Origin of the sequence: Marinomonas ushuaiensis DSM 15871 (assembly GCF_000521805.1) — a bacterium.
Taxonomy (GTDB): Bacteria; Pseudomonadota; Gammaproteobacteria; order Pseudomonadales; family Marinomonadaceae; genus Marinomonas; species Marinomonas ushuaiensis.
The window spans coordinates 1-57671 of sequence record NZ_JAMB01000007.1 but is presented as its reverse complement, the minus strand read 5'-3'; the positions used below and the strand labels follow the sequence as shown (position 1 = coordinate 57671).

Below are 57671 nucleotides of genomic sequence, written 5' to 3'. Positions count from 1 at the left end.
AACAAACTTGTAGAAATCGCCAACAACTTCTTCATAGATCACCCCATCCCCAATAAAATAGTAAAGTATTGTTATAAATTAGCACAATCTTGACAGTTGTGACCATATTGACTACACATTTTATACAAACAGGGATTTTTTTACCAAAAAAAACGGCAACACCTTTAAGCGTTACCGTTTTCAGATTGTCTAGGTAGATAAATGGCTACTTTTAAAAGAGAACCGCTGATCTAAAAAGAAATTTAATCTTAAAAGACGTCTGATCTAAAAAGACAATTGATCTCGTAGTTTCTCTAAATCTTCCGGTGTATCCACACCATGAGTTGGTAAGCCATCGGCCAATGCCACCTGTACCTTAATACCTTGATGTAGAAATCTGAGTTGCTCTAATTTTTCCCAACGCTCTAATGGTGACATAGGTAAATCGGCGTATTTTGCCAACAGGCTTGCTCGGTAGACGTACAAACCAATATGACGCAACGCAGGGAAATCTACTGGTAAGGAACCTTCTTTACGATCAATATCCGCAAAACCGTCACGATCCCAAGGTATTGGCGCACGGCTAAAATAAAGTGCTCGCTGCATTTCGTCACAAACCACTTTAACAACATTCGGATTGAAGAAATCAGCAACGTCATCAATAGAACAAGCCACCGTTGCCATTTCTGCTTCTTTATCCCGATTCAACGCGGCGACACAAGAATGAATCAAAGCAACGGGTAAAAGCGGTTCATCACCTTGTACATTGACAATAATCTCGTCTGCTTTCCAACCCATTTTATCTGCAACTTCAGCAAGACGCTCTGTGCCATTCTCATGGTCATCGCGAGTCATTACCACCGAAGCACCAAACTCCAATGCAGCTTGATAAATCACATCATGGTCTGTTGCCACCGTCACCGATTGCGCACCCGCTTTGAGTGACAACTCATACACCCATTGCAAAACAGGTTTACCGCCTAAATCTGCCATGAGTTTTTGAGGAAAACGTTGCGACGCATAACGAGCAGGAATAACAATATGGAAAGCAGGTAAAGTCTGTGTATTTTCTTGTGTTGTCATTATTTTTCAAACTCCGGCTTTTGCGCCAATTCATACGCTCTTTCTAGTGACATTCGTGACGCAAGCACTATATCTGCCACTTCCCTTGCAACACCTTCACCCGCTGACTTATGAAGAACAATCGGACAATGACGTTGCAATAAAATATGCGCATCGGCTGGACACAGCGCCACACCCACGTTTGGCATAACTTGAAGATCAATTACATCATCACCAACATAAGCCGCTTCTGAAGGCTTAATATTTAAACGTGCGATTAAATCATCAAATGCTTCAGCCTTGTTGTGACAACCTGGATAAAAGTGCTCAACATTAAGATCTTTCATCCTACGCCTTAAAGGCGCTGAATCTTTTGCTGTAATGACGGCAACCTGAATCCCCCATTTAGGAAGCAACTTCATTGCTACACCATCTTTTACATTGAAGCATTTGATGGCTTCGCCCTGCTCGCTATAAAGCAAACGACCATCTGTAAGAACGCCATCCACATCAAACACAACCAGCTTGAGCGACTGCAATTTAGACATCAAAGATTTGTCATTCAGCAACGCAGGATAAGAAGAAAGAAAAACCGAATCCATTGGTTAAACGCTCGTATCCAAGACTTCAAATGTTTTAACTAATTCATCAAGCTGTTTCATTTGCTTAAGGAAAGGCGCCAATTTACCCAAAGGCAAAGCACAAGGACCATCGCATTTAGCACTGTCTGGCGTTGGGTGTGTTTCCAAGAACAAGCTAGACAAACCTAACGACATGCCAGCGCGAGCCAATTCAGTCACTTGTGCACGACGACCATCGGCAGAATCAGAACGACCACCCGGACGCTGCAAGGAATGTGTCACGTCGAACATCACTGGGTAGCCCATTTTTTTCATTTCGCCAAAACCAAGCATGTCTACGACGAGATTGTTGTATCCCATCATGGTGCCTCGCTCACACAGCATTAGATTACTGTTACCCGCTTCTTCACACTTGGTAAGAATGTGTTTCATTTCATGTGGTGCTAAGAACTGCGCTTTTTTAATATTAATCACAGCGCCTGTTTGCGCCATAGCGACCACCAAATCGGTTTGACGAGACAAGAACGCTGGCAATTGAATTACATCTGCGACTTCTGCCACTGGCGCACATTGATGCTCTTCATGCACATCAGTGATAACTGGCACACCAAAGGTGTCTTTGATTTCTTGTAGAATTTTTAGACCTTCTTCCATGCCAGGGCCACGGAAAGAATTGATAGAAGAACGGTTTGCTTTGTCAAAAGAACCTTTGAAGACATAAGGAATCCCTAAGGCTTCCGTCACCTTTACATGCTCTTCTGCAACTTTCATGGCAAAGTCTCGCGACTCCAGTACGTTAACACCGCTGAACAAAACGAAAGGAAGGTGGTTGGCAACTTGAACCGTTTTTCCTACGTTAATAATTTTTGATACTTCTGACATGAAAACTCCAAATTAGATGCTTGTTTAACGATCGTAAATTTCTAAGATGCCGGATACATTGTCAGTATCGTCGACGACAATCAATAAGGTAATTTTATCTTGTAACATTTGCTCTTCCGCTTGAGCTATCATGATATTTTCATTGATGGTTTTTGGGTTCGCTGTCATCAATTCCGCCATGGTTTTATGAATCATGCCTTCGCTTTCTTTTAACATGGCACGACGCAAATCCCCATCGGTAAAAATACCCAATAATTTACCTGCGTCTTGAATTAACACCACGCCTTTACGACCGTGCGTCATAATATTAATCGCGTCTTTCAATGTGGTATCAGATGAACACAAAGGCAAATTATCTTTATGCATTAAATCTTTAACACGCGTTAAGAGTTTACGTCCCAAACTTCCGCCAGGATGAAAGCGTGCGAAATCTTGCGGTTGAAAGTCTCGGCTTTCCATCAAGGCGACCGCTAAAGCATCGCCCATTGCCGTGGTCATGGTGGTAGACGTTGTTGGTGCTAAGTTATTTGGACAGGTTTCTCGATCAACTGAAATGTCTAAAACACAATCACAATGTTTCGCCAAGGTGGAAGACATATTGCCGACCAAAGCGATACTTGGGTTCCCGAAGCTTTTTAAAGAAGGAAGTAAACGCATTAGCTCTTCTGTTTCGCCTGAGTAGCTAATCAATATCAATACATCTTCCGGCTGTATCATGCCTAAATCACCATGGAAGGCTTCTCCCGGATGCAAGAAGAAGCTAGGCGTGCCAGTAGAAGCTAATGTCGCGGCGATTTTTTTACCTATTAAGCCAGACTTCCCCATACCGCAAATGATAGTGCGACCTTTACTGGAAAGAATGAGACGAACGGCTTTGGCGAATTCTTCGGTGACTTGATTAGAAAGATTTTTAAGTGCTTGGGCTTGCGTTGATAAAGTACGTTGCGCACTTTTAATAAGCACATCGGTAGACACATTTTTGTGCGATGTATTGCTGTCCATAAAGCCTCTCTGCAAGGGTCACAATAAATGTAAAGTGAACACATTATACAGAGGTAAAACCAAGTAGCCTACCAAAGAGCCAATTTATCCCGACTCTTTGGCAGAACAAAGATCAAAGAAGCCTTCGTTTAGCTCCTTTGATTGAGCAAGGTTAGCCTAAGCATTTTAGGAACTGACCGCTAAGCGTATTCAAGAACGTAAAGTAAGCATCTTGATTTAGCTTAATATCACCACCTAATGGATCAAGAGGTGCCGTTTTTACATTAGAACCATCCAACAAGCTTTTTACAATCGCTGGACTAAACTGTGGCTCGCTAAAAACACACTGTACATTGTGCTCTTCAATTTCGTGACGAAGTTCAGCTACTTTTTTCGCGCCCGGCTTACGCTCTGGACTTACTGTAATTTCACCAACATGGTTCAAACCGTAATGTTCTTCAAAGTAAGTGTAACCATCATGGAAAACGATGTAAGGCACAGTTTTTACTTTACTTAAGGATTTACGAATCTCTGCGTCGGTTGCTTCAAGCCCTTTTTCAAACTTGGCTAAGTTACCTTTGTAGTAAGAGGCATTATCAGAATCTAAGTACACAAGGCGCATAGTGACAGCTTGTGCCAATATCAGTGCATTTTCTGGTGCTAACCAAACATGTGGATCAACACCATCATGGTTGTGACCTTCATGTCCAGTAAGCTCTTCACGGTCATGATCATCATGTTCTTCGTGATCGTGGTCATCATGTTCTTCGTGGTCGTGATCATCATGTTCTTCGTGGTCGTGGTCGTGGTCGTGGTCATCATGACCTTCGTGATCATCATGACCTTCGTGATCATCATGACCTTCGTGATCATCATGACCTTCGTGGTCGTCATGGCCGTGATCATCATGGCCGTCTTCACCAAAATTATGAAGCTCAACACCCTTAAGTGCCAACCACTCAATCGATGACTCTTCTTTGCCTGCGTTTTCTAAAGGTTTTTCTAAGAATCGTTCTAAAGATTCCCCGACCCAAACAACCGTATCTGCGTTATTAATCTTTCTTAAGTCAGAAGGGCGCAAAGCAAAATCGTGCGGTGAAGCTGTGCTCGATACAATTTGTTGTATCTCAGCGCGATCACCAGAAATCGCTGCAACAATCATAGAAACAGGACTAATACTGGTAACGATCATTGGTTTCGAAAAAGCCAAAGGAGATAACGCGGAAACACCGACGGCGAGAAGAAGTTTGTTCATTATTTGATTCCATAAATTGAATGATGTTATAACGTAACAGTACGATATAGAAAAAAAAGATTCAAGCAATTCAGCCAAATTGCCCCAATAAATAGTGAAGGTCAGGCTAGCTGTAAATTCTCTATTTCGATAGGACGCACTATCAACCCCGCCCTTTGCCCAACTGGTAAATTAGTATTCGGAAAGACGATTGCATCACCGGTTTTTTCCACTTGGTATTGACTCTTTTTCGAGTTGGCTAATACATAGTCTTTTTCAAACTGCGTAAAATTTTTCACATCGTCATTTATGCTTAACTCATAACTCTCATCGTCTTTTATCAAATCATTTAATACTGAAAAAACATTCACATCTGATAAAGGTTTTTGAGACAACACACTATTTTCAATTAGAAATATTAAGCTTTTTTCAAGGTCGGCAAAACGTGACAAATCATTCTGACCAAAAGAGCATACCTTACCAAGCTCTACCGTGAACGAATGAGCCCCATGAACAGAATAGCTGTAATAAGAAAAGGTGGTGGTTGGTTGATGCGATAATAATACGGCTTGTATGCCGCTAGAAGCTAAAAAACCAAACTGTGCTTTATTGTAAATAGCATTCTCGACAAAGGGAGACACTGCAAATTTTTCATGAACAGAACCACGAATGGCAGTATGCAGATCATAGTGCAAACGCATTTGCTCGGAACCACTATTCGCCATGGCATAAAAATCACTAACAGCCAGCTCAAGTCGTTTTGCCCTCTTCGCTTCAAACCCTTCGTAACTCTTCCAGGCACCGCTGAATAATCTATTTAAATTTACGTCGCAAAAACGCTTTGCCAGATTAGCCGCAACAGGATTACCTATGATCACCAAAAGACGAATGCTTAGTTTCAGCTGTCCATTTAAGATTGATTTTACCAAGGAGTTTAATAATTCAATTGGCCCAGTTTCATTACCATGAATACCAACTGATAAAACAAGGTTGATAGAGGATTTTTCCTTAGGCTCAAGCCTCAGAATGCCTGTTTCTTCAACAAAACCAATACCGCTAGGGAATGAGAATTGAAATGGCGCAAGTCCGTCTTGATTCGCTAATGTTAGAGCTAAAAAATCATTGTTCAAAATAGCCATTATTCCTCGCCTAATACATTCTTAAAATACCTATGTATCATATCGCTTTTCAAAGAAATTTAATTCGTTCATTTTGCGCTTACATAGAAAGCAGAAAAACAAGTCGCTTCTTTTATACTCTTGGGACCTGACATTCTTAAATTCTGGACTTTTGCATGTAGAAAGCCTGACAAAACAGGAGAAACCTTTTCTTTCATGTAAAATGTCGATACCCTTTCTCCCATTCTAATAGATCCACTTTCTAATTGAGTACTTTATGCCCGTGAATGACGAAGTCATTATATTAGTCGACAAGCACAACAACATAATTGGCGACATACCACGACGCTTAATGGACTTTGGCAAAGACTATCATCGTGTAACCTATATCTTAGTGTTCAATTCCACAGGCAATTTAATCGTCCAAAAACGCACCGACAACAAAGCGTTTTGTCCCGGTTATTATGGCGTCACGACAGGTGGCGTGGTTGAGAAAGGTGAATCTTACATTGAGTCAGCCCATCGTGAACTGCAAGAAGAACTCGGATTTGATGCTCCATTAGAAAGCCAAGGGGGTTTTCTTACTGAGGGTGAAGGTTTTAGAATTTGGGGTAAAATTTACACCTGTCATTATGATCCATCTATTCAAGGAAAGCTGGAATTACAACCTAAAGAAGTCGCATCTGTTCATGAAATGAGCATCGACGACATTCTTAAAAACCCAGATAATTTACTTTTCACGCCAGACTCTTTAGATGCTTTGCGCCATTACGCCAACAAGCTCACTCAAGCCAAACCTAATGACCCGCTTTAGTTTTTGTTTACTCATTATTTTAATCACTTCTCAAAGCTTTGCCGAAGAACCTTGGCAAAGTGATCAATACATTCAAGCCAGTTTTATCAAAATTGCCTTAGAACGTGAATACAAAGAAACAAAACACCCAAAAATCGTACGCTGGAACCAACCAATCACACTTTTCTTTGAGAGTGAAAGTGGTGATACCAATCTGCAAAAAGAATTACTTAGCGTCCATGCGAAGCATCTTTCTTATATCACCGGCCTTTCAATCAAATTTACTGACGATCCCAAAAAAGCCAATATGTTTGCCATTTTCACTACCTATAAAAATATGGAAAACAAGGTTCAACAATACATAGGCGACCCTGAAAAAATTCGAGCAGCCTTAGACGAAGCCATTTGCCTAGGCACATTTAGTCGTAATTCACGTTATGAAATTGTAAAAGGCAGCATTATTATCCCAGTAGATTATGCGCGTGAAAAAGCCCGTTTATTAGACTGTGTGGTTGAGGAAATAACCCAATTACTTGGACTGCCTAACGACTCAAACGATGTTTTTCCGTCAATCTTTAATGACATAAGCATTGATACTTATCTAAGCCCACTTGATTACATATTGCTCAAAGCGCTTTATTCACAGAATTTAAAACCGGGAATGGATGTTGCCCAAACCAAAGCTGCTTTTCCTAACGTACTAAAAGAATTACATACCAAAAGAGACATAGAGAACGCCGTAAAACGAGTACAAAAACACAATTTAAAAGTCTACCTCGGTGATTGATTCTTCATATCAATAGCTATCAACAAATACTGCTATAGATCAATATTATTAGCCTTTTCAACCGCCTTCTCATAAATTGTACTTATTCGCTCTGCTTTTCCTTTGCAAGTTAGGTAAAATGCGCCACATTGAAAATTCACACTGGAGAGTATTAATGTTTCCTGAACTCAAAAATGACCGTTTCTTGCGTGCATTGCTTAAACAACCGGTCGATACAACCCCCGTATGGATGATGAGACAAGCTGGACGCTATTTACCAGAGTATCGAGCAAGTCGCGCCACGGCAGGAGATTTTTTGAGCCTCTGCAAGAATGACGCTTTTGCTTGTGAAGTTACCCTACAACCACTGAAACGTTACGAGCTAGATGCCGCTATTTTATTTTCGGACATTCTTACCATTCCAGATGCTATGGGCCTAGGCTTGTATTTTGAGACCGGTGAAGGCCCAAAATTCAAACACACAATTCGCAACAAAGCTGATGTTGATGCACTGCCTATTACCACAGCAAATGATCTCGATTACGTGATGAAAGCTGTCACTACGATCCGTCACGCTTTGAATGGCGATGTGCCATTAATCGGTTTTTCTGGCAGTCCATGGACACTAGCCACTTACATGATTGAAGGTGGCTCAAGTAAAGATTTTCGCCATATCAAAGCCATGATGTATCAATCTCCCGAAACCTTGCACGCCTTATTGAGCAAATTAGCGAAATCGGTTACTGCTTACTTGAATGGCCAAATTTTAGCCGGCGCTCAAGCATTACAAATTTTCGATACATGGGGCGGCATATTAAGTGGCCCTATGTATCAGCAGTTTTCGTTGCTTTATATGAAAGAAATCATGGATGGCTTAATAACGGAACATGAAGGTAAGAAAATCCCTGTTATTGTATTCACCAAAAATGGCGGACAATGGCTAGAAAACATGGCGTCAATTGGTGCCGATGCACTCGGTTTAGATTGGACGACAGACATTGGCGAAGCTCGCGCTCGTGTTGGCGATAAAGTTGCACTTCAAGGCAATATTGACCCTTGCGTGCTGTATGCTGGAAAAGAAGTTATAGAACGTGAAGTCGAAAACGTTTTATCCGGATACGGCCATGGTAGCGGACATGTTTTCAATCTTGGTCATGGCATTCACCAATACGTAAACCCTGATCACCCGAAATATCTGATAGATGCCGTTCATAAACTAGGAGAAAAATACCACGACCCTAAGTTTGATGACCTAGATTCGCTAAATGGCTTATAAATCTAGATCATTATGATCAGGTTTGTGGCGACTTTACCAAGAGAGTGGTATTTTTAAGCTAAACAAGTGTTATTCCTAGGAGAAAAGAAATGAAATTAATTACGGCCATTATTAAGCCCTTCAAATTAGACGAAGTTCGCGAAGCACTTTCTGATATGGGGATTAATGGTATTACTGTAACTGAAGTAAAAGGATTTGGTCGTCAACGAGGCCATACTGAGCTTTATCGCGGTGCTGAATATGTGGTTGATTTTCTACCTAAAGTAAAACTTGAGCTTGCAGTAGAAACGGACCAAGTAGAGCGAGCTATTGAAGCAATACAACACAGTGCAAACACAGGTAAAATTGGTGACGGTAAAATTTTCGTTACTGCTCTTGAGCAAATCATTCGTATTCGTACGGGCGAAACTGGCCCAGAAGCCATCTAACTAGATAAAATTTCATACGATCAAAAATAAAAAAAGAGGCCGGGCCTCTTTTTTTATTTCATCAACGAAAAATCAACCTTTATCTGGCACCTTAATAGACAGGGTTCCTAAGTAACGATTCTGGCGTAGCTCTATTTGTCGGAACAAAGCAATAACCACAATACTAATCGCTAAATAGATCCCGCCTGCCGCTAGAAAAATTTCAATCGGCGTATAGGTTCGAGCAATGATGGTTCTCGCCATTCCCGTTAGATCTAAAATAGTAATCGTACTTGCCAATGCACTCCCCTTTAGCATCAAGATAATTTCATTACCGTAGGCAGGAAGCACAATACCAAAAGCACGGGGTAACAAGACACGACGATACATCTGCGCCTTTGACATACCAACCACTTTACATGCTTCCACCTCCCCTTCGGGAATAGCTTGAATCGCACCACGGAAGATCTCAGCAGTATAAGCCGATGTATTTAACGTAAAGGCAATTATTGCACACCAAAAAGGCTCTTTGAGTATTGGCCAAAATATACTTTCTCGCACCGCATCGAATTGTGATGCCCCGTAATAGACTAAAAATATCTGAACGAGTAAAGGGGTTCCACGAAAGAAAAAGATGTACGTAAAGGGAATCGCTCTAATCCAGGCAACAGGCGAAATTCTTGCCAAGGCAATAGGCAAAGCAAACGCGCCACCCAATACAACCGATAAAAAAACCAACTGAAGGCTTACCCAAGCACCACTTAGCAAGCGAGGGAAATATTCAACAACAACTGAAAAATCCATTCATTATCCCCTTGCTAAGCCGCGGCTTGCTCGTTTTTCCATATAAGAAACCAGCACCATAGAGACAATGGTTAAAGCCAAATACATAAACGCTGCAACTAAATAAAACAAAAATGCTTCTTTCGTACTGCTAACCGCAATATTGGCTTTGCGCATAATATCATCCAAGCCAACGACAGAAACTAATGCCGTATCTTTCAGTAATACGAGAAATAAATTTCCAAGCCCAGGTAAGGCAATACGCCAAACTTGCGGCAAAATAATACGATAAAACTTACGAACAGTACCCATTCCTAAAGCAACAGCCGCTTCGTGCTGACCTTTAGGAATAGACTGAAGCGCACCACGAAAAACTTCTGTTGCGTAAGCCCCAAAAGTCAAACCAAGCGCAGTAACACCAGCAGCAAAAGCGCCAACTTCGATGTATTCTTCATAACCAAACAAACTGGCAATCGCCATCAAAACACTGGTTGCGCCAAAATAAATAATAAGAACGGTTAAAAGCTCAGGAATACCACGAATTAACGTAGTGTAACCATGAGCAATCCATCGTATGACGGAGATAGAAGACAACTTGGCAGACGCGCCAAGCAACCCCAACACCAGTCCTACCAATAGAGAACACAGCGCTAGCTCTAGGGTAACAACAGCACCTTGTAGAAGCTGATCACCGAATCCATGAAGATCAATCATAGTATTTTCTCGGAGTAAGCTGAAAAAAGGTTTCTCGGTGTATAAAACACCGAGAAACTTATAGAACGCTCTACTGTAAGTCTAATAACGATAGGCTTAGTAGATAGAGAAAGGGAAATAACGAGCATTAATTTTCTGATAAGTACCATCAGCAATCAATTCATCAAGCGCTTTGTTCAATTTTTCTTTTAACTTAGTATCGCCTTTACGAACAGCAATACCGATTTCGTCGTTCTTCATGAAAGAGTTACCTTTGAACTCAAACTTAGACGCGCCTTCTGCAGTTTTCAACCAGTTATACGTTGGTAGCTCATCAGATAAAACGATGTCTAAACGACCAGAAAGAAGATCTAAATAAACATTATCTTGGTTATCATAGAATTTCAGATCTGCTTTACCTGTAAAGTTGTCTTCTAAGTACTGCGCACCCAATGTTGAACGCTGTGCTCCAATGGTTTTGCCATCCAAATCACTTAAATCAAGTTTTTCACCAACACGACCCATGAAGCGCAAGCCGCCAGAGTAATATTTGTTAGTGAAATCAACCACTTTCAAACGATCTTCAGTGATAGACATAGAGGCGATGATGGCATCGAATTTACGAACTTTCAAACCAGGAATAAGGCCATCCCAATCTTGAACTAGGATTTCACAATCCGCTTCCATACGTGAACACAATGCACGAGCGATATCGACATCAAAACCTTGTGCCATGCCTGCAGAGTCAATAAAGTTAAATGGTGCCCAAGCGCCTTCTGTTACAAAACGAACCTTATCAGCAGCTTGAACAGATATAGAGGAAACAGCAGCTGACAACAAAAGAGCTGAGCCTAATACGATTTTTTTAAGTTTCATAAAAACACCTTTTTGATTATTAAATTATTTGTCATTACTTTTTTATGACTAAAGTCAGAATTGCTTTTATTACTTTGGCCTAAAATGTACTTGATAAAAACGCTTTGCAACGTTCAGATTTTGGCGAACCAAAAACTTGATCCGGTGTGCCTTTTTCTTCAACAACACCTTTATGCAAGAACACAACTTCACTGGAAACTTCACGAGCAAAGTTCATCTCATGAGTTACGATGAGCATAGTACGCCCTTCTTCTGCCAGATTACGCATCACACCCAACACTTCACCAACCAATTCTGGATCAAGAGCGGAAGTTGGCTCATCAAACAAAATAACCTGTGGATCCATCGCTAAAGTTCTAGCGATAGCAACACGTTGCTGCTGACCACCTGATAACTGATTAGGGTACATATGCTTTTTCTCTGCAATGCCTACTTTATGTAGTAAATGCTCAGCGTATTCAAGAACTTCCTGCTTAGGTCGTTTTAACACATTAAGAGGACCTTCCATCACATTTTGGAGAATAGTCATGTGCGGCCATAAGTTGAAGCTTTGAAATACGAACCCAATTTGCTGGCGCATTTGAGTAAGCTGCTTCATGTTATTCGCAACAAGGTCAGACTCACCCTGTATCAAATCTAATTTATTGCCATTAAAAAGTATCTCTCCTTGAGTCGGGTTCTCAAGCAAGTTAATACAACGTAAGAAGGTACTTTTGCCTGAACCACTAGAGCCAAGAATCGAAATAACATCCCCATCATAAGCTTTCATGGAAATACCTTTCAGCACCTCAACATCGCCAAATGTTTTATGGATATTAATGAGCTCTAACGCTGGGGTTTTCGACATGCTTTTTTACCTTCTTTTATTATGAGCCTATTATTTTTAACACAATGTTTAATGGCTCTAATCACTCATAAGAACGATCCAGCTCAAACCATCTAAAGACAGAATACAAAAATCACGCCAAAAATAATCTAGCAGCTAGTTTAAATTATTTTTTCCAAAGTTGCCTTTTTTTCCTATCACTTTGTAATGGAATTGAAGCTTTATTGTGAGTTTTATTCCGCTCATCTCTAGGAGTAATCCCAAAAAAACCTTTATAAGTGGTACTAAAATGGGGCGCAGAACCAAATCCGCACTCACTTCCAACACTTGTAATAGCCTTATCTGTTTGTGTCAGTAGTTTCTTCGCATGCTGCAATCGCAGCTCTAAATAATAACGCGAAGGCACAATATCCAAATTACTTTTAAATAAACGCTCTAAATGCCGCCTAGAAACACCGACGTGGTAAGCAATATCATCGGTAGATAAAGGCTCCTGAATATTGGCTTCCATCAATTGCACAGCTTCAACAAGTTTTGGCTGACCGACACCAATACGTGCCTGCAGAGGAATCCTTTGAGAATCATCATGAGTACGAATACGTTCACAGACAAACTGCTCCGATATGCTGCTGGCTAATGTCATACCATGCTGTTTACCAACCAAAAAAAGCATCATATCCATCGCAGCAGTACCACCGCTGCAGGTGTAGCGATCACGATCCACCTCAAACAAATGATTAGAAACAATCGTCTGAGGAAATTCATCACGTAAATTGGTAATACTCCACCAATGTATCGTGGCTCGATAACCATCCAACAGTCCAGATTTAGCCAGTAAATAACTGCCAGTACACAATCCACCTAACCCAACATGTTTTTTCGCTTGTTTTCTTAACCAATTTTCTAAAGTTTTATTTTCGTTTTTTGACACTGGAGAGGCACCACAAACAAAAATGGCATCTAAATCGGTAGGAGCCTCACTAGTAAGATAATCTGATACTGTTGTAAGCCCTGTGTTAGAAAGGATCTCCCTTTCATCACCACTAATAGTACAGAAGGAATAAAGCTCTTTTCCTGTTACCCAATTCGCCATATGCAATGTCTCTATGGCAGAAGAAAAACCTAACATAGAATAATTAGGTAAAAGCAAAAAACCGTATTTTTGAGGCTTTTTACTAGCCTGCATGATTTCTCTTGATGCGAATTCACTCTTGTACAAAATATTATCCTGCGAACTATAGGCAAAAAAGAAGTTTATTTCGTTTAAAATGGATAACAAAGGTTTTTTTCGTATGAAACAAGTTTTTTTTACTCTGATCAACCATTCATGAAAACAATATGTCGCAATTAGATAAGTTATCAACTATCAAAGATGCATTTTTTTCATAATAATCTTATGCAGAGTTCATATTAAATACTTTCGGAAAATTGCCTTTACGACTAGTTTTATTAAGAACACCATTCATGAGGTATGAGTTCTAATGACTGATTACAGAAAAAATGAATTGATTGAGCGTATTGAAGTAGAAATAAACGATAATTTTAACGCTGTAGAAGCTATAAATTTGATTCAACTTACTCACTTATATTTCCAGGATGCCCTGACGGAAGATTTAGCCAGCGAGTCGATAGAAAACTTATACGGCACCATTGTGTGCCTGTGGGATTTTTTACAGCAACGTAAGCCAAACCAGCCAAAAGTTCGTGTTTACAATCCGAACTTTGAAGAACACAGCTGGCAATCAACTCATACTGTGATCGAAATCCTGACTGAAGACACACCTTTTCTTGTGTCATCTTTCAATATGGCACTTGTTCGTCTTGGCCATACCATCCATATGACCGCTCATCCTGTTATACCAGTCGAACGTAATAAAAAAGGTGAGCTGCAAAACATTAATCCGGCAGCAAAATCCCACGAAGCCTTAATGCGATTTGAAATAAATCGCCTGTCTGATATCAACTTATTAGATGAAATTAAAGAAGAGCTACTTAAAAGCTTAACAGACGTAAATAAAACAGTAGCTGATTGGCCAACAATGAAGTCAAAGCTAAGTGAAATTATTAGCGAATCTGAGCAACTGGAGCACTTAAAAGGCAATGAAGAACATCAAGAAATCCTTGATTTCATACACTGGATCGCAAACGACCACTTTACCTTTATTGGTTTCCGCGCCTACGACCTTGCTATTGAAGGGAAAGAAACACACCTTAAACTCGTTGAAGGCTCTGGTCTTGGCACTTTCCGAGACATCAATGACAAAAAAGTAAAGCGAGACATTGTTCTACAAGACAACCTTGCGAAATTAGCCGTCGACAGCAGTAATATTTTGATTTTGACAAAATCAACGGCCATTTCCACGGTTCATCGCCCTGTCCATCTTGATTACTTAGGCATCAAACGCTTCGACAAAAAAGGCAAGGTCATTGGTGAATGGCGTTTCTTTGGTTTGTACTCGTCTACGGCTTATATTGCTCGCCTACAAGACATTCCGTTACTCCGTAAAAAACTTAACATCATCCTAGAACAAGCCAATGTAGACCCAAACAGTCACAAGGGGAAAAATCTAAAGCATATATTAAACAGCTACCCTCGTGATGAAATGCTGCAAGCGCCTGTGGAAGAGCTTTTCAGCACAATTGAAAGCATCCTAGCCATCCAAGAGCGTCGACAATTGCGTGTATTCCTGCGTAAAGACATTTATGGTCGCTTCTTAAACGCATTAGTTTACGTTCCAAGAGATCGCTACAACACAGAGTTACGCATGAAGATGGAAGACATCTTAATGACAGCGTGCAATGGCACTAGCTCTGAATTCAATGTGCAGTTTTCTCAGCTAGTATTGGCTCGCGTTAACTTTACAATCCAAATTGCGGACCCAAAACAAAGCCCAACCGTCGATGCAGAAGACATTCAGCGCAAGATGCAGGATGCAATGAGCTCATGGGAAGACAAGCTATTAAGTGCACTACATAAGAGTCATGGCGAAGAGAACGGAAACCTCCTTTTCAATGACTACATGCCGTATTTGCCAGCAGCGTACCAAGAAGATTTCTCACCAAACGCCGCTGTTATTGATATCGAACGCTTAAGTTTACTTGCTGGCGAAGGTGATATTTCGACACATATTTATCGCCAAGTGGGGCAAGCAAAGAACAACTACTATTTTAAAGTCTATGGCGCTGGTACCACGCTTATTTTATCGGATGTGTTACCGATTCTGGAGTGCATGGGATTAAGAGTATTAGAAGCTCGTCCGTATGAATTTGATCAAAACGGCGATGGCAAAGCCAACACTTGGGTTGTTGAATTCGCCATCAGTGTTGATGACGATGTAAATCTTGAAAAAAATGCTCAACGAGAAGCTTTCCAAGACGCCTTCAACCAAGTATTCAGCCGCCGTGTTGAAAATGATAATTTCAATGCTTTGGTTTTAAACGCGTCGTTGACTTGGCGTCAAATCACCATGTTGCGCGCATTAACAAAATATCTAATGCAGCTTCAAGTGCCTTTCTCTGGCCAGTATATGCAACAAACACTGGAGAAAAACACCAACATTACTCGTTTACTTGTACAGCTATTCGAACAACGCTTCGACCCTAGCCAAACCGTTAAACGCGATGAAAAAATACAAAAACTGCTTGAAAAAATTGATCTAGAGTTAGATCAAGTCGCTCATTTAGACGAAGACCGCATTTTGAAACACTACTTATCAGTGATTCAAGCGATGCTGCGTACGAACTTTTATCAAGCGAGCGAAACAGGCGACATCAAAGATTACGTATCCTTTAAATTGGATCCGTCCCTTATTCCTGCAGTGCCTTTACCTCGACCTAAATTTGAGATATTCGTCTACGCGCCTTGGGTAGAAGGCGTTCACATGCGTGGCGGCAAGGTCGCCCGTGGCGGGCTTCGCTGGTCTGATCGTATGGAGGATTTCCGTACTGAAGTACTTGGTTTGGTGAAAGCGCAAATGGTGAAAAACGCCGTTATTGTTCCGTCTGGCGCAAAAGGTGGTTTCGTTGCAAAACAACTTAAGAAAAATGCTTCCCGTGAAGAAGTACAAGCCGAAGTCATTCATTGCTACACCACTTTCATCAGCGGCTTGCTAGACATTACTGACAACCTAGTTCAAAACGAAGTAATCGCTCCAACATCTGTCATTCGCTATGACGAAGACGACCCATATTTGGTTGTTGCAGCAGATAAAGGAACGGCTACTTTCTCGGATTTAGCGAACAGCATTTCGGCGGAATACGGTTTCTGGTTAGGTGACGCCTTCGCCTCTGGCGGTTCAAATGGTTACGACCATAAAAAAATGGGCATCACGGCACGCGGCGCTTGGGAATCGGTTAAACGCCAATTCCAAGAAATCGGCATTAATTGTCAAACCACTGATTTCACAACCGTTGGTATCGGCGACATGGCGGGCGATGTATTTGGCAATGGTATGTTGCTTTCGAAGCATACCCGTCTAGTGGCAGCCTTTAACCATATGCATATCTTCATTGATCCAACACCTGACGCAGCAACCTCGTTCGCTGAACGAGAGCGCATGTTTAAATTGCCTCGTTCGTCTTGGGAAGATTACAACAAGGAACTGATTTCAAAAGGCGGCGGTATTTTTAATCGCTCTGCGAAGTCCATTCCGATTAATGCCGACATTCGCAAAGCATTGGGCATCGAAGGCAACATTAAATCGATGGCACCTATTGATTTGATCAATGCGATTTTAAAAGCACCGGTCGATCTTCTTTGGAACGGTGGTATTGGTACTTATGTGAAGTCTGAAAAAGAATCACATGCTGATGCAGGCGATAATGCAAATAACGGTTTACGTGTAAACGGCAAAGAATTACGTTGCCAAATTGTTGGTGAAGGCGGCAACTTGGGTCTCACTCAGCTAGGCCGTATTGAATTCGCTCAAAACGGTGGTTTAATCAGCACAGACGCGATCGATAACTCCGCTGGCGTAGACAGCTCAGATCATGAAGTAAACATTAAAATTTTGCTTAACAGTGTTGTTGAAAACGGCGATATGACCGAGAAGCAACGTAATAGTTTGTTGGCCGAAATGACGGATGAAGTAGGCAGTTTAGTATTGCGCCATAATCTTGGACAAAGCCATGTATTGTCGTTAGCCAATGCACAAGCCCCAGAGCGCTTAGCGGATCACTGGCGCCTAATTCAATCGCTTGTACGCGAAGGCCGTCTGAATCGTGAAATCGAATTTTTACCAAATGACACGCAGATAAAACAGCGTTTAAACAAAGGTCTTGGTTTAACTCGACCTGAAATTTCTGTTTTGTTGGCGTACTCGAAAATAAAATTATCTGAACAACTTGTTCTAGATGGGATTGGCGAAGATGCGGACTTGACGACTCAAATTAATGAGTATTTCCCAACTCAGTTGACCAAACGTTTTGACAACCAAATGTCGTCACATCCATTGATTCAGGAAATTATTGCCGGCCATGTGACAAATAATCTTGGCAATCGCATGGGGCCCACCTTCACGACTTACATGCAAGATGAAACGGGTGCCTCTTCTTTGAATGTCGTGCGAGCGTATATGGCAGCAGAAGAAATCTTTGGTATTCCAGCGCTTTGGCATTCGATTAATCAACTAGATTTCACTGTCTCTAACACGGTACTAAACGAGTTGTTAATACGCATTCAAGGTCTTCTTGAGCGCACAACGCTTTGGCTATTGCGCAATACTCGTGAAAGCCTATCGATCCAGCGTTTGAAAGAAACCTACAAGCCTGGTGTCGATATTATCCGTGCAAACATGCAAGCCATCTTGACTGAACCTAGCCAAGCGCATTTAGCTGACATTGCCGCCAACCTAGTTGAGAAAGACATTCCAGTTGAAATTTCTGAAAGTCTATCGTCTCTTCATTATCTATTTTATGGGTTGGATATTATTCGAGTCTCTGCCAATACGGACACAGAAGTATTGGATGTTGCTCAAACCTACTTTGCACTTGAAATGGATCTTGAGCTTCATTGGTTGCGTCATAAAGCCAACGAGCTATCTGCAGACGATATGTGGCAAAGGCGTGCGAAAGCAGGCCTAGGCGATGAAGTCGACAATAGTTTACGTACACTTACTCAGGAAGTGATTCAATCCAGTGTTGATATCAAAAAACTCGAAGAGCGCCTGAACTATTGGCGTGAATCAAACAGCGACAACATTAACCATTACCGAACCACTTTTGGTGAAATAAAAGCCGAAAGTGAATTAACACTGGCCATGGTAACTGTCGCTATTCGTGAGTTAAGAAATCTGATATAAATCCAAGGGTGGTCGTTATCTCGGCCACCTATTTTTTAAGAGGTCTTTTTTTAGGATGGATAGAAAAGTGACACAACAAGTAACGAGAGCAACCTTTGATGAAGTCATGGTTCCTAACTACGCACCTTCTGCAATCATTCCAGTGCGTGGCGAAGGCTCTCGCGTATGGGACAAAGAAGGCAAAGAATACATCGATTTTGCAGGCGGCATTGCTGTTACTGCATTAGGTCATTCCCATCCAACTCTGGTCAATGTGATGCGCGAGCAAGCTGGTCAACTTTGGCATTTGGCTAACATCATGACCAACGAGCCAGCATTACGCTTAGCCAAAAAATTAACTGAGAAAACATTCGCTGATCGCGTCTTTTTTGCGAACAGCGGTGCCGAAGCCAATGAAGCGGCATTCAAATTGGCTCGTCGTTACGCGTTTGATCATTTTGGTCCAGAAAAACACGAAATCATTGCATTTAATAAATCCTTCCACGGTCGAACTTTGTTTACCGTTTCTGTGGGTGGACAAGCGAAATACAAAGAAGGTTTTGAGCCAACACCAGGTGGCATTCAACACTGTGATTACAATAATATTGAACAATTAAAAGCCATCATCAGTGACAAAACCTGTGCAGTTGTTATGGAGCCAATCCAAGGTGAAGGCGGAATCATTCCGGCAGACAAAGAGTTTGCACAACAAGTTCGTGAATTGTGCGACCAGTACAACGCACTACTTGTTTATGATGAAGTTCAATCTGGTGTTGGTCGCACCGGTACTTTTTTTGCGTATGAACAGTTAGGTGTAACACCTGACGTGTTAACAACCGCTAAAGCACTTGGCAACGGTTTTCCAGTTGGTGCAATGCTAGCAACTGAAAAAGCAGCAAAAAGCTTAGCCTTTGGTACTCATGGCAGCACTTACGGCGGCAACCCAATGGCTTGTGCTATTGCTGAAGCGGTAATTGATATTATTGATACACCAGAGGTACTTGCTGGCGTAAAAGAGCGTCATGATATTTTTGTTGCAGGTCTAGAAGCCATAAATGAAAAGCACCATGTGTTTAAAGACATTCGCGGTATGGGTCTTTTGATTGGTGCTGAAGTGATTGACTCTCTTGCAGGTAAAGCAGGAACTTTTATCACTGCCGCTGCAGAGGAAGGTTTGTTTGTATTAGTAGCTGGGCCTAATGTTTTACGTTTGGCGCCATCTTTAATCATTACAAAAGAAGAAATCACTGAAGGCCTTACTCGCCTAGAAAAAGCCATTGTTAAAGCCGTAGCTGACGCAAAAGCAGCCTAACGTTCAATTTAAGACAATAAAGCAAACTATCTATCAAAAATCGGGCCCAGGCTCGATTTTTTTTGTATTCACGACTCTAAAAAACGAATTCAGCTAAAAGTATCGTCTTTTTTACAGATTTCTTAGAAGTTGCTCGATTGTGCTTATCGAATGACTGGTTTAAGCTTCTATAAAGCGCCATTATATATCCTCGTGTAAATCAATGGCTTATGCATCACTCACCGATATAGAGAAACTAAACTGTGTTTCAATCTTTCTTTCCCAACCCTAAGCTCTTTTTTATCAGCTTTGCTTTATGGGCACTTGCCTGTGTTCTTGGGTGGTATTTAGTTATCCAAGATTTTGGCCCCAACTTAAGCCTTGGCTCTTTATTTGGTGTGTATTTTCCAGAAGCATTAACCGAAGGTGCTGATGCTACTGCTCAAGCCGCTTTCCAAGGAGCACAAAGTACAGCGTTAGATATCTGGCTCTACCAATATATGTTCGCTTGCTACGCTATTTTCGTTGGCGCTTGGATTGCTTATGGCGGTCAAAAATGGGCTAAATGGTCTGTTTTAGGTTCTGCTTTAATTGTTTTTATCACCTGGTTTCAAGTACAAGTTAGCGTCATGCTTAACGAGTGGTATGGCACTTTCTATGACCTTATTCAAAAGGCGCTAGGAGAACCAAATAGCATCCCACTAACAGACTATTACGCAGAACTATCAACCGTAGCGGTTATTATCCTAGTAGCTATCACAGTGTCTGTATTAAGCAACTTCTTTATCAGCCATTATGTTTTCCGATGGCGTACTGCTATGACAAGTTATTACACATCAAAATGGAATAAAGTTCGTCACATTGAAGGGGCGTCTCAGCGTATCCAAGAGGACACTATGCGCTTTGCATCCATTGTTGAAGGTTTAGGTGTTAGCTTGCTTAGATCCTTAATGACTCTAATCGCTTTTTTACCTATTTTGTGGGGGCTTTCTGGCTATGTTAAAGAGTTGCCATTCATTGGTGAAGTACCGCAAGCTTTGGTTTTTGTCGCCATTATCTGGTCTATTTTCGGTACGGCATTACTGGCTTTAGCCGGCATTAAATTACCAGGACTAGAATTTAAAAACCAACGTGTCGAAGCCGCTTATCGAAAAGAGCTTGTGTACGGAGAAGATCACGCAGATCGAGCTAACCCAATCACACTAAATGAACTCTTTGACAATGTCCGTAAAAACTATTTCCGCCTTTATGCAAATTACCTATATTTCAATATTGTACGTTATGGCTATTTAAACGTCGGTCAGTTTGTTCCATTGATTGTATTGGCGCCTTCTATTATTGCTGGTGCTTTTACGTTAGGTGTAATGCAACGAGTGATGAACGCATTTAATCAGGTTGAAAACTCATTCCAATACTTAATTAACTCTTGGACAACAATTGTTGAGCTACTTTCCATCTACAAACGACTGAAAGCCTTTGAAGCGGCGATTGATGAAAATGAAGTTAATATGGAACTTCCAAATAATCATTAGTAAAAACGCTTTAAATATAAAAAAGCCTCACAATGAACTGGCATTGTGAGGCTTTTTTGAAATACTTTTATGCGCTCTTAAGCGTACTGTAAAATAGCTATCAAACGTTAATGTTGATATTCTGTCCAAGGTTATCTGTGGTGGCATGAGAACCACTGCTTGCTGCTGGAGTAATACTTTCTACAGCTCGCGCCAATAGCTCAAGGTCTTGCTGACCTTCTTGCTGTTGAGCAGATTTTGCCAAGCTCGCCTTGTATACTTCGCTCGCATAATCCATTCCTGGACCACTTAGACCGTTTACATCAGGCATTTTTCCTCCTATAAATTCAAAATGATAGATAAGCTCAATTAAGTAATTTACAATACTTACCGCTTAAAAATGCATCAATAAAAACAGTATAGCTTCGATTTGATTAATTTACGACCACCTTTTTACAACATAAATAAGTGGCATCATAAACATCTTCATACAATCGATATCACTAAAACAGCGACTAAGTAAAATTTTCTTAAATATTATCGCTATTAACGAAAGACGCCCAATATTGACTCATTAAGCTTTGATTATTAATAAAAGCATCATCTTGAATCACTCGACCTTGCTGCTGTAGGTTTAGTCTGTGTGCTCGTGCTCGATACAAGGTGTAAGTCTCAATCATTTTCTCGGCTTTTTCTTTATCTAATAATTCCACTAATGCAGCCGCTTCTAATTGACGCACATTATCAGAAAAACGCATTAGTTCTGGGTATTTATGAGACCAAGCCAGCACCAAATACTGCACCATAAATTCGATATCAATAATACCACCAGCGCCTTGCTTCAAATCAAAGCCTTTTTCTTTACCGCCAGTATCCAAATGAGCTCGCATTTTTTCCCGCATTTTAATGACATCAGCTTTTAGTTGATCATGATCTCGAACTGAAGAAATAATATCTTTACGGCAAGCTTCAAATTGCGCCAACAAGGTAGGTTCACCCGCTAAACCACGCGCACGAGTTAAAGCTTGATGCTCCCAAACCCAGGCTTCTTTTTGTTGATAGTCTCGGAACGCATCCAATGTCGATACCAGCAAGCCAGAATTACCAGAAGGTCGCAGACGCATATCGACTTCATACAAGCGACCTGCCGCAGTAAAGCTGGTAATCATATGAATTAGGCGCTGACCAAGGCGAGTATAAAAAGTGAGATTATCAATACTACGACCACCATCTGTGTAGCCTGTTGATTGTGCACCATGAATAAAAACCAGATCCAAATCAGAGTCGTACCCTAGTTCCCAACCACCCGATTTACCATAGCCAATAATAGCCAGCTGAGGTGTATAAGCCACTTCTCCTTGACTGACTGGAAAGCCATGTTTCTTCGTTAAATAAAACCAAGATTGCTGTAAAACTTGATCTAGTAGCACTTCGGCCAACCAAGTTAAGTGATCACTCACTTTCATAATCGGCAGTATTTCTGTGATATCACAAGCGGCGATTCGTAAAATAATAGAACGCCTAAATTGGCGCATGGCATCCATTTGCGCTTCTTCATCATCTTCTGGTAAACGCAATAAAATTTGCTTTAACTCTTCTGTTAGCATCGCTTTGTCTGGCGGGCAAAACAATGTACTCGCGTCCAATAATTCGTCTAACAAAGCAGGTGTTGTAGAAATCGCTTCAGTGAACCAGACGCTTTCTCGACACAAGCGAATAAGGTGTGTCATTGCAGTTTGGTTTTCGCACAACAGAACCAAGTACGCCGTGCGACGCAGCACCGCTTCTAATATAGGGAAAACACGTTCTAGTACTAAATCAGGGCTCTTCTCATCATTCAGTTTTGGCATGAATGCTGCTAAAAATACAGCTAACCTTTCATGCCCAATCGGTTGCATAAAGACCACAGTACGAGAACCCAATAACTGAGTAATTCGTTTAACTGCTGCCTCTTGATCTTGCCATTTGATGGATTCAATGGCGTCTATTATGGCGCTTTCATCTTCTGGGTTCTTAATTAACAAACGCCATGCTTCTTGATTTTTAACCTCTTCACTGCTTTCTTCGCCATCATCAATGAGTGAAATAAAATGACGATGAACGTTTTTACGCACTTCCCATAAACGACTATTCAACTCGTCCCAAGAAGCAAAACCAACAATTAAAGCAATACGCTGACGCGCCCTATCATCTTCAGGCAAAAGTTGAGTTTGCTCGTCATTAACTGCTTGCAGAGCATGCTCTGTTCGTCTTAATAATAAATACGCATCACGCAGTTCTTCCACTTCTGTAAAGGAAAGATAATCTTGCTGCGCAAGGTAGGGCAATACTTTGAGTAAAGCAGGTGTTTGTAGGCTTTGATCTCGACCACCGTGCAATATTTGCAGCGCTTGAGCAATAAACTCAACTTCACGAATACCACCTTCGCCAAGTTTGATGTTATGTTCTATACCTTTACGGCGAACTTCTTTGGCGATCATTTGCTTCAAATCGCGTAATGCGCCTATGGCACCAAAGTCGAGATATTTTCGGTAGACAAATGGCTTACGTAAGGCTTCAAATTCACGAATATCTACTTCACTGCCAGACATGACCCTGGCTTTGATCATGGCATACCTTTCCCAATCTCGGCCTTGATCTTGGTAATAGTTTTCTAAAGAATCCATGTTCAGAACAAGTGCGCCAGATTGACCAAAAGGACGCAAACGCATATCTACTCTGAACACAAAACCATCCGCGGTCACTTGATCCAAGTGTTGAATCAGCTTTTGCCCGAGCTTAGTAAAGTATTCTTGATGAGATAGACTTTTTTTACCGCCTTGCGTATCGCCGTGTTCACGAAACGCAAAAATTAAATCAATATCCGACGATAAGTTCAGTTCATTACCACCTAATTTACCCATGCCGATTACAATCATAGATTGAGGCACACCTTGGCTATCTAATGCCTGCCCGTATAGATTTAGGTAATGCTGTTCTGACCATCGTAGGCTGGCGTTAACACAAGCATCGGCCAAACCACTGAGACGGCTCGTCAGTTCCGCTAATGACAATCTATGCTGAATATCCAAAGCAATTAAACGTACCATCCACCATTGTCGATATAAGCGCAGACGCTTAATAAAAGCGGCTTCATCGAATACTAACGAAGCTTCTGGAGAACAGTCTTTGGCGTCATTAGAAAAAAAACCTTCACCTGCGATCAATGCTTCTTGAGATGGTTTCTCTGGTAAATTCTCTAATATAAGAAGGTCATCAAGCCAGCGAGGAAAACGCACCAATTGTTGATGTAAGTAATCACTCAAGATCCAAAGCGGCTCTAATATTTCTATTTGCTCACAGCTTAACTCAACTAAAGCATGCCGTTCCCGAGCCTCTTGAATCTGCTCTAACAATAAAGATCGTGAACTAGATTGCTCACAAAAAGAGGCGTAACTTGGATTTAAATTAGATGGCGTCAACGTTCCTTCCTTTTCTGCATTTTTTCTTATAAAAATACGACAACAACTTAGGTTTTTTGTTTATTTAGCCATTGCCCAATTTTGAGCATGACTAAGCCAGTTTGCTTCATTTCAGCCAGCTTGCTTAATATTAACGCTTCGTCTTCCATCAAACACTGATCAAAATCGTTATCTAAACCTTCTAACGCCTGCACCAACTCATTTGGTAAATAAGTTTTTAGTTGATACATAGAATGCCGAATAGGTTGTATCAAAACTTCGTCTTCCATAAAGTGCATCGCCTCCCAGTGCACTAGCCACACCTCATACCAATACGCAGCCAGCTCTGCTTCATTTGATAAATTAACAGGCTCATCCGGCAACTCGATTCGACCATATTTCAATCGAACGCCTTTCTGTGCTTTTGATACAACACTGACTTGAACAGGTACATGTTCGGCCAATTGCAAAGCAAAATCATATAAGCCGGCTTCATCACCACTTTTTAATTCCAGCTCTAATTCACAAATCGAATCTTCACCGTAAGGCGATGTGACTAATCCTTTGTCGCAAACTGCCTCTATTTTTGTGTCTTGAGACTCGACATTCCAAACCTGTCTTTCAAAATCAGTACGATACACTTCGATAAGTTCAGAACGCCATGACATATCCTGCAAGGACTCAGGCAATGGGACATCTTTTAGCAAAGACAAATCCAATTGCTCATTAGGTAAAAACCATTCCCATTCTCCACGAGCATGCATACCAATACGGTTACTACCGCGAGTCTTAACAGTTTGTATAAAAGCGCCATTCACTGCGCGAATACGTAACGCCATTCCGCCCTGCATTAAAGTCGACGTTTCTGTATCAAAATACGCATTCATTAAAGACAGCGTTGGCTGACGGGATTGATCATCTGTCTCAGACAAAGAACAAATTCCATCAAGAAAATCACTGGCAGACTTAAGATACTTAGAATGGAGCATTAATTTAAGCTCTAGCTCAATTGCCATAATATACAAACCTCTAAAACCTTTATTGTTGAATAAGCAACAAAGAAAAATATTGTTAGAGCAAGTGTATCAGATGCCTTACTTACAGTAGTAATATTAGGCATGACCTTATTCGGATTCAAGGAGCATTCTTATGCCTGCAATTCCATCTCTCATTAGTATGATGACGCAGCTGATCGCCTCACCCTCTATTAGTTGTAGTCAAGCGCATTGGGATCAGTCAAATAAAGGCGTAATCCAATTACTTGAAGGTTGGTTAAGCTCTCAAGGCTTCCAGTGTGAAGTCATGCCATTACCAGACCAACCGACTAAATTTAACTTGATTGCGACCCTTGGCAGCGGCGATGGTGGCTTAGTACTTTCTGGGCATACAGATACCGTTCCTTATGACGAAGATCGCTGGAAATCGAACCCATTCAGTTTAGAAGAAAGAGATCAGAAACTTTACGGCCTTGGCAGCTGTGATATGAAAGGCTTCTTTGCTATTGTCATCGATACTGTTCAAAAAATGCAGCTTTCTAATCTAAAGCAGCCGCTTATTATTCTTGCCACCGCAGACGAAGAAAGCTCTATGTCCGGTGCGCGCGCCCTAGCAGAACAAGGCTCATTAAAAGCAAGGTATGCCTTAATTGGTGAACCAACATCATTGACGCCAATTCATGCTCACAAAGGCATCATGATGGAACGCATTAAAGTGACGGGACAATCAGGTCATTCTTCTAACCCAGCGTTAGGCAACAATGCAATGGATGCGATGCATTCCGTCATGTCAGAACTCATGACGTTTCGCACACAACTTAAAAACCAGTATAGTGACGCCAATTTCGTCATTGATTACCCAACCATGAACTTTGGTTGTATTCATGGAGGTGACAACCCAAACCGAATTTGTGGGCGCTGTGAATTAGAGTTTGATTTAAGAGCTTTACCTGGAATGAGCAATCAAGCCTTAATGGCAGAAATTGCCCAATTATTACCCAGCATCGAAGAAAAAACAGGAACCACAATACAACTTAGTAGTTTATTTCCTGATATTCCGTCTTTTTATACTCCCATCGAATCGGATATCATAAAAGCGTGTGAAACATTAACCAAACGCAAAGCCAGTACAGTAGCATTTGCAACAGAAGGCCCTTTTCTAAATCAAATGGGAATGGAAACCTTAATATTAGGGCCGGGTTCTATCGACCAAGCCCACCAGCCAAATGAATTTATGGCGCTGAACCAAATTCAGCCTATGCAAGAGGTAATACGCGGTTTAATCGAGCGCTTTTGCCTTCAAACAAACGAATAAAAGACGAGGATCAGCGTGCCTGACGAACTCAATTATGTAGACTGGTTCCGCCATTCTTCACCCTATATCAATGCTCATAGGGGAAAAACCTTTGTTATCTTGATTCCCGGTGAGGCCATCGAATGCGCTCACTTTTCAAGCATCATTCACGACCTTGCCTTGCTTGATTCACTAGGCATTCGCTTAGTTTTAGTTCAAGGCGCACGTCCGCAGATCGGCCGTATTTTATCGAATCGACGCTTACCTAGTCGAGTAGAAGACGATTATCGCGTCACGCCACAAGATCAGTTGCTGGATATTATTCAGGCATCTGCCGCTGTTCGAGTACAGCTTGAAGCGCAACTTTCTATGGGACTTTCAAACACACCGATGGATGGTGCTCGTTTAAAAGTATGTAGTGGCAATTATGTCATCGCAAGACCATTAGGCGTTGTGGATGGCATTGATTACGGCCATACAGGCGAAGTACGTCGCATCGACTCAGAGGCCATTTTTCGTCTTCTTGAAGACGACAACATGGTTTTGCTTCCTCACCTTGGCTTTTCTCCAACCGGTGAAGTTTTTAATCTAAAAAGTGAAGAAGTGGCACTTCAAGCTGCCATTCAATTAAAAGCAGACAAACTGGTTATTTATTCAGAAGAGGAAGGAATATTTAAAAGTGATGGTGAGCTTTATTCTGAATTATTAACCAAAGATGCAGACGTTATTTTAAAAGAGAAAAAACTCTCTACCATCACACACGCTGCATTGGACGCTTGCGTTCAAGCTGTCCGCCAAGGCGTACCAAGAGCACATTTAATTTCTTATAATGAAAACGGTGGTCTATTGAGAGAACTCTTCTCTCGTGAAGGCTCTGGCACCATGATAGACGAAGACAGCTATGAGCAACTTCGCCCTGCTAATATCGACGATGTTGGCGGGATGATGGCGCTATTAACACCATTAGAAGAAAAAGGTGTCTTAGTAAGGCGATCGCGGGAATTGCTTGAAAACGAAGTCGACCGCTTTATCGTCATCGAGCGAGATGGCGCCATTGTCGCTTGTGCAGCGCTTTATCCTTTTGAACAAGAGCATTCAGGCGAGCTTGCTTGCTTAGCCGTTTCTCCAGATTACCGTGGCTCAAACCGCGGTGAACGCTTATTGAAAGGCATAGAACAAGCTGCAAAGGTATTAAACCTGTCGACCCTATTCTTGTTAACAACAAGAACGGCACACTGGTTTATTGAACGTGGTTTCAGTGAAACAACATTGAACAGCTTACCAAGCAAGAAACAAGCACTTTATAACTATCAGCGTAACTCGAAGATATTCTCTAAAGCACTTTAAACTCTCATTAAACGTCGCCCTACTTTAGGATCTGACTTTAAAAATGCAAAAAGGCGATCCAATTGGATCGCCTTTTTATCTTCTATGTTTGTCCTGTTCTGGAATGGACTTACTCCATGATCTTAAACGGAATAAACATTGGATAACCTTGTCTAATCACTCGCATCGGCACAGAACGGCCACTAGGAATGTCTTTGGCAATGGCCGTAAAATCAGCAATACCTTCAATACGCTTACCATTTAACATGGTAATCACATCGCCTTGTTGAAGACCATTACGAGCCGCCGTACCGCCAATAATTTGTTCGATCACAACACCGCTTTCAATATCAAAACGCTTCGCCATTTCAGCGGGTATTTCACCGACTATCATGCCTAAACGATTTTGGTCCTGCTGAGCTTGAGCCAATACTTTAGGGTCATTTGGTCTTGATTCTAACATCACAGAAATGGTTTGTTCTTTTCCGTCACGATAGACTTTCGACTCAACTTTTTCACCAGCTTTAAGCTGTCCAACAACATACGGTAGCTCACCTGAATGTTCGATGCCCTCACCATTAAATTCCATAATGATATCGCCTGATTTCAAACCCGCTTTTTCTGCAGGAGAATCGGGTAACACTCGACTAATTAGCGCACCACTTGGACGATCTAAACCAAAGGATTCAGCAAGCTCATTGTCTACGTCTTGAATTAAAACGCCCAACCAAGCTCTGGAGACTTTGCCGTCTTGTTTCAATTGATCCACAACTGACATGGCAACTTTAGAAGGAATCGCAAAAGATACGCCCATAAATCCACCTGAACGAGTGTAGATTTGTGAGTTAATACCGACAACTTCACCGTCTAGATTAAACAAAGGCCCACCAGAGTTACCCGGATTAATTGCTACGTCAGTTTGAATAAACGGCACATAGCTATCAGAAGGTAAATTTCGTCCTGTCGCGCTGACAATGCCAGCCGTCACAGTGTAATCAAAGCCAAATGGCGAACCGATTGCCAATACCCATTGACCCGGTTTTAATTTATCTGACTCACCCATTTTAACAATAGGTAAATCTTCAGCATCAATTTTCAACAAAGCCAAATCCGTTCTAGGGTCCGTGCCAACCAATGTTGCGATATATTCACGACGATCACTTAAACGTACATGAATCACATCTGCTTCTGCAATAACATGATTATTAGTCAACACATAACCATCATGGGAAATAATAAAACCTGATCCCAATGAGTTACGTTGCTGCCCCTGCCCTTGATCAGGTGCTGGCTGGCTAAAAGGCTGCTGACCAAAAAAGTGTTTGAAAAACTCATTAAGTTCTTCACTGTTTGGCCCTAGTTGCTGACCACCTTTATTGGATGCTTTTGTGGTAATCGTTTGTTCCGTACTGATATTCACAACAGCGGGAGAGGCTTTATCTACTAACTCTGTAAAGTCAGGAAATTCAGCCGCATGAGAAAGCATTGAAGCCATCATAAAACTACTAATAGCAAGCATGCTCATTTTTTTAAGCAGTCTGTTCATTAATTGGTCTCCTTAGATGTACCAAGTTGATTACAGTGCCAGGTGAAGTCGATTCGAGATTTAAGATGTAAATACCAGAGGTCTTTGACTATCTTGCGTGGTCTCAATTCTTAGAATTTTTGGGTAATAATCTAAATTATTCATTTCTTGTTTAGACTTATTTCGTGCCAGTAATAAACCACCAGCAAAACCAATAATAGATATAATCACTGCGATACCAGATCCGCCTCCCCACAACGATGGGAGAACAGCACCACCAACTAAACCCAATAGTGGAATCATGTACATCCAGACGGAAGCTTGCAATAAGGTATCTTCAGGAATGCCAATAACGACTTTCTGCCCAACTTCTACAGAGAAAGGATCAATCGCTCGCATTCGCATACGATTAGCAGAAGAAACTTGCGCAATCGCATGATGACCGCACCCATGACGAGCGCGACAAGAAGTACAGCTGCTTGTACGTATAGTTTCTACATCAGCAAAGCCGTCTTCAATCGATAATACTCTGCCTGTTTCTTCAATCATTTTGTTACCTTAATAGCATTAGAGCCTTGGCATCAATACAGCCATCAATTTCTCTATAGTCGTTTCAGGCACTTCACCTACCATGGTTAGCAAGTAGAATTGATCGTCTACTTTAAAACTACGCTCTCCTGCGATAGTTGCCCCCATACTCAACATAGACATAGCTTTGGCTTGTAATGTTGGCTCAACAAAGACAGACACAGTTGCCATTCCATCCGATAACAACAGCATACTGGTGCCGTGATTCAAAGAGCGGGCTTCTGGCCAAACAAGAGAGAAACCCTCTGGAAGCCAATCAAATTGCCATAAGTTTTTAATTCGTCTTGGCTGAGATTCAATAATAGGTTCCTGATAACTCCCTTTTTTGGGGACAAAATCAGCACGTTTCAAGTCAGGAGAAAAATTAACAGAGGTGAATTGTATGCGCTCAAGCAACTTACCGTCTGTTCGAATCATGTCATGTTTTAATAAAAAGTGGTTTTCTTTATCCAACCAAAATTCATGACCATAACGATAAGCGTCTTTTGGGATAAGTTTTATAACGATTGCATCGCGCCCAGCTACACGATGACTGTGAGAATTCACAACCATCTCATAACCTTTCATTAAGCGGTCGCTTTCAACCTCTTTGAAACGTTTAAACGGCGGTTTAAATGGTGTTTGCATATTCGCCACTAATTCATTTGGATAAACACAAATAATTTTGTCGCCAATACGTAACACTTCTATTTTATCGCCATCCAAATCCACCAAGCTTTCATACTCGACGCCACCCATTGAATCATGACGAACACGCATACTGTTCATATGCACAGATTCAGAATGAATAAACACGCCGTCATAACTTAAAGTAGAAAATGACTGGGTCATATTACGTAGCAATTGCAGTGCTTCTGGTGTCGAACTGCTCGCAACAACATTACCAGCAACGACAAGAATTAGCGCAATAACACAAGCACGTAATGGTAGAAACAATGCCATAAATTACTCTTTCACTGGATAACTGACGACACGAGCCATAGGAATCATGCCCTGCCCAACCGTCATTGATGCTTGCTCGGCATGCTGACGCAGATAGTTTTGCAATCGAATATTATCTAGCTGCAGCCCTTCTTTATTCAATTCCGCCAATGATGTAACCGTATTAGTCGTTACTGGTGACTTAACATTGGCTGTTAAATTAAGGTTTCCTGTATCTGGTGTTAACAACGCATTACCACCAAAAATAATCACAAAAGTAACACTCGCAGCAACAGCCATACTCGAAAACATAACTTTCCAAGCAGGACGAGATGCTTTCACATCAACCTTTGTAGTCGGCAAGACAAAAGGAATGAGCTTGTTACCAGTAGCCAAATCTTCTGCGTCAATTTGCGCACGAACGCCCAAGACCAAACTGTCTTCTAGAGCTACCGCTACTTTTGAATCTTTATGCAGTGTTTGCTGTATTAGGTGGAAACTTTCTAGCTGGCGACTTAGTTCACCGCTATCGGTACTTAACAAGCATTCCACATCTTTATCAGTCGCTTCGCCATCAAACATCGCAGACAAACTAGAACGTTTATCTAGGGGTTGATCGTTTAAAGCAGCCATGATTACTCTCCTGCACCCATTAATGGATGTATATGCTTTTCTATCGCTTCTCGAGCTCGAAAAATTCGTGACCGGACTGTCCCAACAGGGCATTCCATAATTAAAGAAATATCTTCGTAACTTAAGCCATCAAATTCACGCAAGGTTAATGCGCTGCGCAACTCTTCAGGTAACTCTTTAATCGCCTGATTAATTGCGGCTTCAAGCCGGTCACGATTTAACTGTGCTTCAGGCGTCGCAATGTCAGTCAAAGATTCATAGACACTAAAAACATCTTCGTTATCAAGCTCCACATCTGACTCTGGTGGTCGACGTGAGCGGCTGACTAAATAGTTTTTGGCCGTATTAACAGCAATACGATATAGCCAGGTATAAAAAGCGCTCTCTCCGCGAAAGCTACCTATCGCTCGATAGGCTTTGATAAAACTTTCTTGCGCAACATCTAATGCTTCGCTTCTGTCTTGAACATAACGTCCAATTAACCCAATGACTTTATATTGATATTTGAGGACCAACAGATCGAAAGCCCGCTTGTCACCCTGCTGTACTTTTTCAACTAACGCCTGATCAGAAGACGTTTCGGGTTGCATAGGCACCTCATACTAAAACCTTAATTATCTGTGCCCTTGTTTCTTACAAGAGAAGACAACAATCAACTTGGCGAGTTCCCACGCCATGCTACCAAACCATCTATTTAGAGAAATTATGCCTTATTCTAAAGAAGAATACGGTGAATATTCAAAATACGTTGCCATAAAGTATTCACTATCTATCAACAACAATAGTAACATTCATTCTTCAGTCACTAATTAGATCAATACAATGAGTCGACATTATCAACACGACATCGTCATTATTGGCGCCGGAGCAGCTGGGTTAACACTGGCTCTTGAGTTAGCAAACCACCATCGAGTGGCTATATTAACAAAAGCTGACATACGCGAAGGCTCCACTTTATATGCTCAAGGCGGCGTTGCGGCAGTGCTGTCTGATAAAGACACAATTGATTCTCATATTAACGACACAATCGATGCCGGTGTAGAACTTGGCGACCCTGAAGCCATTCGTTTTACTGTCGAGCACTCTAAAGAAAGCATTGATTGGCTTATCTCTGAAGGCGTTCCTTTTACTCGATATGGGGAAAGCGAAGAATACCACCTGACAAAAGAAGGCGGACACAGCCACAGACGTATTATTCACAGTGCTGATGCGACAGGATTAGCGATTTCAAAAACGCTTATCAAAAATGCAACAAATCACCCTAACATCGAATTTTACCCAGATCGTGTTGCCATAGACATTGTGACGACGAAAAAGCTTGGTCTTGACGGCCCGAATCGTGCGGTTGGTGTGTATGCACTTAACTTGGACGATGACGTTATAGAAGTATTTCATGGCGGCTTTGTGTCCTTAGCATGTGGCGGCAGCAGCAAAGTTTATCTTTATACAAGCAACCCTGACACAGCATCAGGTGACGGCATTGCCATGGCTTGGCGAGCGGGTTGCCGAGTTGCCAACATGGAATTTAATCAGTTCCATCCAACTTGCCTGTACGACGCAAAAGCCAAAACCTTCTTAATCTCGGAAGCCGTTCGCGGAGAAGGCGGCAAACTATTACTGCCTGATGGCTCTCAATTCATGTCGAAATTTGATCATCGCGCTGAATTAGCGCCTCGTGATATTGTCGCCAGAGCCATTGACCATGAAATGAAGCGTTTGGGCATACATTATGTACTTCTAGATATTTCTCATAAAGACGAAGATTTTATCAAAGAACACTTCCCAACGATTTATAAGCGCTGTTTAGAATATGGTCACGACATGACGAAAGGACCAATTCCTGTTGTTCCTGCCGCGCATTACACATGTGGTGGCGTTGTGGTAAACCAACACAGTGCGACCGATATTGAAAACCTTTATGCCATTGGTGAAACCGCTTACACAGGATTGCATGGTGCAAACCGCTTAGCGAGTAACTCCTTATTAGAGTGCATTGTATTTGCTCGATCAGCGGCCAAAGACATACTAGAAAAACACCAAGACACAAGCCAAATTGAAATTCCTGATTGGGATGAAAGTAAGGTAACGAACTCAGATGAAGACGTTGTTATTACACATAACTGGCAAGAACTAAGACGCTTCATGTGGGATTATGTCGGGATTGTCCGAACAGACAAACGACTTCTACGAGCAAAACACCGAGTAGACTTACTGCTTTCCGAAATTCAAGAATTCTACACCAACTACAAAGTATCGAATGATTTACTCGAATTGCGCAATCTTGCTATGGTGGCCGATTTAATTATACGCTCAGCCATGTCCAGAAAAGAAAGTCGCGGACTGCACTTCACATTAGATTATCCTGAAAAACAAGCCGATAGCACACCCACTATATTAGCGCCAGAACGAACGGAATGATGATTCGACCTCTGTAATCAGCTATAGCGTTTCTTTGCCTCTTCACTGCGGCGCAACAAAATCTGTTGCGCCGCAAAAGAGCGTAGCCTCTGATAATCATCACGACTAACACTGTCTCGATAAATCACTTTATACGCAGGCCATACCACATCTAATATTTTATTCTCTCGATGCATTTTGGCAATCAGTTGAATGCCGTTTGCCCGAACAAACTCTAACGGTATAAGGCATTCTTTTTTAAATAAAAAAACATCTGAATTTTCAATACCAATTTGCTGCTTCACTTCTTGATAAATAACACGAAAAAACAAAAATGCGACGGTGAATCCCATCATAGAGAGGATGGATACTCGCCAAATCACAGGCATCCAATAAAGCTGAAGTAAACCGGCAGACAATACAGTGACAACAAGCCACAAAAGTGCACCGATCCAAGAGCCTTTAAGCTCGACTGTTTGCTGGCTGTACACGAGTCACAATAATATCAACAATGCGGGCAAGGTCTGGATCTTGAGGCACTTCTGTTTGCATAAACCAAAGAAAAAGATCCTGATCTTCACTTTCAATGAGCTTATAAAAGCGAGCCTTATCCTCTTCGTCCAAGGTTAAAAAAACCTCATCTAGAAACGGCTCTAAAAGAAGATCCAACTCCAACATACCTCGACGACAATGCCACTTTAAACGTTTAAAACTTAATGATTCTGCTGTTTCACTCATGAAATCACCCATTAGATAGAATGTTTTTATTATATCTAATTTATTAACAAAAAAACCAAAACACTTACGATAGTTAACTGTTCTCTATCAGACAAACCCTTACTATACAAAGAGATAAGATGATTAGAATAGGGATTAAAAAGTATTATTTTGACTCTATTTTTAGCATTAACTCTAAAATGAAACAAAATAGTACAAATATTGGCTATTTATGTATTAACGGGTCAATTACAAGATGACCTATATTAATGTCCACTTGGTTATCTATTATCAAGCATTAGGTCTGATTATATAAAAACAAATAAACTCCAAACTGGGGAAAACCTATGAAAAACCTTACCAAAACAACGCTTGCTTGCGCAGTATCTCTCAGTGCCGCAATGTCAGCTGCCAGCGCTCTCGCAGAAACTCAAATCACTGTGGCTACTGTAAACAACGGCCACATGATCGAAATGCAAAAACTCACACCAGCATTCGAAAAAGCTCACCCTGACATCAAAGTGAAATGGGTAACTTTGGAAGAAAATATCTTACGTCAAAATGTCACACAAGATATTGCCAATAAAAGTGGGCTTTATGACGTCATGACTATCGGTATGTACGAAGCACCTATTTGGGGTGACCGTGGTTGGTTAACACCCGTTGATGTTAGCGGAAGCTATGACGTTGACGATATCCTTCCTTCTATTCGCCAAGGTTTATCTCATGAAGGAACGCTATATGCAGCGCCTTTCTATGGTGAAAGCTCTATGGTGATGTACCGTAAAGACTTAGTGAAAGATGCAGGCATGACAGTTAGCGACCGCGATAGCTGGGAACACATTCGCGATGTCGCTGCAGCAGTACATAATCCAGATGAAGGCGTTTACGGTATTTGTCTACGCGGTAAAGCAGGCTGGGGCGATAATATGGCGCTTGTCACAACCATTGCAAACTCATTTGGTGCTCGCTGGTTCGATGAAGATTGGAAACCTCAACTTGAATCAAAAGAATGGAAGCAAGCGGTTAATTTCTATGTTGACCTAGTGACTAAATATGGCCCTCCAGGTTCAAGCAGCAACAGTTTCAATGAAAGCTTAGCGCTATTCAATGAAGGACGTTGTGGCATGTGGATTGATGCGACGATTGCCGCTTCTTTCGTAACAGACCCTGCTCAAAGTAAAGTAGCCGACCAAGTTGGTTTCGCACAGTCTCCAATCAGCGCAACAGAGAAAGGCGCTAACTGGTTATGGTCTTGGTCTCTAGCTATTCCGGCAGCGACTAAGAAAGCAGAAGCCGCACAAACTTTCGTTCGTTGGGCTACATCTAAAGAGTACATTGAGCTAGTCGGTGAAACGAATGGCTGGGCAGCAGTGCCAACTGGTACCCGTACAAGTACTTATGAAAACGCTAAATTCCAGAAAGCCGCTGTTTTTGCTGAAGCTGAGCTGAAAGCAATTAACTCCGCTGATCCAACCGACAGCACACTGAAACCATCGCCTTATGTTGGTGTTCAGTTTGCGGCTATTCCTGAGTTCCAAGCCATTGGTACAACAGCAGGTCAAATGATTTCAGGCGCGCTGTCTGGCTCTATGTCAGTTGATCAAGCATTAAAATCTGCGAACGTTTCAGCAGATCGCCAAATGCGTCGTGCAAAATACTATTAATCTAGACCGACTAAGAAATAGGGCTATTTAGCCCTATTTCTACCTTAAATCGTCCGCTTTCAGGGCGAGATTTTCTGCTTATAATAAGAGATATATAACATGAAGCGTTCAATCACTCGCTTATTAATGGCGCCGTCTGTCATCCTGCTTTTAGCTTGGATGATCATTCCTTTGTCCATGACCATTTATTTTTCTACAATCGAATTCAGTTTGTACAATCCTGATCAGAATGGCTTTGTTGGTTGGGAGAATTTTGAATTTTTCATCACAGACCCAGCCTTCATGCCAGCGGTTGCGAATACATTAATCCTGCTACTGTCAGTGTTGTTTATCACCGTGGTATTTGGTGTCATGTTATCCGCATTAATTGACAAGCCTTTCTATGGCCAAGGCATTGTGCGTGTTTTATTAATCTCGCCTTTTTTCATCATGCCAACAGTTAACGCCTTAATATGGAAGAATATGATGATGAATCCTGTTTATGGGATTTTTGCATGGATATCAACCTCATTTGGGCTTGAGCCTATTGACTGGCTATCCAATCACCCATTGATGTCTATCATTATGATGGTCAGTTGGCAGTGGCTTCCTTTTGCCATCCTGGTATTTGTAACCGCGTTACAGTCACAAGACACAGAACAGAAAGAAGCGGCCCAAATGGATGGCGCGACAGGCCTGCATATTTTCCGCTATCTAACGATTCCTCATTTAGCACGCCCTATCGCGGTTGTGGTAATGATCGAAACAATTTTTCTATTGGCTGTTTTTGCCGAGATTCTTGTTTCTACGAATGGTGGTCCAGGTTACGACAGCACAAATTTAACTTACTTAATTTATAACCAAGCCCTTCTTCAATTTGATGTTGGTACGGCTTCCGCTGGTGGTTTACTTGCTGTAGTACTTGCGAATATCGTCGCCTTTTTCTTAATTCGTGCCGTTGGCAAAAACCTAACGGTGTGAGGTAAATACGATGACTCTTAATCAACAACGCAAATTCAAAACTTTCTTAACAGGCCTATTTGCATGGTCTGTTGCCTTGGTACTATTTTTTCCAATTTTTTGGATGTTTATTACCTCATTTAAAACAGAGTTACAGGCTATCTCTGTTCCTCCAGCATTATTTTTTGAGCCAACGTTAGAAAACTATGTAGAAGTTCAAGAACGCAGCGATTATGTCAAGCATGCTCTTAACTCTGTAATTACGTCATTTGGTTCGACAATTCTAGCTTTGATCATTGCGATTCCAGCGGCTTACTCAATGGCTTTCTTTCCTGGCAAACGCACAAAAGATATTTTGCTTTGGATGCTTTCCACCAAGATGCTTCCTGCTGTTGGTGTATTGATGCCGATTTATCTATTAAGCCGTGATTACGGACTACTAGATACACGTGCGGCCTTGGTCATTATATTCACGTTAATGAACCTTCCTATTATCGTGTGGATGCTGTTTTCTTACTTCAAGGATTTACCAAAAGAAATCTTAGAAGCCGCTCGAATGGATGGCGCAACACCGTGGGACGAAATTGTGAAAGTGGTACTGCCTTTATCCCTTGGTGCGATTTCATCTACCGCCTTGCTGTCTATCGTTCTATGTTGGAACGAAGCATTCTGGTCCCTTAACTTAACGCCATCCGATGCTGCACCGCTAACAGCGATGATTGCTTCCTATTCAAGCCCTGAAGGTTTGTTTTGGGCAAAATTATCTGCTGCATCAACATTAGCCTGTGCACCAATCGTCATATTTGGTTGGTTCTGTCAAAAACAATTAGTCCAAGGCCTTACATTCGGCGCCGTAAAATAATTATTAGGAAGCTTTCACATGTCATACTTAACGATTACAGAGCTACAGAAACACTACGACAACTATCACGCGCTTCGCGGTATTAATCTCTCTATCACTGAAGGCGAATTCCTTGTTTTCGTCGGCCCTTCTGGTTGTGGTAAATCCACGCTATTACGTACTATTGCGGGCCTTGAATCCAGCACTGGCGGCACGATTGAACTAGACGGCCGCGATATCACAGAATTGGCTTCTTCAAAACGTGATTTAGCCATGGTATTCCAGTCTTACGCGCTTTATCCACATATGACGGTTGCAGACAATTTATCGTTTGCACTTCGCCTTGCAAAAGTGCCTGACGCTGAAATCAAAGAAAAAGTACGTTCAGTTTCCGCATCATTACAGCTTGATCCATTACTAGACCGTAAGCCGAAAGAACTTTCTGGTGGCCAGCGTCAGCGTGTTGCTATTGGTCGTGCGATTGTTCGCCAACCTAAAGTTTTCTTGTTCGATGAGCCACTGTCTAACCTTGATGCGGCACTTCGTGTTCAGATGCGCTTGGAACTTGCTCGCCTACATAAAAAGCTTGGTACAACCATGATTTATGTAACTCATGACCAAATTGAAGCAATGACGTTAGCGGACCGAGTGGTTATCTTAAACGCTGGGCAAATAGAACAAGTTGGTACGCCACTTGAACTGTACCGACAACCAAACAGCCGCTTTGTTGCCGAATTCATTGGCACACCGAAAATGAATCTAATACCAGCAAACAAAGCAGCACTTCAAGACAACAATCTAGCCATTGATTTACTGGGCAATCAGATTGATTTTCCTGCTAATCGCCTTAAAGAATCATTATCAGCTTCAACTATCGTTGGCATTCGCCCTGAACACATGACTCTGGTTGAACAAGATGGTGACATTCAAGGCCGTATTGAACTGGTTGAACACTTAGGTTCTGAAGCTTACGCGCACATTCAGCTTGGCAATGATCAAACAATCATAGTCAAAGCGCCTGCTCGCAGTGAATTAAAAGACGGACAAGACGTCAGTATTAACATAGATGTGCAGGAAATTATTCTGTTTAACGAAAATGATCGTGTAATTTCTGTCATTCCTGAGGAAGCATAAAATGTCAAACTATCTCCAAACTTCCAAGAATATGGATCAGCTTTCAGCTCAAAATTATGAAAAAGAAGCGATCCAAGCTGGAGTGGTACATTTAGGCGTCGGTGCATTCCACCGCGCTCATCAAGCGGTATATTTTGATCAACTATTAGCGAATGAAAATGAGCAAAATTGGGGAATCATTGGTGTCAACATTCGCCCACAAGACAGCCAAGCATTTTCCCGTTTTATCGAACAAGATGGTGAATACATTTTAAAAACTATGGCAGCGGATGGTGTAACGAATTACGAACACATTCGTTCTATTGTTAAACAAATCGATGGCGCACAAGCACCTGACGATGTTGACTCAGCACTTGCTGATGCCAATATCCAGTTAGTAACATCAACGGTTACTGAAGGTGGTTATTATCTTGATGAAAACCGCAAATTAATGCTCGATCACCCTGCTATTAAAGCAGACATAGAAGGTGCTCGAAATACGCTTTATGCTTTCTTGTACGCAGGCCTGAAAAAGCGCAGTGAAACATCAAAAGCGAAGATTACGCTTTTATGCTGTGACAATTTGCGCCATAACGGCGAACTTCTCCAAGCTGGATTAATGCAGTTTTTAGAAGCTAAAGAAGACGCTGAACTGGCTAACTGGATTAAACAAAACGTCTCTTTTCCTTGTTCTATGGTAGACCGCATTACGCCAAAGCCAAGTCAACAGCATGTTGATGATGTTCAATCTCGATTTGGTATTGATGACCAAATGACGGTCATGGGCGAAGACTTTATCCAGTGGGTTATTGAAGACAATTTCGCTGGCAAAAAGCCTTCTCTTGACCTAGTTGGTGCCCAGTTCGTTAAAGATGTTGTGCCTTTTGAAGAAGCTAAAATTCGTATTTTGAATGCAGGTCATACTTGCGTTACTTATCAAGCCGCCCTAAAAGGCCTGACTTATTTTGATGAAGCAATGCGTGATGATGAACTGAAGCAATATTTTGCGGACTTTATTTTACAAGACTCCATCCCTGCGATTGGCGACTCTGTGGTCGATTTACCTGCATACTTCAATATTATTATGCAGCGCTTTAGTAACGCTAACATTGGCGATACTGTGGAGCGTATCTGCACCGACGGTTACGCGAAGTTTCCAATTTTCGTTTTTCCAACGCTAGAAGGCGTTTATAAGAAAGGCGGCACACCAAGTAAAACGATTCAAGGTATCGCTAGTTGGTTTACCTTCATGCAGTTGTCGAACCAAGGGAAAATAGATACGCCTTACCATGAACCAAACAAAGCATCCCTATCTGCTTTTAGTAATGACAGCACAGGGATACAGGCTTTTGCTACAGATCGTTTTTTATGGGGTACTGTACCAATCGAATTTCCAGATTTTGTGGCACAACTCACACAAGCAATCCAGACAAACATGACTAAATATGGTTAGATAGAAGTCATCAAACTCAAGGAAGTAAGCGAATATTTTTTGCTTTCTTGGGTGTGTTTTTATAAATAATAAAAAGCAGAACAGAGCAATGGCGTAAAAATGTTTTTACCTGCTTGAGCGAGAATATTATGTCGACTACTGCCAAACGCATCACGCCTGAATATGAAATTGTTCAAGACAACGAAACCATTAGATACCTTGAGCATGGCCACCCAAGTGATCTGATTCGCTGGCATGCACATGACGACTATGAACTGCACTTTATGGTCGAAACATCCGGTAAAGTCTTTGTCGGAGACTATATTGGTAACTATTCCCCCGGACAACTTATCTTAACTGGCCCCAGACTTCCTCATAATTGGATCTGTCAAAATGATAAACAAAGCGTAGAAGTAAGAGATATGGTCATTCGCTTTGATCATGAATCTTTTTCCAATGGAATGAAAATCATACCGGAGTTAGCCGAAGTTATTCCCATGCTGGCTAGGGCAAAATCAGGTATTGAATTTTTTGACTTAGACCATGAATATTTAAAAGAAACATTTCAACGTGTTCGTGATTCGAGTGGCTTATCAAGATTAATTATCGCCTTACCACTACTACAAAAATTAGCTAAAACACCTGATTATCGCTTACTCTCAACGGTTCAGATTGATCTAAAATCCAACGAAACCTTACAGCGAAAAATAAATACAGTAGTTGATCATGTCACTCAAAACTACAATCATGATATTACGCTTTCTAGCGTTGCTGGTTTAATTGGTATGTCTGATAGCCATTTTTCACGATTTTTTAAAAAAGCCACAGGCAATCGTTTTATTGAATTTGTTAATCGTGTTCGAATCAGTCGTGCCTGTAGCTTACTAACAGAAACTGACCAGCAAATCGCAACCATTTGCTTTCAAGTTGGTTTTAATAATGTGGCCAATTTCAATCGTCGGTTTCATGAGTTAAAAGGCGTCACGCCAAGAGACTTTCGAATCCAAAGTAACATTCGTATAGAAGGCTCTATACCAATGAATCACTAAATAAACGTTTAAACTATTGAATCCTAAAGTATAAACCGTTGAATGTAATAACTAAGTTAGATAAAAAATGCCGCTATCATTATGTTGATAGCGGCATTTTTTTGCATTCAAGAAAATTCAAAACATCATTAAGACAAATTAGATAACGCCTCGTTTAAAGGTTTTGTGACGTGGTAAAGAGACTGGTAAAGTTCATACTTTCTCTGATAGTAAACTTTCATTTCTTCATCTGGCTCATGGGAAGCTAAAATATCCGGCATAGTGCAATACTCTGCTATTAGCTCCTCAATGTCTTTCCCTTGGCTTTGCTGCTCACCTAACAAAGCCAGACGTGCAGCACCTAAACCGGGCCCAACATCGCCACCATCTCGATAAATAAGGCGCTTATCCAACACATTGGCGATAATTTTTCGCCACATAGCTGAGCGTGCACCACCACCGATTAAAGACAGCTCATCCACAATACTTCCAGCGTTTGCTAATGCGTTTTGACAATCTAACAGAGAAAAAGCAACACCTTCCAACACAGACAGTGTCATGCCATTAAGGTCAGTGGCATTTGTTAAACCAACAAATTGCCCATTCGCCAAAGGGTCGTTATGTGGTGTGCGTTCTCCGTTAAGGTAAGGCAAGAATAAAACACTGGTACGCTGAAGCTCAGACTCTTCCAATGCATCTAACAATTCAGGTACGGTTTTATCAACTAACTTTGCAAACCAAGCAAGACTGTTTGCCCCGCTCAAAGTAACGCCCATTTGATGCCAACGATTTGGTAACGCATGGCAAAATGCATGCACGGTGTTTTCAGGGTTGGCTTTATGAGATTCGCTTACGGTGAAATAAACGCCCGAAGTTCCTAATGACACAAAACCTTGTCCGGCATTCGTTACACCCATACCGACGGCTCCTGCTGCATTATCGCCACCACCAGCCACAACAGGTAATTCAGGAAGGTTAAGTGCTTGCGCAGACTCTTCGGAAAGAACGCCAACAAGATCACAGCCTTCATGCACTTTAGGCATGTTCGCTTGCGTTAAGCCTGTCGCGGCCAATAAAACATCATCCCATTGGCGAGTTTCTGGATTCAACCATAATGTTCCTGCTGCATCAGAACAGTCAGATGACATAAAACCTGTTAGACGATAGGCTAAATAATCTTTAGGCAACAATACAAACGCTAACTTTTCAAAAACTTCAGGTTCATTTTCTTTTACCCAACGAATTTTAGGCGCCGTAAAACCAGGCATAACAAGGTTTCCGGATCGTTCGATAAGCTCAGGAAAGGTGTTCATTAAATCCTGACACTGCATTTGGCTACGTCCATCATTCCATAAGATACAAGGGCGGAGTACGTCACCTTGAGCATCTAATAAAGTCGCTCCGTGCATTTGTCCCGATAGCCCTATCGCTTTTAATTTGCTTAAATCCAAACGTTGATGTAGCTGCTGGATAACATCGATGCAAGCTTGCCACCAAGATAAAGGGTCTTGTTCTGACCAAGTCGCGCAGGGACTACTCACGCTCAAAGAAACAGATTCTTGCGCGAGTACGTTGCCTTTATCGTCAATGATGACGCCCTTTAACCCAGAAGTTCCTAAATCAAGACCTAAATACATGCTCTCACTCGTCTCATTAAAATTCGTTATTATTTTTACAATCCAATGCACCATTCTACACTTAAATTAACAGCTTATATGCCATAGTAAAAACGATACAAAAGATTCACATCGTTTTTTCCCGATTTTCCTTTGTATTGCTGAAATGCCAAAAATATGAGCCAAATCATTCCGTAATGAAAGATTGAAAAAACAAAAACAGTCATTACTGATAGACTACCCAGACAGCACAGTTGCGACTTTTTATGGAAATGACTTTATGACCTTACCTTACGACACAATAACTTCGTCATTACAAGGCAAAACCGCCATTGCAAGATTGCATGACATTGGGGTTTTGCGCATTACCGGCGTGGATGCAAAAAAACTTTTACAGGGTCAAATAACATGCGACATAAATAAACTGTCTTCAAGTGACGGTTTATATGGTGCCATATGCAGTATTAAAGGTCGCATTATTACGAGCTTTTATATTGTCCAAAAAGACGACGACATTCTTATACTTATGGACAGGGACTTGGTTGAAACGACATTACTGCATTTAAAAAAGTACGCTGTATTTTTTAAAACAGAATTGATCAATGATAACGATGCTTTCCATGTTTATGCTCGTGCGACGCTCAACAACATGGAGGTTGTGCCAGAAAAGTTATCAGAAACACTTCCCATTACCCATAAAAACAACATCGTTTCTATGACACTTAACCATTACCCAATTGATACACAATGGCTTATTACCGATCTCGAAAATACTTCAATTAAAGAAGAAAACAAAGAGCTAATCGCACTGTCAGCTTTAGCTGTTCGCCCTATTATTACTCAAGCTCAAAGCGAAACTGTTTTACCTCAATGGCTAAACATGCAACGTACAGGCGGCATTAGCTTTACTAAGGGTTGTTATACTGGGCAAGAAATTGTGGCCCGCATGCAATATCGTGGGAAATCCAAAAAGCAGTTGGCTTTGTTTCAATGGGAGGGCAACCTTGATACGACAAAAGAGCTTATGGACGATCAAGGCAAAAACATTGGCCATGTCTTCTCTGTTGAAAATATCCAAGGTGGACAATTAGCACAGATCATTTTAAATATTGATCCAAATGAGACAGAACACTTCTTGCTAGATGGCAAAGATATTTCAATGCTCCCGCTGCCGTATTCATTAGAAGCCACAAAGTAAAATACCCCTATACAAAAATGGCGTCCTATTCAGTTAATAGACGCCATTTTTTTCAAAGCGGAAGCATTATCTGCTCGTTTTCTTTTAATTCAGTACAGTGCTCAATAGGGCTTAACTTCCATTCTATTGATTCTTTGCCAAGTTTCTCCAAATAGGCATTTGCTTTCGAGAAATGTTGGCAACCTAAAAAACCACGATACGCGGACAAAGGAGAAGGATGAACACTTTCTAATACATAATGTTTTTGGCGATCTATATGTCGTCCTTTTTTCTGAGCATAAGCCCCCCATAACATGAAAACAACACCATTATGCTCTTCATCAATAAGCTTAATAATCCTATCCGTAAAAATCTCCCAGCCTTTATTCTGATGGGAGCCTGCTTTTCCAGCTTCAACCGTTAAAACACTGTTCAGCAATAAAACGCCCTGCTCTGCCCACTGCAGTAGATAACCGTGATTAACAGGAGAAATGCCTAAATCCGTTTCCAGCTCTTTGTAAATGTTAATTAAAGATGGCGGCACTTTAACGCCAGGCTTAACGGAAAAAGACAAGCCGTGGGCTTGGCCTTGACCGTGATAAGGATCTTGTCCAAGAATCACGACTTTTACCTTATTAAAAGGCGTCTGGTTTAAAGCCATAAAATAATCAGCCTCTTCAGGATAAATCGTACATTTTTGTTTTTCGGATTGTAAAAATTGCTCCAGAGTTTTCATGTAGTCTTTATCAAACTCATCAGCCAACCATTCATTCCAATCTGATGCTAATTCCATTGCTTCATTCTCTTTAACAGGTTCATTTATTTACACTAGAGGAAAGGGATTCAAACTTGGCGTTGTCTTGAATTCATAATAATACTCAAGTGATATTGTGTCTTCTGGTGTTAGTAGATGCTTCAGTAACAACCAAACCATCTCTCTCAATCCATACGCCTTAATATAGTCAGAGATCGCTGCAAGCGCTTCTTTCATTGGTAAATCCGGTTGATAAGAAGTAACCAACAAAGCAATTTGTCTATCATCTAAATTATGAGATTTTGCAATAACGGCAAGGTCAAACAAAGCATCACCTGCGCCAGAATACTCCCAGTCAATTAGCCAAAGCTTTTCGTCATCCATAAGAAAGTTTTTAGGATTCAGATCATTATGGCAAAGCACAGAGGGAAGAATCATTGTAGGACGAACTAACTGTTCAAAGATTGCATAAAGGTACTCATATTCAGCGCAGACTGAAATATCGTTTACACCATGCTGTTTGATCATTTTAAAGTAATGCTCAATAACATCAAAAACCAAATACTCATGCTCACTGATTGGCAAGCTATGAGCCTTAGTAAGTGTTTGAGCGATACGAACAATATCTTTATCTTGATGAACTACAGACCAATCCAAAGAATGCTGACTTACAAAATTACAAGCAACACCACCGAATTCATCATGCCAAACAACTTTTGGAGACAAACCTGCCGATGCCGCAAATTTTAGTGTGTTGATTTCATCAGAACGATTAATGAAGAAGGCAGAACAATCAATGTTTGGCACTCGCAATACGAGCTGTGGTAATTGATCCCAATGAATCAAATATACTCTATTTGAAAAGCCGTCTTTGAACTCTGTCGTTTCAATCTTAGAAGACCTTGGCAATATGCCTGCCATCTTTGAAAAATACTTATATAATGCCGTCATTTTTAATGATTTTATTGCCAGAATTGTAAGCGGCTGTCAGAATGAACAAATCAACAATCCGAGTCAATAGACAACTTGAAGCAGATAAATGAATAAACATGAAGATATTATTCGTAAGATACAAGAGCGACTGAGCACTTTAAGCAAATCTGAGCGAAAAGTAGCTGAAGCCATTCTTGCGGATCCTAAAACAACCATACATTCTAGTATCGCCAAACTTGCAGCACGAGCTCAAGTAAGCGAACCAACCGTCAACCGTTTTTGTCGTAGTCTTATTGGCAGTGGTTTTCCTGATTTTAAAGTATCCCTTGCTCAAAGCTTAGCAACAGGCACACCTTACGTAAATTTAAACGTAGAGCCAGATGATGCACCAGGTGCGGTGACAACCAAAATATTTGAAGCAGCAAAAAATAATTTAACTCGCGCTCAAGAGATTCTTCCAGAACACCTTATCAGTCGTGCTGTTGATGTTTTGGCACAAGCTCGCCGAATTGAATTTTATGGTTTGGGTGCTTCAGGTCCAGTTGCTCAAGACGCACACCATAAGTTTTTTCGTCTGAATATGCCTGTCGTCGCTTATATAGACATTCTAGTACAACGTATGGCGGCAGCAGGGACTCACCCTGGTGATGCGGTTGTCGTTATCTCCTATACAGGTCGTACATTGCCATTAATCGAAACGGCACGAGTCGCTCGCGAAGCTGGCGCTTCTGTTATAGGCATAACTAACCCTGGCTCTCCACTGACAGAGCATTGCTCAATTGTATTGCCAATTGAAGAGACTGAAGATACAGACATCTATACCCCAATGAGTTCTCGTATCGTCTATTTGACTTTAATTGATGCACTAGCAACAGGCGTTCTATTAAAACGAGGCCCTGAGTTCAACGCCCACCTTAAAAAGCTCAAACAAAGCGTGCAAGACACTCGTCTACCTAAAATCGAAAAGTAATATCTCGATGATAGAAAGGCACATTTTATGTGCCTTTCTTGTTTTGGGACTGAAGCTCTCAAAAACATTTCCTCTTACATTTTTGACTAAAGACACCGTATCGTATCTTTTTACAACTTTGTAAGAGAATTTTGAAAGATTATCCAACCTGAGCAACCTAGAATCGTCACAGGTCTTGAGATAGGCCAAAAATATTTCATTATCTTGACGGTAATGTGATTATTTTCACCGATAAATTCAACAACTACTCACAACAAAAATAATTCTCGGATGCATTGTAGATAACTATTTCATTAAGCGTTATCTACATTCAAGAAGTAACTTTAGGTTTACTAAAGGCTTCGCCATCCAAAACATTTCAATGAGGGACAAACAATGATAGAAAGCAGTTATGCAATTAGCTTTACATTCCTAGCTTACCTAGTCGTTATGCTAGGCATTGGACTATACGCTTATAAACGAACTTCAAGCTCAGAAGACTACTTCCTAGGCGGTCGATCTTTGGGCCCTTGGCCTACAGCCTTATCCGCTGGCGCATCAGATATGAGTGGTTGGTTACTACTTGGTCTACCAGGGTACGCTTTCGCAGCAGGCATGGAGTCTATCTGGATTGCCGGTGGCCTTCTTGTTGGTACATGGCTAAACTGGCTGATCTGTGCAAAACGTCTACGGACTTACAGCATAACAACAGATAACGCTCTTACACTTCCTGATTTTTTATCTAAACGATTTAATGACAAATCTAAGTTAATACAAACTATTTCAGCTTTATTCGTCTTACTTTTCTTCTTGTTTTACACAAGTTCAGGTTTAGTAGCTGGCGGTAAATTGTTTGAAACGGTGTTTGGTCTTGATTACACCTATGCCGTTATTCTGGGTACAGTCTGTGTCGTTTCTTATACTATATTCGGTGGCTTCCTTGCTGTTGCTTGGACTGATCTAGTTCAAGGTCTAATGATGAGTGCGGCTTTGGTTATCGTTCCAATCATTGCTCTAGACGGTAGTTTCTCACAACTTTCTAGCACATTAATGACTAAAAATCCTGAATTACTTAATGCTTGGACAAGTGTCAGTGGTGAGCCTCTTGGCGCTATCGCGATTATCTCTCTTGTAGCATGGGGCTTAGGCTACTTTGGTCAACCACATATCCTAGCTCGATTTAAAGCATCACGTTCAAACAAAGACATCACAACAGCTCGTCGTATTGCGGTTATTTGGACGCTATTATCTATGGCAGGCGCTTTGTTGATCGGCTTCGTAGGCATCGCTTATGTTGATGGAAACTTAGCGGGCAAGTTGGCTGATAGTGAGACCATTTTCATGGTACTTGTTAACGCTATATTCCATCCTGTTGTAGCTGGTATTTTGTTAGCGGCTATTCTAGCGGCGATCATGAGTACTGCAGACTCACAATTGCTTGTTTCTTCTTCCGCGCTAGCTGAAGACTTTTACAAACAACTATTCAATAAAAATGCGACTCAAAAACAAATCGTAAACATTGGTCGTTTTGCAGTGGTTGCTATCTCTGTGATTGCTTTGCTACTTGCCCTAAACCCTGAAAGCTCAGTACTAGGTCTTGTATCTTACGCATGGGCGGGGTTTGGTGCGGCATTTGGCCCAGCAATTCTATTGAGTTTATTCTGGCGTAACATGAACCGTAACGGTGCATTAGCCGGTATTATCATTGGTGGCGTAACTGTGGTCGTTTGGAAACAGTTGTCAGGCGGTCTCTTCGATCTGTATGAAATACTTCCAGGCTTCCTTTTCTCTACTATTGCTATCATTGTCGTAAGTTTAGCGACTGGCGCTCCAGAAGATTCAGTAACTGAGTCTTTTGATGAATATGAAAAAGCTCTAGATACAATGGAATAAGCACTAACAGAATGAATTAAGCTCTATCTATTCATTCGTGAAAAAGCCCGAATCTATTTATAAGTTCGGGCTTTTTTTTGTATCTAAAAAAATATAAACATTCAGAAAAATAAAATACCTAAAAACATTCACTGCCAAATTTTAGGCAAAAAAATGGGGCTTGAAACAAGCCCCTAAACACCATTTACTAACAAACGTTAGTAGTCAGAGGAAAGATTAATCATTAAACAAGCTACAAGCGCCTTGCTCGGCACCATTCACTAAAATACGTTGCGCACTAAATAACTCTCGCCCCATACCTTGATGAGAATCGGTTAAATCTTGTTTAGCCGCTTCTCGATTATTAAGCTCTTCATCAGAAACCATAACTGACAATGTTCCTTCGATTGCATCAAGGCGAACCATGTCACCGTCTTTGATCTTAGCAATCAAGCCGCCAGCCAGCGCTTCTGGCGTTAAATGAATGGCGGCTGGTACCTTACCCGATGCCCCAGACATACGACCGTCAGTCACTAATGCAACTTTATAACCTTGGTCCTGTAGATTACCAAGGTATGGCGTCAGCTTGTGTAATTCAGGCATACCAATTGCCTTCGGCCCTTGGAAGCGAACCACTGCAACACAATCTCGTTTAAGTTCGCCACTGGCAATGGCATCAGCAAGAGCATTTTGACAATGAAAAACAACAGCTGGCGCTTCAATAATACGGCTATCATCTTTCACTGCAGAAACCTTAATGACAGCACGACCAAGGTTACCTTTAAGCAAAGATAATCCACCTTCTTTATTGAAAGGGTCTTCAATTGGTCGAATAACATCTAGATCTAAACTTTCATTCGGACCATCACGCCAAACTAGTTTGTCACCTTCTAAGAAAGGCTCTTTTGTGTAATGAGACAACCCTTTACCAACGATAGTGTTCACATCTTCATGAAGCAATCCGCCTTTTAGTAGCTGTTTCACTAAGAACGCCATTCCGCCTGCTGCGTGGAAGTGATTAATATCAGCTTGCCCATTAGGATAAATACGTGTCATTAACGGCACAACTTTTGACAAAGCCGAAAAATCATCCCACGTAATAACAATGCCAGCTGCGCGAGCATAAGCAACAATGTGCATGGTGTGATTTGTTGAACCACCAGTTGCCAATAAACCAACAATAGAGTTAACAATACTGCGTTCGTCAATGACTTCAGACAAAGGTCGATAATCACGCCCTAGAGCCGTAATTTTAGTCGCCAGCTGAGAGGCATGGCTTGTTAGTGCGCCACGCAATGGGTCATCAGGGTTAACAAAAGATGAGCCTGGTAATTGCAGCCCCATAATCTCAACAAGCAACTGGTTTGAATTCGCTGTACCGTAAAAAGTACAGGTTCCCGCGCTATGATAAGAAGAGGATTCCGCTACAAGCAATTCTTCTCGAGTGGCTTGGCCTTGAGCATATCGCTGACGAACAGCCGCTTTTGCTGAATTTGTAATGCCTGAGCGCATAGGCCCTGCGGGAATAAATAAAGCAGGCAGATGACCAAAACGTAACGCAGCAATCAATAAACCCGGTACAATTTTGTCACAAATACCTAGGTAGATAGCGGAATCAAACATATTGTGCGAAAGAGCGATCGCTGCGCCTTGAGCAATATTGTCACGACTAAATAAGCTCAACTCCATACCATCTTGCCCCTGAGTGACACCATCACACATAGCAGGAACACCGCCCGCAAATTGTGCAACAGAGCCCATCTCTTGAACCGCTGAACGGATCTGATCAGGATAACTCTCATAAGGCTGGTGAGCAGACAACATATCATTATAAGAAGAAATGATACCGACATTTGCCTCTTCCATTAGCGTGAGCTTTTGCTTCTCTTGAGGTGCGCATGCAGCAAAGCCATGGGCTAAATTACCACATGACAACTTGCCTCGATGTGGTCCTTGTTCCTGCGCTTTTTTCATATCTTTAAGATACTGCTGACGTAAGGTTTTACTACGCTCAATGATATCGTTCGTCACTTTGGCAACAATAGGGTTCATAAATGACTCCGGTTTTAATACAGTTGCTTCTAACATCTAAGATGATCTGAATTTTATGTAATATTACTACATTTAAACTAAAATTAACCTTAAAAACTTAAAAAATTGATGAAAAACCAATATATTTTGTAATTTTTTTACAAAAAAGACGAAATCCATCTCAACTCACTAGAGAATTTTCTTTTATTCGTTAGAATAGAGCGTGTTTTGTAACATTCATAATATTAGTATAGTAAAAGTGTTTGATTATGATCAAAAAATGAGCATTTCTTAGTGAATTTCACACTAATCCTTGCTTAAAAAAACACTTTTGTAGTATTTTTACCTAATTGTAGTATTTTTTAATTATAAAAATGTTTTTCTTTATTTTATTTGCACTGAAACAGTGCAAGTGAATATTTTTCAGAAATTTAGAGGTGAGTATGACTATCAAGGTAGCTATTAACGGGTATGGACGAATTGGACGTAACACTCTTCGAGCTCTATATGAGTCTGGTAAGCGTGATCAAATCCAAATAGTAGCCATTAATGATCTTGGTGATTCTAAAACCAATGCTCATTTAACAAAATACGACACAGTTCATGGTCGTTTTGGTGAAGAAGTCACATTTGATGATGAAGCTTTGTACATTAATAAAGATAAAGTTCTGACTTTCTCTGAACGTAACCCTGCAGACCTTCCTTGGGCTGAACTTGGTATTGATGTTGTTTATGAATGCACTGGCTTTTTCACGACGAAAGAAAAAGCCAGCGCTCACATTACAGCTGGTGCTAAAAAAGTGATTATCTCTGCTCCTGGTAAAGAAGTAGATGCAACGGTTGTATATGGCGTTAACCAAGACGTATTAACATCTGACATGACGGTTATATCTAACGCATCGTGCACAACAAACTGTCTAGCGCCTGTCGCGAAACCATTAAGCGACAAATTGGGCATCGAAAGCGGTCTGATGACAACGATTCATGCTTACACAAACGATCAGCGCCTTTCTGATGTTTATCACGAAGATCTATACCGTGCCCGCGCTGCAGCAATGAACATGATTCCAAGTAAAACTGGTGCAGCTGCAGCGGTAGGCTTAGTCGTTCCTGAACTTTTAGGCAAATTTGATGGTATGTCAGTGCGTGTACCAACAATTAATGTTTCTTTGGTTGATTTAACCTTCTTAGCACCTCGTGAGACGACCGCTGAAGAAGTTAATAAAATCATTGAAGATGCGATTAAAGCAGATCCAGTGCTTGCAGAAGTATTGCATGTAAACCATGAGCCCCTTGTGTCTTCTGATTTCAATCACAGCACTTTCACTTCAAACTTCGATGCAACGCAAACGCGTGTTCAAGGTAAGTTAGTGAAAATCATGGCATGGTATGACAACGAGTGGGGATTCTCTAACCGTATGCTCGACAATACTATTGCATTGATGAACGCAAAATAATCAATATACATAAAGGCTGCTGACGCAGCCTTTATCTTTTCATATACTTCACTTCAAGCTTTCTAATTTTTGGTAAATAAAATGACTCGTAGAACTAAAATTGTTGCCACTTTAGGCCCTGCTTCAAGCTCTCCAGAAATGATCGAAAAACTCATTTTGGCTGGTGCTAACGTTTTCCGTCTTAATTTTTCTCATGGACAACCGGAAGATCATATAAATCGTGCAGAAGTTGTTCGCGCTATGGCGAAAAAGAACAACCGTCATATTGCTATTCTTGGTGACCTACAAGGGCCCAAAATACGTATCGCGCGCTTTACTAACACCAAAGTTGAACTTAAAGACGGCGCTACTTTTATTCTAGACGTTGCTTTTGACAAAAATGCTGGCGATGAAAATCGTGTTGGTATTGATTACCCTCAATTAGCAGAAGATTCAGAACCTGGTAACATTTTATTATTAGATGATGGCCGAGTAGTATTAGAAGTGCTTGAGGTTAAAGGCATGGAAGTCATCACTAAAGTTATTGTTGGCGGACCTCTATCCAATAACAAAGGCATCAACCGTCAAGGTGGTGGTCTATCCGCTGCGGCATTGACAGATAAAGACAAAGAAGACATAAAAACTGCAGCAGCATTAAAAGCAGACTACCTTGCTGTTTCATTCCCACGTAGTGCCGCAGATCTTCATGAAGCTCGTGCTCTAGCAGAAGCGGCTGGTTTGAAGGCCGGAATCGTTTCCAAAGTAGAGCGTGCAGAAGCTGTCGCTGACAATGAGACGTTAGACGCTATCATCCTAGCATCTGACGCGGTAATGGTTGCCCGTGGCGACCTAGGTGTAGAGATTGGCGATGCTGAGCTTATTGGTGTTCAGAAACACATGATCAAGCGTTGTCGTCAATTGAACCGCCCTGTTATTACAGCAACACAAATGATGGAAACAATGATCACTAGCGCAATGCCAACTCGCGCTGAAGTATTCGATGTTGCCAATGCTGTCTTAGATGGCACTGATGCCGTTATGTTATCTGCTGAAACTGCTGCTGGCAAATACCCTGAAGAAGTTATCCATACGATGAATCGCGTTTGTTTAGGCGCTGAAAAGCAACCTGCAATCAACCGCTCTAGCCACCGTCTCGATGTAACATTTACCGATATCGATGAAACAATCGCGATGTCAGCGATGTATGCAGCTAACCATTTAGAAGGTGTAAAAGCGATTATCAGCTTAACTGAGTCAGGTACGACACCACTTTTAATGTCTCGTATTAGCTCAGGTTTGCCAATTTATGCACTTTCTCCGAATCAAGCAACACTAAATAAAGTAAACCTTTATCGCGGCGTTACACCTGTATCTTTTTCTTCACAGAAGTTTAACGTAGATACTATCGTTACAGGCTTAGTTGACCATGTTAAATCTCTTAACTTGATCAAAGACGGCGACCTCGTTATTGTAACAAAAGGCGATCACCTTGTTAGCTACGGCACAACAAATATGATGAAAGTAGTCAAAGTCGGTGATGTTAAAGAATAACTAACACTGAAGGGTTATATTGTGCAGTTGCAACAAAAAACCATCACAACACCAGAGTGTAAAAACGTCGCTCTGGTGGCCCATGACAATATGAAGCCAGCACTCATAGATTGGGCAGAAAAGCATAAAGATAAACTTATCAAACATAATCTTTTAGCAACTGGTACAACTGGGAACTTAATGCAAAAGCAATTAAAAGTTCCAGTTAAATCACTGATTAGTGGCCCTCTTGGTGGAGACCAACAATTAGGAGGTTTGATTGCAGAAGGCAAAATTGATGTTCTTATTTTTTTCTGGGACCCCTTTGAGCCTATGCCACATGATCCAGATATAAAAGCTTTGCTTCGTGTTGCTGCGGTTTGGAATATCCCTATTGCTTGTAGTGTGTCATCTGCAAATTTTCTTGTTTCATCCCCTTTATTTGAAAGTGAGTTTGAACGACAAATTCCAGATTATGAAAGTTATCTAAAAGAGCGACTATAAAGTCGCTCTTTTCTTTTCAACATACGAAAATCAAACATACCTAAACCATCTCAATACTCGCTGTTTTATTCAAAATCGGCTATATTAGCGCCCATTATTATCTAATATGAATGTGTTATGCCCATTAATAATAGATATTTTATTTACCTATTCAACGTACCACCTCTCTCAACACTACGTTGGAAATCCATCAGGAGAAATGTTTTGCAAGCAGATGTCGCCCTAATAATGGGATCAAAAAGTGATTGGGGTACTATGGAAAGCGCCGCAGAAATCATGGATATCCTTGGTGTAAGCTACCACGTAGAAGTGGTTTCGGCTCATAGAACACCCGTTAAATTAGCCGAATTTTCTGAAAGTGCTGCTGATAAAGGATTCAAAGTCATTATTGGTGGTGCTGGCGGTGCTGCTCATTTACCTGGTATGGTCGCTGCTCATACACACCTTCCGGTTCTTGGTGTTCCTGTACAAAGTAAAGCTCTTAACGGAATGGACAGCTTATTATCAATAGCACAAATGCCAAAAGGTGTAGCTGTTGGGACTTTAGCAATTGGTCACGCAGGCGCATTCAATGCTGGCTTACTAGCTTGTCAAATTTTAGCCACAAGTAATCCTGAGCTAGCTGAAAAAATTAAAGTGTTTCGAACTAATCAGACAGACACTGTTTTAGCACATCCAGACCCAAGAGAGGCTTAATTTATGTCAATTCTATGGGTATTAGGAGCAGGCCAATTAGGTGCAATGCTTAAACAGGCAGGAACTCCAATTGGTGTTGATGTACGCCCTATCGATATCGAGTCCACAGATGTATTGCCTTTAAATGCAGAAGATATAGTGACTGCAGAAAGGGAAGAATGGCCAGATACAGCTGCAACAAAACAACTTGCTACACATAATAATTTTGTTAATTTAGCGACATTTCCACAACTTGCTGATCGATTAACACAAAAGCAATGGCTAGACCGCCTTAATCTAGCTACTGCACCTTGGTTTCCTGTAGAAACTGACTCTACTGCAAAATACGCCTATCAAATGTTAGGTGACCGAGTTCTAATGAAGCGCCGTCGAGGTGGTTATGATGGCAAAGGTCAATATTGGCTCAAAGAATCAGAGTTAACAGAAATACCAGACGATTGGAAAGGACAAGCAATCGCAGAGCAGGCCATCAATTTTGATGAAGAAGTATCGTTAGTAGGTGTACGCGGTAGAAATGGAGAAAAATATTTTTACCCTCTTACCCTCAACTTACATATCAATGGCATCTTATACGCATCCATATCTCCATTAGAACGACTTAAACCTCTGCAAACTAAAGCGGAAAAAATGCTAAGCAAACTAATGGATACTTTAGATTATGTCGGCGTGATGGCAATGGAATGCTTTCGTGTGGGAGACAACCTACTTATCAATGAGCTTGCACCACGAGTCCATAACAGCGGACACTGGACCCAAGCTGGTTCAAGTGTATCTCAATTTGAAAACCATGTACGCGCCGTTACAAACCTCCCACTAGCTCCTTCAGAAATAAAAAACCAAAGTATGATGGTAAACCTCATAGGTGTAGATTTAGACCATGAATGGCTTAAAATTAAAGGCCTAGAGCTTCATTGGTATGGAAAAGAGGTTCGACCTGGAAGAAAAGTAGGCCATTTGAATTTTTGTTCAAATGATAAAAATTTACTTCAGAGCGCTTTAAAAGAACTAAACCTTCCAGAACCCTACTCTGAAGCCATCAATTGGATGACTGAAAATCTTCCAAAATAATTCAACTCACTTCGTAGATATAATGCCACTGCAATCATTAACAGTGGCATTTCTTTCAAAGTCTATTCCTCATTATAAATATCCATCGATTTAGATTTGAATTATGCAAAAAAATGTCTAAAAATTAGCAATTCTAATGCTTTTTAACTTGTTTCCTTTACAAAACCCATTATTCTAAATGTTCTAATGAAAAGTATAAAAACATAACAGCACAATTTAGATGCTGGAAAGGAATATTGAATGAACAATATAGAATTAGATAGTTATGATTGGCGACTACTTAAAGCACTCCAATCTAATGCGAGGCTAAGTAATGTTGCACTTTCAGAACAAGTAAACCTATCTCCTTCCCAATGCTCACGACGCTTACAAAGACTTGAACAAAACAACTTAATTGAAGCATATTGCACTCAATTAAACGCCAGTGAATTAGGTTATCAGGTAACCGCCTTTATCAATATAATGCTAGATAAAACAAAAAACGGCTCTGATATTTCTTTTAAAACAGCAATAGCAGATATGCCTAAAGTATTAGAATGCTATTCAGTAAGTGGCGAAGCTGATTACTGGTTACGAGTCATAAGTGAAGATCTACCTTCCTTATCAATGTTTTTAAATGACACTATTTCTGAATTACCAAGTGTACGAGAAATAAGCTCAACCCTAGTTCTCAGTCGTATTAAATATTCCACCTCTTTTCCTTTACCTAATTTAATTTCTTAAGCGTATTTTAGAATAAATTAAGTTTTAAAATTCTTATTTTACCATTGCACAATGAATTTAATCTCGATAAAGCATTATTCAGACAGAGGGCAAAAGGGCTTGCCTTAGCCTCCAGGAAGGAGACTCTGTCACTTTTTAGGGACAAACCAATGCTACAAGAATGTAGCAGGAAAAACTCTTTTCTTACGT

Annotated in this window: 51 protein-coding genes (1 of these 51 running past the window's edge); 25 read left to right on the top strand and 26 right to left on the bottom strand. The window is 41.1% G+C overall.

The window, feature by feature from the left end; all coding sequences use genetic code 11:
* The 7 genes from traF to astE form a co-directional block, all read right to left on the bottom strand.
* Nucleotides 1–35, bottom strand: the start of a protein-coding gene (gene traF, locus MUS1_RS09095; RefSeq protein WP_036161615.1) for a conjugal transfer protein TraF. The gene continues 1207 nt to the left of window position 1, outside the view; the window shows 35 of its 1242 coding nt (coding positions 1–35); the start codon lies at nucleotides 33–35; its stop codon lies off the left edge, out of view.
* A gap of 229 nt (nucleotides 36–264) precedes the next feature.
* Nucleotides 265–1062 (bottom strand): 3-deoxy-manno-octulosonate cytidylyltransferase, encoded by a 798-nt coding sequence (gene kdsB, locus MUS1_RS09090; RefSeq protein WP_051436190.1) that lies wholly within the window; start codon nucleotides 1060–1062, stop codon nucleotides 265–267.
* Nucleotides 1062–1643, bottom strand: a complete 582-nt coding sequence (locus MUS1_RS09085; protein WP_036161612.1) for a KdsC family phosphatase — start codon at nucleotides 1641–1643, stop codon at nucleotides 1062–1064. The genes kdsB and MUS1_RS09085 overlap by 1 nt, the downstream gene beginning before the upstream one ends.
* Nucleotides 1644–1646: 3 nt before the next feature.
* Nucleotides 1647–2504: a 3-deoxy-8-phosphooctulonate synthase gene (gene kdsA / locus MUS1_RS09080; RefSeq protein WP_036161609.1), complete on the bottom strand. Its 858-nt coding sequence runs from the start codon at nucleotides 2502–2504 to the stop codon at nucleotides 1647–1649.
* A gap of 24 nt (nucleotides 2505–2528) precedes the next feature.
* Nucleotides 2529–3506, bottom strand: a complete 978-nt coding sequence (locus tag MUS1_RS09075; protein WP_084035593.1) for a KpsF/GutQ family sugar-phosphate isomerase — start codon at nucleotides 3504–3506, stop codon at nucleotides 2529–2531.
* A gap of 151 nt (nucleotides 3507–3657) precedes the next feature.
* A complete protein-coding gene (gene znuA, locus MUS1_RS09070; RefSeq protein ID WP_036161608.1) occupies nucleotides 3658–4740 on the bottom strand; it encodes a zinc ABC transporter substrate-binding protein ZnuA in 1083 nt (360 codons plus the stop codon).
* 101 nt (nucleotides 4741–4841) lie between these two features.
* A complete protein-coding gene (gene astE, locus MUS1_RS09065) occupies nucleotides 4842–5858 on the bottom strand; it encodes a succinylglutamate desuccinylase (protein ID WP_036161606.1) in 1017 nt (338 codons plus the stop codon).
* 256 nt (nucleotides 5859–6114) lie between these two features.
* Here astE and MUS1_RS09060 point away from each other — a divergent pair, with 256 nt between their 5' ends.
* The 4 genes from MUS1_RS09060 to MUS1_RS09045 all read left to right on the top strand — a co-directional run bounded on the left by MUS1_RS09060 (nucleotide 6115) and on the right by MUS1_RS09045 (nucleotide 9100).
* Complete coding sequence (locus tag MUS1_RS09060; RefSeq protein ID WP_036161604.1) at nucleotides 6115–6651, top strand: NUDIX hydrolase; 537 nt, start codon at nucleotides 6115–6117, stop codon at nucleotides 6649–6651.
* Nucleotides 6638–7417 (top strand): DUF2927 domain-containing protein, encoded by a 780-nt coding sequence (locus tag MUS1_RS09055; protein ID WP_036161602.1) that lies wholly within the window; start codon nucleotides 6638–6640, stop codon nucleotides 7415–7417. Before MUS1_RS09060 ends, MUS1_RS09055 begins: the two co-directional genes overlap by 14 nt.
* Nucleotides 7418–7571: 154 nt before the next feature.
* Entirely contained in the window at nucleotides 7572–8672 is a 1101-nt protein-coding gene (gene hemE, locus MUS1_RS09050; protein ID WP_036161601.1) for a uroporphyrinogen decarboxylase, read from the top strand.
* An 89-nt stretch (nucleotides 8673–8761) separates the two neighbouring features.
* Nucleotides 8762–9100, top strand: a complete 339-nt coding sequence (locus tag MUS1_RS09045; RefSeq protein ID WP_036161599.1) for a P-II family nitrogen regulator — start codon at nucleotides 8762–8764, stop codon at nucleotides 9098–9100.
* Nucleotides 9101–9172: 72 nt separating this feature from the next.
* Here the strand turns inward: MUS1_RS09045 and MUS1_RS09040 are convergent, their stop codons facing one another.
* The 5 genes from MUS1_RS09040 to MUS1_RS09020 form a co-directional block, all read right to left on the bottom strand.
* Nucleotides 9173–9883, bottom strand: a complete 711-nt coding sequence (locus MUS1_RS09040; protein ID WP_036161597.1) for an ABC transporter permease — start codon at nucleotides 9881–9883, stop codon at nucleotides 9173–9175.
* Nucleotides 9884–9886: 3 nt separating this feature from the next.
* Nucleotides 9887–10576: an ABC transporter permease gene (locus MUS1_RS09035; RefSeq protein ID WP_036161594.1), complete on the bottom strand. Its 690-nt coding sequence runs from the start codon at nucleotides 10574–10576 to the stop codon at nucleotides 9887–9889.
* Between the two features lie 96 nt (nucleotides 10577–10672).
* The gene (locus MUS1_RS09030) at nucleotides 10673–11431 is read right to left on the bottom strand and encodes a transporter substrate-binding domain-containing protein (protein ID WP_036161591.1); all 759 of its coding nucleotides are present in this window, start codon (nucleotides 11429–11431) and stop codon (nucleotides 10673–10675) included.
* A gap of 79 nt (nucleotides 11432–11510) precedes the next feature.
* Nucleotides 11511–12278 (bottom strand): ABC transporter ATP-binding protein, encoded by a 768-nt coding sequence (locus MUS1_RS09025; protein ID WP_036161588.1) that lies wholly within the window; start codon nucleotides 12276–12278, stop codon nucleotides 11511–11513.
* Nucleotides 12279–12423: 145 nt separating this feature from the next.
* Nucleotides 12424–13443 carry a GlxA family transcriptional regulator gene (locus tag MUS1_RS09020; RefSeq protein WP_036161586.1) on the bottom strand — a complete coding sequence of 340 codons (1020 nt, stop codon included), beginning with the start codon at nucleotides 13441–13443 and terminating at the stop codon, nucleotides 12424–12426.
* A 295-nt stretch (nucleotides 13444–13738) separates the two neighbouring features.
* Here MUS1_RS09020 and MUS1_RS09015 point away from each other — a divergent pair, with 295 nt between their 5' ends.
* The 3 genes from MUS1_RS09015 to sbmA all read left to right on the top strand — a co-directional run bounded on the left by MUS1_RS09015 (nucleotide 13739) and on the right by sbmA (nucleotide 21358).
* Nucleotides 13739–18556 carry an NAD-glutamate dehydrogenase gene (locus MUS1_RS09015; RefSeq protein ID WP_036161584.1) on the top strand — a complete coding sequence of 1606 codons (4818 nt, stop codon included), beginning with the start codon at nucleotides 13739–13741 and terminating at the stop codon, nucleotides 18554–18556.
* A gap of 55 nt (nucleotides 18557–18611) precedes the next feature.
* A complete protein-coding gene (locus MUS1_RS09010) occupies nucleotides 18612–19847 on the top strand; it encodes an aspartate aminotransferase family protein (RefSeq protein WP_036161581.1) in 1236 nt (411 codons plus the stop codon).
* 242 nt (nucleotides 19848–20089) lie between these two features.
* The gene (sbmA, locus tag MUS1_RS09005) at nucleotides 20090–21358 is read left to right on the top strand and encodes a peptide antibiotic transporter SbmA (protein WP_036161578.1); all 1269 of its coding nucleotides are present in this window, start codon (nucleotides 20090–20092) and stop codon (nucleotides 21356–21358) included.
* Nucleotides 21359–21458: 100 nt separating this feature from the next.
* Here sbmA and MUS1_RS09000 read toward each other — a convergent pair whose 3' ends face one another.
* The 3 genes from MUS1_RS09000 to MUS1_RS08990 form a co-directional block, all read right to left on the bottom strand.
* Complete coding sequence (locus tag MUS1_RS09000) at nucleotides 21459–21668, bottom strand: hypothetical protein (RefSeq protein ID WP_036161576.1); 210 nt, start codon at nucleotides 21666–21668, stop codon at nucleotides 21459–21461.
* A gap of 199 nt (nucleotides 21669–21867) precedes the next feature.
* A complete protein-coding gene (gene glnE / locus MUS1_RS08995) occupies nucleotides 21868–24798 on the bottom strand; it encodes a bifunctional [glutamate--ammonia ligase]-adenylyl-L-tyrosine phosphorylase/[glutamate--ammonia-ligase] adenylyltransferase (protein ID WP_036161573.1) in 2931 nt (976 codons plus the stop codon).
* Between the two features lie 47 nt (nucleotides 24799–24845).
* Nucleotides 24846–25793, bottom strand: coding sequence for a CYTH domain-containing protein (locus MUS1_RS08990; RefSeq protein WP_036161570.1), 948 nt, complete (start codon nucleotides 25791–25793; stop codon nucleotides 24846–24848).
* A gap of 133 nt (nucleotides 25794–25926) precedes the next feature.
* Here MUS1_RS08990 and argE point away from each other — a divergent pair, with 133 nt between their 5' ends.
* Together argE and argA are read left to right on the top strand one after the other, a co-directional pair.
* Nucleotides 25927–27087: an acetylornithine deacetylase gene (argE, locus tag MUS1_RS08985; RefSeq protein WP_036161569.1), complete on the top strand. Its 1161-nt coding sequence runs from the start codon at nucleotides 25927–25929 to the stop codon at nucleotides 27085–27087.
* Nucleotides 27088–27102: 15 nt separating this feature from the next.
* Complete coding sequence (argA, locus tag MUS1_RS08980; RefSeq protein WP_036161566.1) at nucleotides 27103–28413, top strand: amino-acid N-acetyltransferase; 1311 nt, start codon at nucleotides 27103–27105, stop codon at nucleotides 28411–28413.
* A 109-nt stretch (nucleotides 28414–28522) separates the two neighbouring features.
* On the opposite strand, the gene MUS1_RS08975 is transcribed toward argA, so the two are convergent.
* From MUS1_RS08975 to rpoE, 5 genes are read right to left on the bottom strand one after another with little or no spacing between them, the layout of a single operon-like run.
* A complete protein-coding gene (locus MUS1_RS08975; RefSeq protein WP_036161563.1) occupies nucleotides 28523–29938 on the bottom strand; it encodes a DegQ family serine endoprotease in 1416 nt (471 codons plus the stop codon).
* Nucleotides 29939–29998: 60 nt separating this feature from the next.
* Nucleotides 29999–30466 (bottom strand): SoxR reducing system RseC family protein, encoded by a 468-nt coding sequence (locus MUS1_RS08970; RefSeq protein WP_036161561.1) that lies wholly within the window; start codon nucleotides 30464–30466, stop codon nucleotides 29999–30001.
* 18 nt (nucleotides 30467–30484) lie between these two features.
* Nucleotides 30485–31447, bottom strand: coding sequence for a MucB/RseB C-terminal domain-containing protein (locus MUS1_RS08965; protein ID WP_036161558.1), 963 nt, complete (start codon nucleotides 31445–31447; stop codon nucleotides 30485–30487).
* 3 nt (nucleotides 31448–31450) lie between these two features.
* A complete protein-coding gene (locus MUS1_RS08960) occupies nucleotides 31451–32059 on the bottom strand; it encodes a sigma-E factor negative regulatory protein (protein ID WP_036161555.1) in 609 nt (202 codons plus the stop codon).
* Nucleotides 32060–32061: 2 nt separating this feature from the next.
* Nucleotides 32062–32649, bottom strand: coding sequence for an RNA polymerase sigma factor RpoE (rpoE, locus tag MUS1_RS08955; protein ID WP_036161551.1), 588 nt, complete (start codon nucleotides 32647–32649; stop codon nucleotides 32062–32064).
* A gap of 232 nt (nucleotides 32650–32881) precedes the next feature.
* Between rpoE and nadB the strand changes: the two genes are divergently transcribed.
* A complete protein-coding gene (nadB, locus tag MUS1_RS08950) occupies nucleotides 32882–34477 on the top strand; it encodes an L-aspartate oxidase (protein WP_036161541.1) in 1596 nt (531 codons plus the stop codon).
* A 17-nt stretch (nucleotides 34478–34494) separates the two neighbouring features.
* Here the strand turns inward: nadB and MUS1_RS08945 are convergent, their stop codons facing one another.
* Entirely contained in the window at nucleotides 34495–34947 is a 453-nt protein-coding gene (locus MUS1_RS08945; protein WP_036161539.1) for a hypothetical protein, read from the bottom strand.
* Nucleotides 34919–35194: an FAD assembly factor SdhE gene (locus MUS1_RS08940; protein ID WP_036161537.1), complete on the bottom strand. Its 276-nt coding sequence runs from the start codon at nucleotides 35192–35194 to the stop codon at nucleotides 34919–34921. The genes MUS1_RS08945 and MUS1_RS08940 overlap by 29 nt, the downstream gene beginning before the upstream one ends.
* Before the next feature lie 326 nt (nucleotides 35195–35520).
* On the opposite strand from MUS1_RS08940, the gene MUS1_RS08935 reads away from it, so the two are divergent.
* The 6 genes from MUS1_RS08935 to MUS1_RS08910 all read left to right on the top strand — a co-directional run bounded on the left by MUS1_RS08935 (nucleotide 35521) and on the right by MUS1_RS08910 (nucleotide 42214).
* A complete protein-coding gene (locus MUS1_RS08935) occupies nucleotides 35521–36840 on the top strand; it encodes an ABC transporter substrate-binding protein (protein ID WP_036161533.1) in 1320 nt (439 codons plus the stop codon).
* Between the two features lie 99 nt (nucleotides 36841–36939).
* Complete coding sequence (locus MUS1_RS08930) at nucleotides 36940–37800, top strand: carbohydrate ABC transporter permease (RefSeq protein ID WP_036161529.1); 861 nt, start codon at nucleotides 36940–36942, stop codon at nucleotides 37798–37800.
* A gap of 10 nt (nucleotides 37801–37810) precedes the next feature.
* Nucleotides 37811–38641 (top strand): carbohydrate ABC transporter permease, encoded by an 831-nt coding sequence (locus MUS1_RS08925; protein WP_036161528.1) that lies wholly within the window; start codon nucleotides 37811–37813, stop codon nucleotides 38639–38641.
* A gap of 18 nt (nucleotides 38642–38659) precedes the next feature.
* The gene (locus MUS1_RS08920) at nucleotides 38660–39754 is read left to right on the top strand and encodes an ABC transporter ATP-binding protein (RefSeq protein WP_036161525.1); all 1095 of its coding nucleotides are present in this window, start codon (nucleotides 38660–38662) and stop codon (nucleotides 39752–39754) included.
* A gap of 1 nt (nucleotide 39755) precedes the next feature.
* The gene (locus tag MUS1_RS08915) at nucleotides 39756–41186 is read left to right on the top strand and encodes a mannitol dehydrogenase family protein (protein ID WP_036161523.1); all 1431 of its coding nucleotides are present in this window, start codon (nucleotides 39756–39758) and stop codon (nucleotides 41184–41186) included.
* A gap of 128 nt (nucleotides 41187–41314) precedes the next feature.
* A complete protein-coding gene (locus MUS1_RS08910) occupies nucleotides 41315–42214 on the top strand; it encodes an AraC family transcriptional regulator (RefSeq protein ID WP_036161520.1) in 900 nt (299 codons plus the stop codon).
* Between the two features lie 128 nt (nucleotides 42215–42342).
* Here MUS1_RS08910 and xylB read toward each other — a convergent pair whose 3' ends face one another.
* Nucleotides 42343–43830: a xylulokinase gene (gene xylB / locus MUS1_RS08905; protein ID WP_036161517.1), complete on the bottom strand. Its 1488-nt coding sequence runs from the start codon at nucleotides 43828–43830 to the stop codon at nucleotides 42343–42345.
* A gap of 184 nt (nucleotides 43831–44014) precedes the next feature.
* On the opposite strand from xylB, the gene ygfZ reads away from it, so the two are divergent.
* Nucleotides 44015–45007 (top strand): CAF17-like 4Fe-4S cluster assembly/insertion protein YgfZ, encoded by a 993-nt coding sequence (ygfZ, locus tag MUS1_RS08900; protein WP_156924878.1) that lies wholly within the window; start codon nucleotides 44015–44017, stop codon nucleotides 45005–45007.
* 52 nt (nucleotides 45008–45059) lie between these two features.
* On the opposite strand, the gene ung is transcribed toward ygfZ, so the two are convergent.
* Complete coding sequence (gene ung, locus MUS1_RS08895; protein WP_036161511.1) at nucleotides 45060–45779, bottom strand: uracil-DNA glycosylase; 720 nt, start codon at nucleotides 45777–45779, stop codon at nucleotides 45060–45062.
* 30 nt (nucleotides 45780–45809) lie between these two features.
* Nucleotides 45810–46661 carry a choline kinase family protein gene (locus tag MUS1_RS08890; protein ID WP_036161507.1) on the bottom strand — a complete coding sequence of 284 codons (852 nt, stop codon included), beginning with the start codon at nucleotides 46659–46661 and terminating at the stop codon, nucleotides 45810–45812.
* 118 nt (nucleotides 46662–46779) lie between these two features.
* Between MUS1_RS08890 and hexR the strand changes: the two genes are divergently transcribed.
* Both hexR and putP read left to right on the top strand, forming a co-directional pair.
* Nucleotides 46780–47643 carry a transcriptional regulator HexR gene (hexR, locus tag MUS1_RS08885; protein WP_036161505.1) on the top strand — a complete coding sequence of 288 codons (864 nt, stop codon included), beginning with the start codon at nucleotides 46780–46782 and terminating at the stop codon, nucleotides 47641–47643.
* 375 nt (nucleotides 47644–48018) lie between these two features.
* Nucleotides 48019–49515 carry a sodium/proline symporter PutP gene (gene putP, locus MUS1_RS08880; RefSeq protein WP_036161502.1) on the top strand — a complete coding sequence of 499 codons (1497 nt, stop codon included), beginning with the start codon at nucleotides 48019–48021 and terminating at the stop codon, nucleotides 49513–49515.
* Between the two features lie 216 nt (nucleotides 49516–49731).
* Here putP and edd read toward each other — a convergent pair whose 3' ends face one another.
* Entirely contained in the window at nucleotides 49732–51546 is a 1815-nt protein-coding gene (gene edd, locus MUS1_RS08875; protein ID WP_036161957.1) for a phosphogluconate dehydratase, read from the bottom strand.
* Nucleotides 51547–51968: 422 nt separating this feature from the next.
* Here edd and gap point away from each other — a divergent pair, with 422 nt between their 5' ends.
* The 6 genes from gap (at nucleotide 51969) to MUS1_RS08845 (ending at nucleotide 57482) form a co-directional block, all read left to right on the top strand.
* The gene (gene gap, locus MUS1_RS08870) at nucleotides 51969–52982 is read left to right on the top strand and encodes a type I glyceraldehyde-3-phosphate dehydrogenase (protein WP_036161499.1); all 1014 of its coding nucleotides are present in this window, start codon (nucleotides 51969–51971) and stop codon (nucleotides 52980–52982) included.
* 81 nt (nucleotides 52983–53063) lie between these two features.
* Entirely contained in the window at nucleotides 53064–54512 is a 1449-nt protein-coding gene (pyk, locus tag MUS1_RS08865) for a pyruvate kinase (RefSeq protein WP_036161497.1), read from the top strand.
* 21 nt (nucleotides 54513–54533) lie between these two features.
* Nucleotides 54534–54995, top strand: coding sequence for a methylglyoxal synthase (locus tag MUS1_RS08860; RefSeq protein ID WP_051436188.1), 462 nt, complete (start codon nucleotides 54534–54536; stop codon nucleotides 54993–54995).
* Between the two features lie 204 nt (nucleotides 54996–55199).
* Nucleotides 55200–55691, top strand: coding sequence for a 5-(carboxyamino)imidazole ribonucleotide mutase (gene purE, locus MUS1_RS08855; protein ID WP_036161494.1), 492 nt, complete (start codon nucleotides 55200–55202; stop codon nucleotides 55689–55691).
* 3 nt (nucleotides 55692–55694) lie between these two features.
* A complete protein-coding gene (gene purK, locus MUS1_RS08850; RefSeq protein ID WP_036161490.1) occupies nucleotides 55695–56759 on the top strand; it encodes a 5-(carboxyamino)imidazole ribonucleotide synthase in 1065 nt (354 codons plus the stop codon).
* Nucleotides 56760–56999: 240 nt separating this feature from the next.
* Nucleotides 57000–57482, top strand: a complete 483-nt coding sequence (locus MUS1_RS08845) for an Lrp/AsnC family transcriptional regulator (protein ID WP_036161488.1) — start codon at nucleotides 57000–57002, stop codon at nucleotides 57480–57482.
* Nucleotides 57483–57671: the final 189 nt, after the last annotated feature.

Coding starts and splice junctions, on each gene's coding strand:
- kdsB (WP_051436190.1), bottom strand. CDS start 1,062: ATGACAACACAAGAAAATACACAGACTTTACCTGCTTTCCATATTGTT.
- MUS1_RS09085 (WP_036161612.1), bottom strand. CDS start 1,643: ATGGATTCGGTTTTTCTTTCTTCTTATCCTGCGTTGCTGAATGACAAA.
- kdsA (WP_036161609.1), bottom strand. CDS start 2,504: ATGTCAGAAGTATCAAAAATTATTAACGTAGGAAAAACGGTTCAAGTT.
- MUS1_RS09075 (WP_084035593.1), bottom strand. CDS start 3,506: ATGGACAGCAATACATCGCACAAAAATGTGTCTACCGATGTGCTTATT.
- znuA (WP_036161608.1), bottom strand. CDS start 4,740: ATGAACAAACTTCTTCTCGCCGTCGGTGTTTCCGCGTTATCTCCTTTG.
- astE (WP_036161606.1), bottom strand. CDS start 5,858: ATGGCTATTTTGAACAATGATTTTTTAGCTCTAACATTAGCGAATCAA.
- MUS1_RS09060 (WP_036161604.1), top strand. CDS start 6,115: ATGCCCGTGAATGACGAAGTCATTATATTAGTCGACAAGCACAACAAC.
- MUS1_RS09055 (WP_036161602.1), top strand. CDS start 6,638: ATGACCCGCTTTAGTTTTTGTTTACTCATTATTTTAATCACTTCTCAA.
- hemE (WP_036161601.1), top strand. CDS start 7,572: ATGTTTCCTGAACTCAAAAATGACCGTTTCTTGCGTGCATTGCTTAAA.
- MUS1_RS09045 (WP_036161599.1), top strand. CDS start 8,762: ATGAAATTAATTACGGCCATTATTAAGCCCTTCAAATTAGACGAAGTT.
- MUS1_RS09040 (WP_036161597.1), bottom strand. CDS start 9,883: ATGGATTTTTCAGTTGTTGTTGAATATTTCCCTCGCTTGCTAAGTGGT.
- MUS1_RS09035 (WP_036161594.1), bottom strand. CDS start 10,576: ATGATTGATCTTCATGGATTCGGTGATCAGCTTCTACAAGGTGCTGTT.
- MUS1_RS09030 (WP_036161591.1), bottom strand. CDS start 11,431: ATGAAACTTAAAAAAATCGTATTAGGCTCAGCTCTTTTGTTGTCAGCT.
- MUS1_RS09025 (WP_036161588.1), bottom strand. CDS start 12,278: ATGTCGAAAACCCCAGCGTTAGAGCTCATTAATATCCATAAAACATTT.
- MUS1_RS09020 (WP_036161586.1), bottom strand. CDS start 13,443: ATGCAGGCTAGTAAAAAGCCTCAAAAATACGGTTTTTTGCTTTTACCT.
- MUS1_RS09015 (WP_036161584.1), top strand. CDS start 13,739: ATGACTGATTACAGAAAAAATGAATTGATTGAGCGTATTGAAGTAGAA.
- MUS1_RS09010 (WP_036161581.1), top strand. CDS start 18,612: ATGGATAGAAAAGTGACACAACAAGTAACGAGAGCAACCTTTGATGAA.
- MUS1_RS09000 (WP_036161576.1), bottom strand. CDS start 21,668: ATGCCTGATGTAAACGGTCTAAGTGGTCCAGGAATGGATTATGCGAGC.
- MUS1_RS08990 (WP_036161570.1), bottom strand. CDS start 25,793: ATGGCAATTGAGCTAGAGCTTAAATTAATGCTCCATTCTAAGTATCTT.
- argE (WP_036161569.1), top strand. CDS start 25,927: ATGCCTGCAATTCCATCTCTCATTAGTATGATGACGCAGCTGATCGCC.
- MUS1_RS08975 (WP_036161563.1), bottom strand. CDS start 29,938: ATGAACAGACTGCTTAAAAAAATGAGCATGCTTGCTATTAGTAGTTTT.
- MUS1_RS08970 (WP_036161561.1), bottom strand. CDS start 30,466: ATGATTGAAGAAACAGGCAGAGTATTATCGATTGAAGACGGCTTTGCT.
- MUS1_RS08965 (WP_036161558.1), bottom strand. CDS start 31,447: ATGGCATTGTTTCTACCATTACGTGCTTGTGTTATTGCGCTAATTCTT.
- MUS1_RS08960 (WP_036161555.1), bottom strand. CDS start 32,059: ATGGCTGCTTTAAACGATCAACCCCTAGATAAACGTTCTAGTTTGTCT.
- rpoE (WP_036161551.1), bottom strand. CDS start 32,649: ATGCAACCCGAAACGTCTTCTGATCAGGCGTTAGTTGAAAAAGTACAG.
- nadB (WP_036161541.1), top strand. CDS start 32,882: ATGAGTCGACATTATCAACACGACATCGTCATTATTGGCGCCGGAGCA.
- MUS1_RS08940 (WP_036161537.1), bottom strand. CDS start 35,194: ATGAGTGAAACAGCAGAATCATTAAGTTTTAAACGTTTAAAGTGGCAT.
- MUS1_RS08935 (WP_036161533.1), top strand. CDS start 35,521: ATGAAAAACCTTACCAAAACAACGCTTGCTTGCGCAGTATCTCTCAGT.
- MUS1_RS08930 (WP_036161529.1), top strand. CDS start 36,940: ATGAAGCGTTCAATCACTCGCTTATTAATGGCGCCGTCTGTCATCCTG.
- MUS1_RS08925 (WP_036161528.1), top strand. CDS start 37,811: ATGACTCTTAATCAACAACGCAAATTCAAAACTTTCTTAACAGGCCTA.
- MUS1_RS08920 (WP_036161525.1), top strand. CDS start 38,660: ATGTCATACTTAACGATTACAGAGCTACAGAAACACTACGACAACTAT.
- MUS1_RS08915 (WP_036161523.1), top strand. CDS start 39,756: ATGTCAAACTATCTCCAAACTTCCAAGAATATGGATCAGCTTTCAGCT.
- MUS1_RS08910 (WP_036161520.1), top strand. CDS start 41,315: ATGTCGACTACTGCCAAACGCATCACGCCTGAATATGAAATTGTTCAA.
- xylB (WP_036161517.1), bottom strand. CDS start 43,830: ATGTATTTAGGTCTTGATTTAGGAACTTCTGGGTTAAAGGGCGTCATC.
- ung (WP_036161511.1), bottom strand. CDS start 45,779: ATGGAATTAGCATCAGATTGGAATGAATGGTTGGCTGATGAGTTTGAT.
- MUS1_RS08890 (WP_036161507.1), bottom strand. CDS start 46,661: ATGGCAGGCATATTGCCAAGGTCTTCTAAGATTGAAACGACAGAGTTC.
- hexR (WP_036161505.1), top strand. CDS start 46,780: ATGAATAAACATGAAGATATTATTCGTAAGATACAAGAGCGACTGAGC.
- putP (WP_036161502.1), top strand. CDS start 48,019: ATGATAGAAAGCAGTTATGCAATTAGCTTTACATTCCTAGCTTACCTA.
- edd (WP_036161957.1), bottom strand. CDS start 51,546: ATGAACCCTATTGTTGCCAAAGTGACGAACGATATCATTGAGCGTAGT.
- gap (WP_036161499.1), top strand. CDS start 51,969: ATGACTATCAAGGTAGCTATTAACGGGTATGGACGAATTGGACGTAAC.
- pyk (WP_036161497.1), top strand. CDS start 53,064: ATGACTCGTAGAACTAAAATTGTTGCCACTTTAGGCCCTGCTTCAAGC.
- purK (WP_036161490.1), top strand. CDS start 55,695: ATGTCAATTCTATGGGTATTAGGAGCAGGCCAATTAGGTGCAATGCTT.
- MUS1_RS08845 (WP_036161488.1), top strand. CDS start 57,000: ATGAACAATATAGAATTAGATAGTTATGATTGGCGACTACTTAAAGCA.